Origin of the sequence: Magnetospirillum sp. (assembly GCA_027532905.1) — a bacterium.
GTDB lineage: Bacteria > Pseudomonadota > Alphaproteobacteria > CACIAM-22H2 > CACIAM-22H2 > Tagaea.
On the sequence record JAPZUA010000002.1, the window covers coordinates 1,021,019 to 1,078,689 of the forward strand.

General features: G+C 62.2%; 44 protein-coding genes, 2 tRNA genes, 3 pseudogenes and 2 riboswitches (2 of these 51 running past the window's edge). Of the genes and pseudogenes, 29 read left to right on the forward strand and 20 right to left on the reverse strand.

Translation table 11 applies throughout. From position 1 onward, the window contains the following. The 3 genes in view from urtC to urtE are tightly spaced (at most 8 nt apart) and all read left to right on the forward strand, a layout consistent with a single transcriptional unit that may run on beyond the window. Window positions 1–348, forward strand: partial view of an urea ABC transporter permease subunit UrtC gene (gene urtC, locus O9320_12870; protein ID MCZ8311740.1) — the 3' end only. Its footprint begins 759 nt before the window's first position; only the last 348 of its 1,107 coding nucleotides appear in the window; its start codon lies beyond the left edge, outside the window; it ends in the stop codon at window positions 346–348. An 8-nt stretch (window positions 349–356) separates the two neighbouring features. Further along, on the forward strand, window positions 357–1,109 hold the full coding sequence (gene urtD / locus O9320_12875; GenBank protein MCZ8311741.1) for an urea ABC transporter ATP-binding protein UrtD: 753 nt from the start codon (window positions 357–359) through the stop codon (window positions 1,107–1,109). Then, a complete protein-coding gene (gene urtE / locus O9320_12880) occupies window positions 1,110–1,805 on the forward strand; it encodes an urea ABC transporter ATP-binding subunit UrtE (protein ID MCZ8311742.1) in 696 nt (231 codons plus the stop codon). Between the two features lie 19 nt (window positions 1,806–1,824). Here urtE and O9320_12885 read toward each other — a convergent pair whose 3' ends face one another. Further along, complete coding sequence (locus tag O9320_12885) at window positions 1,825–2,964, reverse strand: HD domain-containing protein (GenBank protein ID MCZ8311743.1); 1,140 nt, start codon at window positions 2,962–2,964, stop codon at window positions 1,825–1,827. 285 nt (window positions 2,965–3,249) lie between these two features. Between O9320_12885 and O9320_12890 the strand changes: the two genes are divergently transcribed. From O9320_12890 to O9320_12900, 3 genes are all read left to right on the forward strand, one after another. Further along, on the forward strand, window positions 3,250–4,962 hold the full coding sequence (locus O9320_12890) for an ATP-binding protein (GenBank protein MCZ8311744.1): 1,713 nt from the start codon (window positions 3,250–3,252) through the stop codon (window positions 4,960–4,962). A gap of 115 nt (window positions 4,963–5,077) precedes the next feature. After that, a riboswitch (yybP-ykoY riboswitch) is annotated at window positions 5,078–5,179 on the reverse strand. 285 nt (window positions 5,180–5,464) lie between these two features. Then, complete coding sequence (locus O9320_12895; GenBank protein ID MCZ8311745.1) at window positions 5,465–5,794, forward strand: hypothetical protein; 330 nt, start codon at window positions 5,465–5,467, stop codon at window positions 5,792–5,794. Next, a complete protein-coding gene (locus O9320_12900; GenBank protein MCZ8311746.1) occupies window positions 5,791–6,564 on the forward strand; it encodes a methyltransferase domain-containing protein in 774 nt (257 codons plus the stop codon). The genes O9320_12895 and O9320_12900 overlap by 4 nt, the downstream gene beginning before the upstream one ends. Before the next feature lie 178 nt (window positions 6,565–6,742). Here the strand turns inward: O9320_12900 and O9320_12905 are convergent. The 3 genes from O9320_12905 to O9320_12915 form a co-directional block, all read right to left on the reverse strand. Then, window positions 6,743–6,816, reverse strand: a tRNA-Pro gene (locus tag O9320_12905). 55 nt (window positions 6,817–6,871) lie between these two features. Then, window positions 6,872–7,348: a DUF192 domain-containing protein gene (locus tag O9320_12910; GenBank protein ID MCZ8311747.1), complete on the reverse strand. Its 477-nt coding sequence runs from the start codon at window positions 7,346–7,348 to the stop codon at window positions 6,872–6,874. Window positions 7,349–7,355: 7 nt separating this feature from the next. Beyond that, window positions 7,356–8,495: an acetoin utilization protein AcuC gene (locus tag O9320_12915; protein MCZ8311748.1), complete on the reverse strand. Its 1,140-nt coding sequence runs from the start codon at window positions 8,493–8,495 to the stop codon at window positions 7,356–7,358. A gap of 54 nt (window positions 8,496–8,549) precedes the next feature. Further along, window positions 8,550–8,645: riboswitch (TPP riboswitch) on the forward strand. On the opposite strand from O9320_12915, the gene O9320_12920 reads away from it, so the two are divergent. From O9320_12920 to O9320_12930, 3 genes are all read left to right on the forward strand, one after another. After that, complete coding sequence (locus O9320_12920; protein MCZ8311749.1) at window positions 8,637–9,374, forward strand: ABC transporter ATP-binding protein; 738 nt, start codon at window positions 8,637–8,639, stop codon at window positions 9,372–9,374. (Overlaps the previous riboswitch by 9 nt.) Further along, the gene (locus O9320_12925) at window positions 9,374–10,117 is read left to right on the forward strand and encodes an ABC transporter permease (GenBank protein MCZ8311750.1); all 744 of its coding nucleotides are present in this window, start codon (window positions 9,374–9,376) and stop codon (window positions 10,115–10,117) included. Before O9320_12920 ends, O9320_12925 begins: the two co-directional genes overlap by 1 nt. 14 nt (window positions 10,118–10,131) lie before the next feature. Further along, window positions 10,132–11,082, forward strand: coding sequence for an ABC transporter substrate-binding protein (locus O9320_12930; protein MCZ8311751.1), 951 nt, complete (start codon window positions 10,132–10,134; stop codon window positions 11,080–11,082). On the opposite strand, the gene O9320_12935 is transcribed toward O9320_12930, so the two are convergent. Next, window positions 11,079–12,953 (reverse strand): ABC transporter ATP-binding protein/permease, encoded by a 1,875-nt coding sequence (locus O9320_12935; GenBank protein ID MCZ8311752.1) that lies wholly within the window; start codon window positions 12,951–12,953, stop codon window positions 11,079–11,081. The two genes, O9320_12930 and O9320_12935, sit on opposite strands and share 4 nt — an antisense overlap. 143 nt (window positions 12,954–13,096) lie before the next feature. On the opposite strand from O9320_12935, the gene O9320_12940 reads away from it, so the two are divergent. The 3 genes from O9320_12940 (at window position 13,097) to O9320_12950 (ending at window position 16,130) form a co-directional block, all read left to right on the forward strand. After that, window positions 13,097–14,080 (forward strand): tripartite tricarboxylate transporter substrate-binding protein, encoded by a 984-nt coding sequence (locus tag O9320_12940; GenBank protein ID MCZ8311753.1) that lies wholly within the window; start codon window positions 13,097–13,099, stop codon window positions 14,078–14,080. 80 nt (window positions 14,081–14,160) lie between these two features. Continuing rightward, window positions 14,161–14,634: a tripartite tricarboxylate transporter TctB family protein gene (locus tag O9320_12945; protein MCZ8311754.1), complete on the forward strand. Its 474-nt coding sequence runs from the start codon at window positions 14,161–14,163 to the stop codon at window positions 14,632–14,634. A 2-nt stretch (window positions 14,635–14,636) separates the two neighbouring features. Continuing rightward, a complete protein-coding gene (locus tag O9320_12950; GenBank protein MCZ8311755.1) occupies window positions 14,637–16,130 on the forward strand; it encodes a tripartite tricarboxylate transporter permease in 1,494 nt (497 codons plus the stop codon). Between the two features lie 4 nt (window positions 16,131–16,134). On the opposite strand, the gene O9320_12955 is transcribed toward O9320_12950, so the two are convergent. Both O9320_12955 and O9320_12960 read right to left on the reverse strand, forming a co-directional pair. Beyond that, on the reverse strand, window positions 16,135–18,501 hold the full coding sequence (locus tag O9320_12955) for a TRAP transporter fused permease subunit (protein MCZ8311756.1): 2,367 nt from the start codon (window positions 18,499–18,501) through the stop codon (window positions 16,135–16,137). Between the two features lie 163 nt (window positions 18,502–18,664). Beyond that, window positions 18,665–19,639: a TAXI family TRAP transporter solute-binding subunit gene (locus O9320_12960; protein MCZ8311757.1), complete on the reverse strand. Its 975-nt coding sequence runs from the start codon at window positions 19,637–19,639 to the stop codon at window positions 18,665–18,667. Window positions 19,640–19,799: 160 nt separating this feature from the next. Between O9320_12960 and O9320_12965 the strand changes: the two genes are divergently transcribed. The 5 genes from O9320_12965 to O9320_12985 all read left to right on the forward strand — a co-directional run bounded on the left by O9320_12965 (window position 19,800) and on the right by O9320_12985 (window position 26,236). Next, the gene (locus tag O9320_12965) at window positions 19,800–20,396 is read left to right on the forward strand and encodes a carbon monoxide dehydrogenase subunit G (protein MCZ8311758.1); all 597 of its coding nucleotides are present in this window, start codon (window positions 19,800–19,802) and stop codon (window positions 20,394–20,396) included. Between the two features lie 84 nt (window positions 20,397–20,480). Then, window positions 20,481–20,954, forward strand: coding sequence for a (2Fe-2S)-binding protein (locus O9320_12970; GenBank protein MCZ8311759.1), 474 nt, complete (start codon window positions 20,481–20,483; stop codon window positions 20,952–20,954). A 53-nt stretch (window positions 20,955–21,007) separates the two neighbouring features. After that, on the forward strand, window positions 21,008–23,380 hold the full coding sequence (locus O9320_12975) for a xanthine dehydrogenase family protein molybdopterin-binding subunit (GenBank protein ID MCZ8311760.1): 2,373 nt from the start codon (window positions 21,008–21,010) through the stop codon (window positions 23,378–23,380). A 34-nt stretch (window positions 23,381–23,414) separates the two neighbouring features. After that, complete coding sequence (locus O9320_12980) at window positions 23,415–24,209, forward strand: xanthine dehydrogenase family protein subunit M (protein MCZ8311761.1); 795 nt, start codon at window positions 23,415–23,417, stop codon at window positions 24,207–24,209. 299 nt (window positions 24,210–24,508) lie between these two features. Further along, window positions 24,509–26,236 (forward strand): ATP-binding protein, encoded by a 1,728-nt coding sequence (locus O9320_12985; protein MCZ8311762.1) that lies wholly within the window; start codon window positions 24,509–24,511, stop codon window positions 26,234–26,236. A gap of 23 nt (window positions 26,237–26,259) precedes the next feature. Here the strand turns inward: O9320_12985 and O9320_12990 are convergent, their stop codons facing one another. From O9320_12990 to O9320_13000, 3 genes and pseudogenes are all read right to left on the reverse strand, one after another. Further along, the gene (locus O9320_12990) at window positions 26,260–26,730 is read right to left on the reverse strand and encodes a PAS domain-containing protein (protein MCZ8311763.1); all 471 of its coding nucleotides are present in this window, start codon (window positions 26,728–26,730) and stop codon (window positions 26,260–26,262) included. 43 nt (window positions 26,731–26,773) lie between these two features. Beyond that, entirely contained in the window at window positions 26,774–27,223 is a 450-nt protein-coding gene (gene cynS / locus O9320_12995) for a cyanase (GenBank protein MCZ8311764.1), read from the reverse strand. Between the two features lie 18 nt (window positions 27,224–27,241). Further along, window positions 27,242–27,652 (reverse strand): annotated as a pseudogene (locus tag O9320_13000) (ABC transporter ATP-binding protein). A 108-nt stretch (window positions 27,653–27,760) separates the two neighbouring features. Between O9320_13000 and O9320_13005 the strand changes: the two are divergent. From O9320_13005 to O9320_13040, 8 genes are all read left to right on the forward strand, one after another. After that, window positions 27,761–28,663: a MoxR family ATPase gene (locus O9320_13005; GenBank protein MCZ8311765.1), complete on the forward strand. Its 903-nt coding sequence runs from the start codon at window positions 27,761–27,763 to the stop codon at window positions 28,661–28,663. Continuing rightward, window positions 28,660–29,904 carry a VWA domain-containing protein gene (locus O9320_13010; GenBank protein ID MCZ8311766.1) on the forward strand — a complete coding sequence of 415 codons (1,245 nt, stop codon included), beginning with the start codon at window positions 28,660–28,662 and terminating at the stop codon, window positions 29,902–29,904. Before O9320_13005 ends, O9320_13010 begins: the two co-directional genes overlap by 4 nt. Beyond that, window positions 29,901–30,215 carry an XdhC family protein gene (locus O9320_13015; GenBank protein ID MCZ8311767.1) on the forward strand — a complete coding sequence of 105 codons (315 nt, stop codon included), beginning with the start codon at window positions 29,901–29,903 and terminating at the stop codon, window positions 30,213–30,215. Before O9320_13010 ends, O9320_13015 begins: the two co-directional genes overlap by 4 nt. A gap of 1 nt (window position 30,216) precedes the next feature. Beyond that, complete coding sequence (locus O9320_13020) at window positions 30,217–30,909, forward strand: XdhC family protein (GenBank protein ID MCZ8311768.1); 693 nt, start codon at window positions 30,217–30,219, stop codon at window positions 30,907–30,909. Window positions 30,910–30,914: 5 nt separating this feature from the next. Continuing rightward, window positions 30,915–32,534 carry a molybdopterin-binding/glycosyltransferase family 2 protein gene (locus O9320_13025; GenBank protein ID MCZ8311769.1) on the forward strand — a complete coding sequence of 540 codons (1,620 nt, stop codon included), beginning with the start codon at window positions 30,915–30,917 and terminating at the stop codon, window positions 32,532–32,534. Then, window positions 32,531–33,727, forward strand: a complete 1,197-nt coding sequence (locus tag O9320_13030) for a SufS family cysteine desulfurase (GenBank protein MCZ8311770.1) — start codon at window positions 32,531–32,533, stop codon at window positions 33,725–33,727. The genes O9320_13025 and O9320_13030 overlap by 4 nt, the downstream gene beginning before the upstream one ends. Then, window positions 33,724–34,134 carry an iron-sulfur cluster assembly scaffold protein gene (locus O9320_13035; protein ID MCZ8311771.1) on the forward strand — a complete coding sequence of 137 codons (411 nt, stop codon included), beginning with the start codon at window positions 33,724–33,726 and terminating at the stop codon, window positions 34,132–34,134. The genes O9320_13030 and O9320_13035 overlap by 4 nt, the downstream gene beginning before the upstream one ends. A gap of 46 nt (window positions 34,135–34,180) precedes the next feature. After that, window positions 34,181–34,256, forward strand: a tRNA-Glu gene (locus O9320_13040). Window positions 34,257–34,633: 377 nt separating this feature from the next. Here O9320_13040 and O9320_13045 read toward each other — a convergent pair. The 4 genes and pseudogenes from O9320_13045 to O9320_13060 form a co-directional block, all read right to left on the reverse strand. Beyond that, window positions 34,634–35,878, reverse strand: a pseudogene (locus tag O9320_13045) (IS3 family transposase). A 189-nt stretch (window positions 35,879–36,067) separates the two neighbouring features. Next, window positions 36,068–38,032, reverse strand: a complete 1,965-nt coding sequence (locus O9320_13050; GenBank protein MCZ8311772.1) for a DUF3732 domain-containing protein — start codon at window positions 38,030–38,032, stop codon at window positions 36,068–36,070. Continuing rightward, window positions 38,032–38,541, reverse strand: a complete 510-nt coding sequence (locus O9320_13055; protein ID MCZ8311773.1) for a DUF6521 family protein — start codon at window positions 38,539–38,541, stop codon at window positions 38,032–38,034. Before O9320_13055 ends, O9320_13050 begins: the two co-directional genes overlap by 1 nt. Then, entirely contained in the window at window positions 38,538–39,707 is a 1,170-nt protein-coding gene (locus tag O9320_13060) for a hypothetical protein (protein ID MCZ8311774.1), read from the reverse strand. The genes O9320_13055 and O9320_13060 overlap by 4 nt, the downstream gene beginning before the upstream one ends. Before the next feature lie 945 nt (window positions 39,708–40,652). Between O9320_13060 and O9320_13065 the strand changes: the two genes are divergently transcribed. The 3 genes from O9320_13065 to O9320_13075 all read left to right on the forward strand — a co-directional run bounded on the left by O9320_13065 (window position 40,653) and on the right by O9320_13075 (window position 44,866). After that, complete coding sequence (locus tag O9320_13065) at window positions 40,653–42,659, forward strand: AAA family ATPase (GenBank protein MCZ8311775.1); 2,007 nt, start codon at window positions 40,653–40,655, stop codon at window positions 42,657–42,659. Window positions 42,660–42,661: 2 nt separating this feature from the next. Further along, window positions 42,662–44,545, forward strand: a complete 1,884-nt coding sequence (locus O9320_13070; GenBank protein ID MCZ8311776.1) for an ATP-dependent helicase — start codon at window positions 42,662–42,664, stop codon at window positions 44,543–44,545. 84 nt (window positions 44,546–44,629) lie between these two features. After that, a complete protein-coding gene (locus O9320_13075; GenBank protein MCZ8311777.1) occupies window positions 44,630–44,866 on the forward strand; it encodes a hypothetical protein in 237 nt (78 codons plus the stop codon). 335 nt (window positions 44,867–45,201) lie between these two features. Here O9320_13075 and O9320_13080 read toward each other — a convergent pair whose 3' ends face one another. The 3 genes from O9320_13080 to O9320_13090 all read right to left on the reverse strand — a co-directional run bounded on the left by O9320_13080 (window position 45,202) and on the right by O9320_13090 (window position 51,664). Further along, window positions 45,202–47,811: a site-specific DNA-methyltransferase gene (locus tag O9320_13080; GenBank protein MCZ8311778.1), complete on the reverse strand. Its 2,610-nt coding sequence runs from the start codon at window positions 47,809–47,811 to the stop codon at window positions 45,202–45,204. Between the two features lie 251 nt (window positions 47,812–48,062). Next, window positions 48,063–51,095 (reverse strand): DEAD/DEAH box helicase family protein, encoded by a 3,033-nt coding sequence (locus tag O9320_13085; GenBank protein MCZ8311779.1) that lies wholly within the window; start codon window positions 51,093–51,095, stop codon window positions 48,063–48,065. A 209-nt stretch (window positions 51,096–51,304) separates the two neighbouring features. Then, on the reverse strand, window positions 51,305–51,664 hold the full coding sequence (locus tag O9320_13090) for a hypothetical protein (protein MCZ8311780.1): 360 nt from the start codon (window positions 51,662–51,664) through the stop codon (window positions 51,305–51,307). A 338-nt stretch (window positions 51,665–52,002) separates the two neighbouring features. Here O9320_13090 and O9320_13095 point away from each other — a divergent pair, with 338 nt between their 5' ends. Continuing rightward, window positions 52,003–54,297, forward strand: a complete 2,295-nt coding sequence (locus O9320_13095; GenBank protein MCZ8311781.1) for a MobA/MobL family protein — start codon at window positions 52,003–52,005, stop codon at window positions 54,295–54,297. A 322-nt stretch (window positions 54,298–54,619) separates the two neighbouring features. On the opposite strand, the pseudogene O9320_13100 reads toward O9320_13095, so the two are convergent. The 3 genes and pseudogenes from O9320_13100 to O9320_13110 form a co-directional block, all read right to left on the reverse strand. Then, window positions 54,620–55,102: pseudogene (locus O9320_13100) on the reverse strand (transposase). A gap of 244 nt (window positions 55,103–55,346) precedes the next feature. Beyond that, entirely contained in the window at window positions 55,347–56,642 is a 1,296-nt protein-coding gene (locus O9320_13105) for a site-specific integrase (GenBank protein MCZ8311782.1), read from the reverse strand. 268 nt (window positions 56,643–56,910) lie between these two features. Beyond that, window positions 56,911–57,671, reverse strand: partial view of a methyl-accepting chemotaxis protein gene (locus O9320_13110; protein MCZ8311783.1) — the 3' portion only. It continues 532 nt past the right edge of the window; the window shows 761 of its 1,293 coding nt (coding positions 533–1,293); the start codon falls outside the window, past its right edge — the gene reads right to left on this strand; the stop codon is at window positions 56,911–56,913.

Below are 57,671 nucleotides of genomic sequence, written 5' to 3' on the forward strand. Positions count from 1 at the left end.
GTCGAGCATTACAAGCTCACCGTCTTCGTCGTGTCGGCCGTGCTGGCGGGCATTGCGGGAGCGCTCTACGTGCCGCAGGTCGGCATCATCAACCCGTCGGAATTCTCGCCGACCAACTCGATCGAAGCGGTTGTGTGGGTCGCGATCGGCGGGCGCGGCACGCTTGTGGGGGCGGCGCTGGGCGCCTTCGTCGTCAACGTACTCAAATCCTTCTTCACGACCGGCAGCCTTGCGGCCTATTGGCTGTTCGTGCTGGGCGGACTGTTCGTGCTGGTGACGATCGCGCTGCCCAAGGGCATCCTGGGCGCCATCGAAAAGCTCGCTGCCAAGCGCGGCAAGCGGAGCTGAGGCGTCCCATGGAAAAACGCACCAACGCGCTCCTCTATCTCGACGGCGTCAACGTGTCGTTCGACGGCTTCAAGGCGCTGCGTTCGCTCACATTGATCCTGGCGGCGGGCGACATGCGCGCGATCATCGGGCCCAACGGTGCGGGCAAGACCACGATGATGGACGTCATCACGGGCAAAACGAAACCCGACAGCGGCGATGTGCTGTTTGCCGACGGGACGATCGACCTCACACGCCACGACGAGGCCGAGATTGCCGAACTCGGCATCGGCCGCAAATTCCAGAAACCGACGGTGTTCGAGAGCCACACGCTCGTCGACAACATCCTGCTCGCCCTCGCCGGTCGCCGCGATCCGTTCAGTGCTTTGTTCGGCACGCGCGCGCGCATCTCCCCGCAGCGCATCCGCGACGTGCTCGACAAGGTGCGCCTCGCCGACAAAGCCGAAAAGCTCGCGGGCGAGCTGTCGCACGGCCAGAAGCAATGGCTCGAAATCGCGATGCTGCTGGCGCAAAACCCGAAGCTGCTGCTCGTCGACGAGCCGGTCGCCGGCATGACCGACGCTGAAACCGAAACCACGGCCGAGCTCTTGCGCGAGATCAACCGCGACCACACGGTCGTGGTGGTCGAACACGATATGCATTTCGTGCGCGCCCTCGATTGCCGCGTCACCTGCCTGCACGAAGGCTCGGTTCTGGCCGAGGGCACCATCGACGCGGTCGCCGCCAACGAGCGCGTCGTCGAAGTCTATCTGGGGCGCTAGATGCTGAACGTCGAAAAAATCGATCTGCATTACGGGGCGGCCCAGGCCTTGCGCGGCGTGTCGATCGAAGCGCATTTCGGCGAGGTCTCGTGCGTGCTTGGCCGCAACGGGGTCGGCAAAAGCTCGCTGTTGCGCGCCGTCGTCGGCCAGCAGCCGATCTCGGGCGGAGGCATCACGTTCGACGGCAAGCGCATCGACGCGATGGCGCCCGCCGCGCGCGCGCGCGCGGGCATCGCCTATGTGCCGCAGGGCCGAGAGATTTTCGCGATGCTGACCGTCCAGGAGAATCTCGAAACCGGCTTTGCACCGCTGCCGCGCAAAGAGCGCAGCATTCCGTCCGAGCTATTCGACCTGTTCCCGATCCTCAAAACCATGCTGTCGCGCCGCGGCGGCGATCTCTCGGGCGGCCAGCAGCAGCAATTGGCAATCGCGCGCGCGCTCGTCACGCGCCCGCGCCTGCTGGTGCTCGACGAGCCTACGGAAGGCATCCAGCCTTCGATCATCAAGGATATCGGCCGCACGATCTCGTATTTGCGCGGCCGCGGCGACATGGCGATCCTGCTCGTCGAGCAGTATTTCGACTTCGCCAAAGAACTCGCCGACCGCTGGTACGTGATGGAACGCGGCGAGGTGTCGCTCGCGGGCACGCGCGAAACGATGGACGAAACCGAAATCCGCCGCCGCATGTCGATTTGACGCGCCTGGCGCGAACCCGTCAAAGATCCGCGAAATTTTCGACGATCGCACGCGCTTTCGGCAAGGCCGCGACGAGCGCTGCCACGCAGTCGGAATTGAGCTTCAGCGGCGCCATGCGCTGTAGCTCCTCGACCGCCGACTCGACCGACCACGGCTCCTTGTAGGGACGGCGCGAGGTCAGCGCGTCGAACACGTCGGCGACCGCCACGATCTGCGCTTCGATCGGTATCGCGTCGCCCGCAAGCCCCAGCGGATAGCCGCTGCCGTCGAGCCGCTCGTGGTGCAGACGCACGACGTTTTCGAGGATCGAGCGTCCGGGCATGTTGGCGAGCCCCAGACAGGCGACGATCTTTGCGACGATTTCCGCGCCGATATTCGAATGGGTCTTGATCGTGGCGAACTCGTCGGCGGTGAGCTTGCCGGGTTTCAGCAATATCGCGTCGGCGATGCCGACCTTGCCGATATCGTGCATCGGCGCAAAGCGGAATAGCCGATCGACGAAGGCGTCGGTGAGGCCATACTTTGCCGCAACGCCGTCGGCGATCAGGCGCGCAATATACGCCATGCGCCGCAGATGGTTCGCCGTATCGGTGTCGTGGAAGGCGCCGACCTCCTGCGCTGCCACGAGGGCCGCAAGCACGGCGCGCTGCTGGCTCGTCTTGAGCTTCACGAGCAGCGATACCATGTGCACGTACGGGGCAATTTTGCGCTGCCGCTCGGGCGTGAAATAGCCCGGCTCCGTCGAATTCACGAAAACGATGCCGATCAGCTTTTCCTCGTCTTCGACGGCGCACGCGTAGCTGGCCCGGTAACCCATCGCCAGTATGGCAGCGTTGTGCGGCGAGTTGACCGCGGCGAAGGCCGCCAGGTCGTCGATAACGCGCAACGCCGCGCCCTTCTTGGCAAAAGCAAGCGACGGCACGTCGGCAACCCGTGCGGCATAGTGCGCAAGCCCCGCATCGTCGGACCCGGCGAGTTGGTAGGTGTGCAGTACGTCGCTATCCGTATCGTACAAAGCGATCGCGAGCCGGATCGGCAGGTCGGCGCCGAGGGCTTCGAGGATTTGGTTGTGGATCGCGAGCAACTCACGCAAAAACGAGTCCGGCTGGTCGAGCGCGTCGGCTTTAGGTGCTGCCTGCTGAAGGAGAACTTGATTCATCGAACACCTCGTTTTCGGAACGGAACCAATTCATAGCGGCATGCAACTTTAACCTTGCCGCCGTCAGTTGCGGATTGACCGACCTATCGACCCAGAAAACCAAACGGGACGCGCGTGATACGACACTCAAGCTACGGGCGCGGCGCTTAACATTTCGTTACCGAAATCGGCGCGGCAGCCAGCCGCAGCCATCTTCTCTTAATGGCATGTTAACAAACGCGGTCCATTGTCCCATTCATGGGGCAAACATCTACGAACGACCGCACTGGATCGGCTGCGCCGGGCATGAACCCCGCGCGGCAGGCTGCCGCGCCGATCCATTACGCGGTCGGACTTCCAAGCTTTCTGCTCGTTTGCATCGTCGCAGCCATCTGGCTCGCGACCGCCGTCCAAATCACAGGGATGCGCGACGCGGCACAAGCGACGGCCGAGCGACGGATCACGTCGCAAGCCAACGTCGCGGCATTGCACGTCGCGCAGGTCGTGCAAGCGATCGCAACCAGCCTTCAAAGCATCGATGTCGTCCCAATTCTCGGCGAACGGCCAAGTGTTGGCGCACGAAACCGCATCCATTCGCAGCTTGGACGCCTAAAGAGCGCGTCCGACGCGATCCAGGCCATCGGTATCATCGGTGCCGACGGACGCGTTCGCGCCCTCGACTCCGACCCCAACCCGCGGCCGACGGACCTTTCCGACCGGCCCTATTTCGCAGCGCACCGCGACAGCCGGGATCCGGGGCTTCGTTTCGACGCGCCGATCGTTTCGCGCCCCGGCTTGCAGATCAGCATTCCGATCACGCGCCGCATCGAAACGGCCGACGGTGCGTTCGCCGGCGTGGTCGCCGCGCGCGTCGATCCGCACTATTTCGAATCCTTCCTGGAACTGACGGACGCGTCGCTCGCCTCGATCGCCACGCGCGAGGGCGTTTTGCTGGCCCGCTATCCGCAAGTCGATCTGATCAACGCGCCGACCTTGCCGGCTCGAGACGGCACCCCACAGCTGCAGCCAACGGTCCTACGCTCGCCCGTCGACGACCAAGACTATCTAATGAGGATTGTTGCGGTTCCGGGGACCGATCTGGTGATCCGCATCGGCGTGACCGCCCAGGAAATTGCAGACGATTGGCAAGGCCGCGCGGCGATGCCTGCCGCACGCGCCGTTGCGGCGACCTTGTTCCTGCTGGGGCTCGGCGCCTTCATTCGCCGACGCGACGAGAAACTGCGGGCCGCGCGCGAAGTCGAGGCCCAAATTCTCGCGGCCGCGAATGCCGAAAAAACGGCGGCCGAGGCAATCAGCCGGAACAAATCCGACTTTCTTGTGCAGATGAGCCACGAAATTCGCACGCCGCTCAATGCGATCCTCGGCTTCTCCGAAATGATTTCAGGCGACGTGCTGAAACTTGGCGTCGCGGACCGCTATCGCGGCTACGCAAACGACGTCCACTTCAGCGCCCAGCATCTGCTGGCCGTCATCAACCAGATCCTCGATATGGCGAAGGTCGAGGCCGGCAAATGGGAGCTCGACGAAACGGCATTTTCGGCCGGCGAGCTCGTCGAATCGACCGTTCGGCTCTCGGCCGCGCGTGCCACAGCAGCAGGCGTCGCGATCGATACGAGCGACGTCGATGGATCCATTGAGCTGAAAGGCGACGCGCGTACGCTGCGCCAGCTGCTGCTGAACCTCGCCGTCAACGCCGTGAAACACGCAGGTGCCGACCGGCTTGTCGTCTTTCGCGCGATGCGCGCCGCCGATGGCGGCGTCGTATTCGCCGTCTCCGACAAGGGCCTTGGCATGGCGCCCGAAGACGCAGCGCGCGTGCTGAACCCGTACGAGACGGTCCGCGACGACCGAACGCCCAAACGCGAAAGCACCGGGCTCGGCTTGCCGCTCGCCCGGCTTTTCGCGGAACTCCATGGCGGCCGCCTTTCGCTCGAAAGCGCGCTCGGCAAAGGCACGACCGTCAGGCTATCTCTGCCCAGAGACCGCGTCGTCGCCTGAGACGCGTACCAGCCGTCTATAGGGGCCGCGCGGAGTATCCGAACCGATCTCTCCATCGGGAAACATCTGAGTCGGTTCGCAAAGGCAGCCTTGGACGGCGATCGACGGCGCCGTGAGCCGGACAAAATGACGGCTGCCGTCGCCATGGCTATGCAAGCCAAGTATGTTGGCGGAGGCGCGTTCTAAAGAACGCCGACTACTCCCCAAAGACGGCAAATTCGAAATCAAATGTTCAGCATGGACGTCAAGGAGCAGCTCAGTTGCATCTGCAGTTCACGCGCTTGATAGCTGCCACGCAGAGCAACGGACAGAGATGTTGGCCAAATAGAAACGAAGGTACCTCATCAGCGCCGATCGCGATCAAACTGCGGAATTGTGTGTTATTTCGCAATTGAGGTATTGAATCTTTCGACATCGATCCACATATGCTTCTCGGTTTTTGAATGAAAGCCCGACAAGAATGTGTCCTCTGCAGAACTCTAAGAACAGGAACAGGGTGTAGATGTTGGAAGCTTCTATTGGCGCACTCGACGCGTCGCTGCCTTGGTTGCTGTCGATTGCCGCAATGGCGATTCTGACCGGCAATCATTTCGCAAGAGCCGTTCTCGTCGATTATGGTTTGTCGCTGCGCGCGCGCCAATATGTCGGCTTCGGATGCGTAGTTGCCGCTTTGGCAATGTGGTCGGGCATCACGTCGTGCCACGCGACGACGGGTTTGATCGCCGTGTTGATTGGCTTGAGCATCAATGCAATTCGCCTCAATCGATTTGCGCATGCGGTCGCTTCGAGCGTGTTTGCGGCCACCCTCGTCCCTGTCGTGGCAGTGTCGTGAACGGCGCGCGTCTCTTTTTCCCGGCTGCGTGGTCGCTCGATTCGTTCGCCGTACTCGATGCGATGCGCCCGCTTTACCAAGCCGGCGCAAGGAAAATCACGCGCTATCCGCTCAAGCATCTTCGCTACTGGTTCATGCGCCACCTGCTCGAGCAAAAGGCGGCGCAGTTGGGGCGGCCGCTTTCGGTACTCGAAATCGGCGTCGATCGCGGGCAGATGCTGGCATTTATGGGCGGGCCTGCGCGCAAATCCGAGCTGATCGGGCGGTGGGACGCAATCGACGTCGCGCCTGCACACGAGATGCTGGAACGCGTCGGCTACGACGACGTTCGCACCATGAATGTCGATGCCGGGGCAGATCCGCATCTTGAGCGGCGCTACGACGTCATGATCTTTTTGCATCTGCTGGAACATCTGCATGCGCCCGAACGCTGCTTGGAGCGCTTCCAGCATTATCTGCCGCTCGGCGGCACGATGATCGGCGGCAGCCCGACAATGCCGCGCCTGGTAGCCGACGCTGGCTACGAACGGCGCCTTGCCCGTCGGGCCCGGCCCTTCGGCCACGTCAGCGTCTTGTCGCCCGAGCGCATCGACAGCTTCGCCGAACAAGCCGGTTTGCACGTCGCCTTCATGTCCGGCGCATTTTTCATGCGCCGCCAGGGCAGCAGACTCGAGAATTCGTCATTGTGGCTGCGCGCCAACTTGGCTTTTGGCGGTTTGTTTCCGTCGCTTGGCAGCGAGGTTTATTTCGCGCTTGAGCGTAAGGCGTAGCGCCTCGACCCATGCTCAGGCGTAGGCTCTAGAAAGGGAGCGATGAAATCGCACTTCATCGCGATCGCCGCGGACCGAATCCGCGAGTGCTTAGGCCCTCCTAGTTCCGCGCCTGAAAATCAGATTCGCTTTATCGCGAACTTTTGATTTCTTCGAAGGCTGCATACGAGAAACCCGGTCGGAGCGGCGGGATTCGAACTCGCGACATCCAGCTCCCAAAGCTGGCGCTCTACCAGGCTGAGCTACGCTCCGCGACCGGACCGTCTATGTACACGATGCCACGCCCTCGCGGCTAGCGGAACATGGCCTAGCGGAACATCGGGTGGACGAGGCGGTCGCCCGGCTTGAGGCCGAGCCGCGCGGCCGTGCCGCCATTGAGTTCGAGCACGGCGCGCACTGGCTCGTCCGACGCGATGATGGCCTCGGACAAGGGTACGGCGCGCGCATGCACCTTGCGCACGATGCCGCGCGCATCGACGAACAACATGTCGAGCGGGATCAGCGTGTTGCGCATCCACATCGACACGGGCGCATCGCGCTGGAAATCGAACAGCATGCCTGCGTCGGCCGCCATCTGGCGGCGGAACATGAGGCCGACCGTGCGGCGCTCGTCGTTATCGGCCATCTCGACCGTGAAGCGATGGACCTTGCCGTCGCTTTCGATCGTGAGGCTCGAGGTTTCGAAACGGACATTGGGCGCTTGCGCGCCTGCCGGTGCGGCGGCCGGCAGAGTCGCGAGCGCGGCAAGCCCGAATACGAGAAGTGCGCGGCGTTGCAATGTCATGGCCAAGCTATAGCATGCGCCTGCGGTCGCGCGAAACCGCCTCGGCATGGCGGTTGACCGCATCGGCAAGGGCCGAAACTTCCGCGCGGATCGGGCCCTCGGCGGGTTCGTCCTGCAACGTGGAAAACCACGCCTCGGGGCGCGGCTGGTCCTTGCGCCGGTGCCAATCGAGGCTGCGCAGCAGGCTCTCGGCCGCGGGCGGCAATGTCTTGGGAATTTCGAAGCCGTTCAACGTTCCCCACATGCCGACCCAGGCACGTGCGACGCTCCACGGATTGTAGCCCCCGCCCCCGGTCATCAGCATCGGCAGCCCGAGCCGTTGCAACGCCGCCCCGGCGCGCCACAGCGCGTTGTTGGACAGAGCGAGGTTGGACAGCGGATCGTCGGCCAGCGCATCGGCCCCGCCCTGCACCACCAATACCTGCGGCTGGAACGCTTCGATATGCGGCAGCAAGGAAGCGTCGAACAGCAGCGCGAATTCGGCATCGTTGAGGCCTGCCGGGGCCGGGATGTTGACGGCATGCCCGGCATCCACGGCGCCGGTCTGCGGCCAGCGCCCAGCCTCGTGGATCGAGGCGAGCAGCACGCGTGGGTCGTCGCCCAAGGCCGCCTCCACGCCGTCGCAATGGTGCGCGTCGAGATCGACATAGGCCACGCGCGCAACGCCATGGTCGAGCAGCCGCAGAATGGCGAGCACGGGATCGTTCAGATAGCAAAAGCCGCTGGCCGCCGCCTTCTGCCCATGATGCGTGCCGCCGGCCGGCGAGTAGATCGTGCGCGCACGGCCTTGCGCCAGCATGTCGGCGGCGGCAAGCGAAGCCCCGCACGCGGTTGCGGGCCTGCGGAAGATTTCGCCGAACACCGGATTCCCGCCGCGCCCGATATTGTAGCGCTGCGAATCCTCGTCCGACACGGCTTGGGCGGCCTCGGCGGCCTGGAGGGCTGCGATGTAATCGGGCGCGTGGAAGCGGACGAGTTCGGCAGGCGTGGCGGTCGGGCTGTCGATATAGACCTCGTCGGGCAGCCAGCCCAGCAGGCGTGCGAGATCGATGCAGGTCGACACGCGCGGGATCGCCAGCGGATGGTTCGAGCCGTAGCGCGAGCGCCGATAGATCTCCGAGCCGATGAAAAAAGGGCGCGCATCCATGCCTCGTTGAGATAGGGCGGCTTGCAAACGCCGTCAATCGGGCGCTATAAACGAGCCGTTCGCACGGGGTGCCGAGCTTTTTCGGCTGAGATCACACCCGAGAACCTGATCCGGGTCATGCCGGCGTAGGGATTGCGGTAGATGGACAAGATTTCTCCAGCCGTCGCGGGCTTCGGCCTGCATGTGCGCCAAGCGCGCGTCGCGTTCGGCGGGACCGTGCTGTTCGACGATCTGTCGTTCGATCTGGCACCCGGAAGCTTCACGTGTCTGCTGGGCCCGTCGGGGATCGGCAAAAGCACGCTGCTGCGCTTGATCGCCGGCCTCGCCCCTGATGACGCACGCGCGGAGATAAACGCCGACGACGGCTTCCCGCTTGCCGGGCGCGTTGCCTGGATGGCGCAGACCGATCTCCTATGCCCGTGGCTCGATGTCGCGGCCAATGTGGCGTTGGGGGCCAGCCTGCGCGGCACGGGCATCGACAGCGCGCGCGTGGCGGCACTGCTCGAGGCGGTCGGGCTCGCCGATAAGACGCACGCGATGCCGAACACATTGTCCGGCGGGCAGCGCCAGCGTGCAGCCCTTGCGCGCACGTTGATGGAAGACCGGCCGCTCGTGCTGATGGACGAGCCGTTCGGCGCCCTCGATGCCATCACGCGCTGGCGCCTGCAGGATCTTGCCCTGCAGCTACTCGCAGGCCGCACGGTGCTGCTCGTCACGCACGATCCGCGCGAGGCATTGCGCATGGGCGACACGGTGCGGGTACTGGCGGGCCGCCCGGCCGCCTTGGGCGCCCCCTTGCATCCGCGCGGCCTGGCACCGGGCGCATTGCACGAAGCCGAGCACCGCCTGCTCGACGAACTCGCAGCGACGGCGGCCTGATGCGACCGCTGCTGCTGTTTTCCCTGTTCTGCGTCGTCTGGGAAGCTTTGGTGCGCGTCACGGGCGTGCCGGCCTTCATCCTGCCAGGGCCGATGCGCGTTGCCGCCGCTTTGGCCAACAACGCGTCCTTCCTTGCCGAGAACGCGCTCGTCACACTTCTTGAAATCGTGCTGGGCATGTTCGTGGGCGTGAGCCTCGGCTGCCTTGCGGCACTGGCGCTGAGTGCGTCGCGCGGTGCGCGCGCGTGGCTGCTGCCGCTCGTCGTGGCGAGCCAGGCGATCCCGATTTTTGCGATCGCACCCTTGTTGGTGCTCTGGCTCGGGTTCGGTCTTGCCTCGAAAGTCGCGGCGGCGGCCTTGGTCATCTTCTTCCCCGTCGCGTCCGTCTTCTACGACGGGCTTGCGCGCGTCGAGCGCGGCTGGCTCGACCTTGCCCAGGTGATGAACGCAAAACCCGCCGCCATTCTGTGGCGCGTGCGCCTGCCCGCCGCTCTGCCCGCCCTCGCTTCGGGTCTGCGCATGGCGGCCGCAATCGCCCCCATCGGGGCCATCATCGGCGAATGGGTGGGGGCAGCAGCAGGCCTCGGCTTCGTGATGCTGCAGGCGAACGCGCAGATGCAGACAGACCTCATGTTCGCAGCTCTGCTGGTGCTCGCGACCTTCGCCGTCCTGTTCTACCGGCTCGTCGACCGCCTCGCGCTTCGCCTGGCACCGTGGCAGCCGCCGACCCAATCCACCGTCTGACCGGGAGACCAACCATGATCCGCCGTCGCAACATTCTTGCTGGCTTTGCTGCCGCACCTTTCCTTGCAGGAACAGCGCGCGCGCAAGGGGCGGAGTTCACGCTGCTGCTCGATTGGTTCGTCAACCCGAATCACGGGCCGATCATCGTCGCCCAGGAGCTCGGCCATTTCCGCAATGCCGGGCTCAATGTCCGCATCTTGCCGCCGAGCGACCCCAACGATCCGCCGCGCCTGATCGCCGCCGGGCGCGGCGACGTCGCCGTGAGCTATCCGCACACGCAGATCTTCCAGGCCTCGCAGGATATCCCGGCTTTGCGCATCGGCGCGTTGATCGACAGCCCCTTGTCGACCGTGACCGTGCTCGCCGACGGGCCGATCAAGACGCTCGCCGATCTCCGCGGCCGCAAGATCGGCTATTCGATTTCGGGCGTCGAGTTGGCGTTGCTGCGCACGATGCTGGCCTCGGCCGGGGTGCCGGCGGGCGCTTACGAGACCGTCAACGTCAATTTCGCCCTGAGCCCGGCCTTGCTCACCAAGCGCGTGGACGGCGTCATCGGCGCGTTCCGCAATTTCGAACTGTTCCAGCTTGAAATCGAAGGCTCGAAGGGCCGCGCGTTTCTGCTCGAAGAGCACGGCATCCCGATGCACGACGCGTTGATCTTCGCCGCCCAACGCGAGCGCGCCCGCAACCGCGATCCCAAGCTGCGCGCGTTTCTCGACGCGGTCGCGCGCGGAGCGGCCGATGCCGCCGCCAATCCCGACGCCGCCTGGAACTTGTTCATCAAGGGCCGCGCCAATCTCGACAACGAACTCAACCGGCGTGCATGGAAGGCAACTGTGCCGCTGTACGCACGCAATCCGGCAGCCCTCGATCCCGCGCGCGAATTGGCGTTTGCGGAGTTCATGGCCAAAAACGGCTTGATTGCGACGGTCCCGCCGCTCGACAAGATCGCCGTGGCGCTTTAACGGCCCGCCGGGACCGGCGAGACTGGGGCCGCTGCCGCTTCGATGCGCGCCTGGGCTTCGCGCGTTTCGAGTTGGCGGCGCCACATCTGCGCGTAGACGCCGTCGGCTGCCTGCAGATCGGCATGGGTCCCACGCTCGACGACCTGGCCCTTGTCGAGTACGACGATCTGGTCGGCGTCCACGACGGTCGAAAGGCGGTGCGCAATGACCAGCGTGGTCACACCCGCCGAGATCTGGCGCAGCGAATCCTGGATCTCTTTTTCGGTGCGCGTATCGAGCGCGCTGGTGGCTTCGTCGAACACAAGCACTTTCGGGCGCTTCAAGATCGTGCGCGCGATCGACACGCGCTGGCGCTCGCCGCCCGAAAGCTTGAGGCCGCGTTCGCCGACGCGCGATTTGTAGCCGTCGGGCAGCGCCATCACGAAATCGTGGATGCGCGCGAGCCGGGCCGCCTCTTCCACCTCCGCACGCGTGGCCGACGGGCGCCCGTAGGCGATGTTGTAGTAGATCGTGTCGTTGAACAGCACGGTGTCCTGCGGCACGATGCCGATCGCGGCCCGCACCGAGCTTTGCGTAACGTCGCGGATGTCCTGGCCGTCGATACGGATTGCCCCGCCGTCGATGTCGTAGAAGCGGAACAACAGGCGCGAGATCGTCGATTTGCCGGCCCCGCTTGAGCCGACGATGGCGAGCGTCTTGCCGGCCGGCACGTCGATATCGAGCCCGTGCAGGATCGGTCGCCGCGCATCGTAGCCGAAATTGACGTTCTCGAAGCGCACATGGCCGCCCGCGACCGCAAGGTCGGGCGCACCCGGCTTGTCGAGGATCTCGGCTTCCGCGTGCAGCAGGCGGAACATCGACTGCATGTCGATCAGCGCCTGGCGCACTTCGCGATAGACCATGCCGAGGAAATTGAGCGGCAGATAGAGCTGAATGAGATACGCGTTCACGAGCACGAAGCCGCCGACTGTCATGTTGCCTGCCGCCACCATCTGGGCCGCAAGCCACATGACACCGGTGAGCCCGACCGCGATCACAAAGCCCTGCCCGACATTGAGCAGCGACAGCGATGTTTTCGAGAGCACGGCGGCTTTTTCGTAGGCGTCGAGCGATTTGTCGAAGCGTTGGGCTTCGTGGCGCTCGTTGCCGAAATATTTGACTGTTTCGTAGTTCAGCAGGCTGTCGACAGCTTTGGTCGAGGCTTCGCCCTCGGCCTCGAGCATCGCGCGCCGATAGCGCAGGCGCCACGCCGTGATCGCAAACGTGTAGGCGACGTAGAGAACGATCGTGGCGAAAGTGATGGCGGCAAAGCGCCAATCGTAGAGATACCAGAGCATGCCGCAGACCATCGCGATCTCGAGGATCGTCGGCACGATCTGGAACAGCATGAAATGCAGCAGATTCTCGATGCCGGCCGTCCCGCGCTCGATGGCGCGGTTGAGCCCGCCCGTTTGCCGGTCGAGATGGAAGCGCAAGGACAGCCGGTGCAGATGCTGGAAGGTCTCAAGCGCCACTTGGTGCATCGCCTGATGGGCGACGCGCGCGAACACGATTTCGCGCAGTTCGGTGAAAACCTGGCTCACGACGCGCGCGCCGCCGTAGGCGAGCACAAATCCGACCGCCACCGACAAGGCGATTTCTGCCCCGCCCGCACTCGACAGCGCATCGACGGCCTGTTTGTAAAACAAAGGGATCACGATCGTCGCAAGCTTGGCACCGACCAGCAGCACGACGGCCGACAGCACGCGTACGCGGATTTCGGGCCGCCCTTTGGGCCACAAATACGGCAAAAGCCGCAAAAGCGCGCGGGATTCGCCCGTAGCTTGGACACCGGGAACGTGAAGCGGATCTGCAGGGCCGACGCGACGCATTGCGCCAAGTTAGGCACTATCGATTGTAGATACTAGGGTTGCCTGCGCATAATCCACGCAATGCTGGTCTTGCTTAGCGGTAGCGAGGTCGGCTACAGAAACAGTCCAAACTCGGCAACAAAACACTTGGGAGGTACCCGCCAATGTCGAATTTCGACCTCACCCGTCGCGATGCGCTGAAATACGGCCTTGCCGCCGCTGCAGCCGCCTCGTCCCTGCCCGGCCTCGCTCAGGCTCAGACGCTCGACCGTCTGCGCATGTATATTCCGGCTGCCCCCGGCGGCGGCTGGGACCAGACCGGCCGCTCGATCGAGCAGGTCATGCGTGCCGCCGGCATCATGACGAATTTCCAGTTCGACAACGTGCCGGGTGCCGGCGGTGCTGTGGGCCTGCCGCGCTTCCTCGGCATGCGCGGCCAGGGCGACGTGATGATGGTCGCTGGCCTCGTGATGGTCGGCTCGCTGATCGCCAACAAGAGCCCGGTCAAGATGACCGACGCCACGCCGCTTGCCCGCCTCACGGGCGAATTCCAGGCCGTGGTGGTGCCCGCCAACTCGCCGCATCGCGACATGAAGAGCCTTGCCGCCGCCATCCAGGCGAGCCCCGGCGGCGTGTCGTGGGCCGGCGGTTCGGCCGGCGGTACCGACCATATTCTGGTCGGCATGATCGGCCAGGCGCTCAAAGTCGAGCCCAAGGCGATGAGCTACGTCGCGTTCGCCGGCGGCGGCCCTGCCCAGGCTGCAATCCTCGGCGGCCAGACCACGGCCGGCGTTTCGGGCTACGGCGAATTCGCCGAGCAGATCAAAGCCGGTCGCATGCGCTGCCTTGCCATCTCCGCGCCTGCACGCCAGCCCGGCATCGACGCGCCGACGCTGAAGGAACAGGGCATCGACGTGGAACTGGCCAACTGGCGCGGCGTGTTCGCCGCCCCCGGCGTGTCGCCGGCACAGCGTACCGTGCTGTTGGGCCTCGTCGATCGCATGGTCAAGTCGAGCCAGTGGAAGGAAGAGTGCGAGAAGCGCGACTGGACGCAGATCTACATGACCGGCGACGAGTTCGGCCGCTATGTGGTGAGCGAAGTCACGCGCGTCGAGGCGATCCTGCGCGGCCTTGGCCTTGCCACCTAAACAAGCCTAAAATGTGCCGATAACGGCGCCGAGCAGCCCGCCTGCGGCTGCTCGGCGCCGCTCTTGTCTTCCCGGGGGGGATGAATATGCGTTTGGTGCCTGAAATCTGGGTCGGCGTTGCCGTCCTGGCCTTTGCAGCCATTGTCTTCCAGCAAAGCACCGCCATTCCCGTCTCGCCGCTCTATGCGCGCGTCGGCCCCACCTTCGTTCCTTACGCGACCGCTTTCGCGCTCGGCATTCTCGGCGTCTTTCTGTTGATCGCCGGACTGCGCGGCGGCTGGAGCGGCGACGATCCCGAAATCGCCTTGCCGGTCGATTGGCGCAGCTTCCGCTGGCTGCTGCTCGGCCTCGCCCTCAACGTCGTACTGATCGACCAGCTCGGGTTCATCATCGCGTCGTGCTTGCTGTTCGTGTGCACGGCGCGCTGCTTTGGCAGCCGCAAGCCGCATGTCGATTTGGGATTGGGCTTCGTGCTCGCGACCGTCGCCTTTGTCGGCTTCGCCAAGGGTCTTGGCATCAATATCGGGTCGGGCCCGATCGAGGCATTGTTCTAGCCATGGATACGCTGTCGCAGCTGCTGAACGGCTTTGCCGTCGCCCTCACGCCGATCAATCTGATGTTCGCGCTGATCGGCACGTTCCTGGGCACGGCCATCGGCGTGCTGCCCGGCATCGGGCCGGCGCTGACCATCGCACTCCTGCTGCCGATCACCTTCAAGGTCGATCCGACGGGCGCTTTCATCCTGTTCGCGGGCATCTATTACGGTGCGATGTATGGCGGCTCGACGACCTCGATCCTGCTGAACACGCCGGGCGAGAGTGCGACGATCGTGACCGCGCTCGAAGGCAACCGAATGGCTAAGCGCGGGCGCGCCGGGGCCGCCCTTGCGACGGCGGCCATCGGCTCGTTCGTGGCCGGTACCATAGGCACGGTCGGCATCACGTTCCTGGCGCCAATCGTCGTGGAACTCGCCCTCAAGTTCGGCCCGGCAGAATATTTCTGCCTGATGACTCTGGCCTTCGTGACTGTATCGGCCGTACTCGGCAATTCGACCGTGCGCGGCCTCGTGTCGCTGTTTTTCGGCATCTGGCTCGGGCTTATCGGCATCGATCTGCAAACCGGCCAGCCGCGCTTCACCTTCGGCCTGATCGAGTTGCTCGACGGCATCAACGTGATCGTCGTTGCGGTCGGCCTGTTTGCGGTCGGCGAAACCTTGTGGCTCGCCTCGCGCCACGCGCACGGCAAGGACGAGCTCTTGCCGCTGTCGGGCTCGCTGTGGATGACGCGCGAGGAATGGAAACGCAGCTGGAAACCGTGGCTGCGCGGGACGGGTCTCGGCTTCTCGATCGGTGCCCTGCCGGCGGGCGGCGCTGAAATCCCGACCTTCCTGTCGTACTATCTCGAAAAGAAGCTCTCGCTCAAACCCGAAGAATTCGGCAACGGCGCCATCGAAGGCGTGGCCGGCCCCGAGGCCGCCAACAACGCGTCGGCCGCAGGCGTGCTGGTGCCGATGCTTACGCTCGGTCTGCCGACCTCGGCCACGGCCGCCATCATGCTGTCGGCGTTCCAAAGCTACGGCATCCAGCCAGGACCTCTGCTGTTCCAGACCCAGGCCAATCTCGTCTGGGGTCTCATCGCCTCGCTCTACATCGCCAATGTGATGCTGCTGGTCATGAACCTGCCGCTGGTACCGCTGTGGGTGAAGATCCTCGCCGTGCCCAAGCCCTGGCTCTATGGCGGTATTCTCTTGTTCGCCACGATCGGCACCTACGGCATCAGCCAGAGCGTGATCGACCTCATGCTGCTCTACGCGGTCGGCATTGCGGGCTATTTCATGCGCCGCTTCGACTTCCCGGCCGCCCCCGTAATCATCGGCATGATCTTAGGGCCCCTCGCCGAACAGGAACTGCGCCGCGCGCTGACGATTAGCCAAGGCGACTGGACCGTGTTCTTGACGCGGCCTTTGTCGGCGACACTGCTGGTCTTGGCCGCCGCCGCCCTCTTGGGCCCGCACATCTACGCCTACATGGCCAAGCGCCGCGCGGCTTAACCGATCAAGCTGCCGACACGGTCTTCCGGGTTCGCATCCAATGCAGGCCGAGCCCGCTCGCCAATAGGACAAGGCCCGCCAAGTCGGCGCGCGCGTCGGCGGCGATCAGCAGTATGCCGCCCAAGAGCGACAGCACGCGTTCGATCGCGGTCGCGTGCTGGCGCGCATAGCCGGTGATCCCCACGCATAGGCCGACGAGCGCCAAGCACGAGGTGATCGTTGTTTCGAAAATGCCCCACCAATCGCCCACATCTTCGGGCCATTTGCCTTCGGGCGTGAGCATCAATAGCTGCAGCCCTTCGGGCGTGAGGCAGAACATCAACGGCACGAGGAATGCCGGCAGCGTGTATTTCCAGGCCTGGATCATGGTCGGGAACGGGCGGCCGCCGCAGATAGCCGAGGCTGCAAACGGCGCCAAGGCCGTCGGCGGCGACACGTCGGCAAGGACCGCGTAGTAGAACATGAACATGTGCGCAGCCGGTGCCGGGATGCCGACATTGACGAGGGCGGGGACGAGCATCACGGCGGCGATGATGTAGCTTGCCGTGACGGGTACGGCGAGCCCCAGCACCCACATGGCAAGAGCCGCAAGCCCGATCACCGGCAGGCGTTCGCCGCCGCCGACGGCCACGATGATCGAGGACAGCGTCAGGCCAAGGCCCGTCAGATTGACGATGCCGACGATGAGACCCGCGCACGCGCACGTGGCGATGATGCCGAGCGTGCCGCGGGTTCCGTCCGTAATAGCCTCGATCATGCGCGTTGCGGCCGGATCGGGCTCGCGGCCTGCGCGCATAGCCAACACAGCCTGCACGCCCGACACCAGGATCGCCACGACCATGCCCCAGAAGATCGACGCCGAAATACGCCCGTCGAACAATTCGTCGAGATTCATCGCCTCGGGGAGTGCGGTCGAGCCGAACGCCCAGGCGAGCACGCCCGCAACCGTGCCCGCCGCGAAGGCCGACATGGTCACGAGACGGCTTTCCATACGCACCATCGACAGCATGAACGCGATCGCGATCGACCAGAACACGGCGAGGAACGAGGTGAATCCAAGCACGAGGAAAAACGCGATCGCCGCCAAAGACAGGAAATGGTAGCCCTGCGAAATCGTAAGCTGCCACAGCGACGCGTCCGACGTCTTGATGGCTTTGATGTTGAGGCTGCGCGAATCGGCCTCGGTCATCAGCCAGCACGACACGTAGTAGAGAATCGTCGGGATCGTCGCGTAGATCAGCACGACGAGATATTCGATATCGAGATATTCGGCGATGATGAACGCCGCGGCGCCCAATGTCGGCGGCGACAAGGTGGCGCCAATGCCGGCCGCCGAGAGCATGCCGCCCGCCACGGTCGGCGGATAACCCGCTTTGCGTAGCATGGGCCACGCGAGCGAGGCGACCGTCACGGTCGTTGCCACGCCAGAGCCCGAGACGGTGCCGAGCAGGAAGCCCGATGCCACGACCGCACGGCCCGGGGCCGATGGCGACGGTTTTTTGCCGAACAGCGCAAACGCCCAATCGATGAAAAATTTGCCCGCCCCGCCGCGGTCGAGTACGGCCCCATATAGAGTGAACAGGATGATGAAGGTCGCAGCCACGTCCATCGGCGTCGCGAAGATGCCTTCAAGCGTCAGATAGTTCTGGCCGATGATCCGGTTTATCGAAAAGCCGCGATGGTCGAACGGCTCGGGGATCGACGGCCCGAAATATCCGTAAAGCAGAATAAGGACCGTAATCGCGGGCAGAATCCAGCCGATCGTGCGCCTTGTCCCCTCGAGAATGAGCAGGATCAGCGTGCCGCCGAGCACGAGTTCGTCGGCCGTCGGGCGCGTCGGGCGCGTTTTGTAGGATTCGATGTTGGCGGCCAGATACCAAGCCGTCCACAGCGCGAAGCCGACGAAAATCCAGTCGATAAGCTGCGTGCGCGAAAGGATGCGGCTCGAAACGATGAGCGGATAGGCGGCAAAACACAGCGCGACAATGATGAGCAGACCGCCCGCAAACGGGCTGCGCTCGAAAATGCGGCCCTCGAGATAGAGCACGTACATGGCCCCGACGCCGAGCAGCGCTACGCACCATTCTTCGATCGTCGCGCGGCGCGTTTCTTTGGCGTCGCGCAGCAGCGGGTACAGCACAAAGATCAACGCCAGCGCCACGCCGAGGAAGCTCGAGCGATAGACCGTCGTGTTGATCGAAAACTGCGTCCAGTAGAGCGAATAGGCGCCAAGCCCGAATGCGACGGCGCCGGTGAGCCACCCGAGCCAGCCGGTCAGGCGTTTGGCGGGGCCGCCTTCGCTGTCCGAGGAAAGACGCTCGAGTTCTTCAGCCGACAATTCGACCTTGTCGGCGGCATTCGGATTGACCATCGGCGGCAACTTCCCTCGAAATTGGCGACAGCCCGCATCTGCGGCGGGTCTTCGCCCTCTACCCTGTTCGATACTTATGGAAGAAGAAACGCCGGAATGAAAACAAAAAAGACCCGGAACCAGAGGTTCCGGGTCTTCGCCATTCACCCCATCCGATGGGGGTTTAGGACATTGAGATGCCCTTCGAGCGGTAGAAAGCTTCCGCCGCCGGATGGAACGGCACGGCCGACTTGCCGGCCGCCGTCTGCAGCGTGAGCTTGCGCGCTTCGGGATGGATCCCCTGCACTTCCGTGAGGTTGTTGAAGATCGTCTCGAGCATCGAAGTGACCATGGCGTTGGGAAGCTTGGTCGGCACGATCAAAACGTTGGCAACGCCGAGGCCGCCCAGCGCTTCTGTCTGGTTGGCGTAGGAGCCGGCCGCCAGATTGAACGGGCGGTAGAGGCCTGGCCACTTGGCGTCGAGCACCGCGAATTCAGCGGTCGTCGGGATGAAGCGGATCGGCGGTTGGCCGCCGGTCGCAAGCTCGCGCACCGCCGCCGTCGGGATGCCGCCGATCCAGAAGAACGCGGCGATCTTGCCGTCCTTGAGGGCACCGGCCGATTCCGCGACGCCGAGATTGTCGCGCGTGATGTCGCGCATTTCGTTGAGACCGCTCGCCGCGATCACGCGGTCGGCGATCGATTCGGTCGACGAACCGGCCGAACCCACCGAAATGCGCCTGCCGCGCATCTGGGCAACGGTCGTCACGTTCGAGGACTGGCTCGCCACGACATGCAGGAACGAATCGTACAGCATGCCAATGACGCGGATATCCTGCTTGCCGTCGGCCTTGTAGGCACCCTCGCCGATCATGCCGTCGTAAGCGCTGTCCATCGTCGAGAAGCCGAGTTCGGCATCGCCCGAGTGCAGCAGTTTGACGTTGTCGACCGAACCGCCGGTGACCTGCGAGGTCGCCTGCGTGTTGGTCATCTTTTCGGCAAACAGCTTCGCCAAGCCGCCGCCATAGGGGTAGAACACCCCACCCGTGCCGCCGGTCACGACGGTGATGCGGCGACGCCCTTGGGCAATTGCCGGGGCTGCGAGCAGGCTGGCGGCTGCGGCACCCATCGCGAGTGCGGAACGACGATTAATGGTCATCTTGGAAAACCTCCCTGTTGCGGCGCGTCCGCGCCTGCGGTTTTGTTCAACGCAAAAATGGCGTCGAAACACCCTGGTACTCGGTGGTGTTAATATGGGAAACTTGTGTCGCTTTTCCACCAATATTTTGCGCAAATGGCGCAAATGAGCGGGCATCTCCATGAATCTTAGCGGCGAATACCGGCTTCCCCTGCCCCGGACTGTGGTTTGGGACGGTCTCAATGATCCCGAGATCCTCAAACAATGCATTCCGGGTTGCGAGGAACTGACCAAAACCGAGGATAACGGCTTTGCAGCCAAGGTCGGTCTCAAGATCGGCCCGATGACCGCGCGGTTTACGGGCAAGGTGACGCTGTCGGACATCGACCCGCCCAACGGCTACAAGATCGCGGGCGAAGGCCAGGGCGGGGTTGCCGGCTTCGGCAAGGGCTCAGCCATCGTGAAGCTGGCCGAGGACGGTGCGGGCGGCACGATCCTCACCTACACGGCCGACAGCCAGGTCGGCGGCAAAATGGCGCAGCTCGGCTCGCGCCTCATCGATGCGACAGCCAAAAAACTGGCCGATGAATTTTTCGGGAAGTTTGCTGCGACCGTCGCACCGCCGGCAGCGGCCGAAGCGCCTACCGCAATTGCGGACGAAACGCCGCAAACGCCCGCAATTTCGGCACCGCAAAGCGGCGGTCTGCCGCAGAGCGTGTGGATCGCAGCCTTGGTGGCGGCGGTCGCGATCGTGCTGTGGATGGTGTTGCGCGGTTGACGCTTGACGGCGGACCCAAGCACCCCCAACACTGCGACCCAACCGAACCAAAAATCATCGAACGAAACATCAAGGGGAGAGACGATGGCCAAGATTTCGCTGACCGTAAACGGCAAGAAGGTTTCCGCCGAGGTCGAAGGCCGCACGCTGCTGGTGCAGGTGCTGCGCGAAAAACTCGGCATGACCGGCACGCATGTGGGCTGCGACACCAGCCAATGCGGCGCATGCGTCGTGCATATCGACGGCAAGTCGGTCAAATCGTGCACGGTGCTGGCGGCCCAGGCCGACGGCACGTCCGTCACGACGATCGAAGGGCTTGCCAACGGCAACGAACTTCACCCGATGCAGGCGGCGTTCAAGGAACATCACGGCCTGCAATGCGGCTTCTGCACGCCCGGCATGGTCATGAGCGCCATCGAGCTTGCCAAGCACAATTCCAATCCGAGCGAACACGACGTGCGCGAGTGGCTCGAAGGCAATATCTGCCGCTGCACGGGCTACCACAACATCGTCAAAGCGGTGCAAGCCGGCGCTCAAGCGATGGCCGCCGCGAAATAAACTCGACAAGCGAATAATCGCGCAAACGCGAAACGCTGCAGGGAGAAACGCACATGGCAATCGACGGAATTGGCGCCGCGGTGCGCCGCAAAGAGGATTACCGGTTCCTGACGGGCCAGGGCAACTACACCGACGACATCTCGCGCCCGAACCAGGTGCACGCCTATTTCGTGCGTGCACAGACCGCGCATGCCAAGATCGTGCGCATCGACACCCGCAAGGCCAAAGCGGCCGAAGGCGTGGTCGCGGTGTTCACCGGCCCCGACATGGCGGCCGATGCGATCGGTGGCCTGCCCTGCGGCTGGCTCGTCAAAAACAAAGACGGCAGCCCGATGCAGGAACCGGCCCATCCGGTGCTGGCGATCGACCACGTCCGTCATGTCGGCGATCCGATCGCCGTCGTCGTCGCCGAAACGCTGTCGCAAGCCAAGGATGCCGCCGAACTCATCGACATCGAACTTGCCGACCTTCCCGCCGTCGTGGGCTTGGTCGATGCGCTGAAGCCGGGTGCGCCTGCGGTGCATGCCGGCGGCAATCTGTGCTTCGACTGGCATATCGGCGACGCAGACCAAGTCGCTGCTGCGTTCAAGAACGCCTACAAGGTCGCCAAAATCGACCTCGTCAACAATCGCCTGATCGCCAATCCGATGGAGCCGCGCGCGGCAGTCGGGGAATATGATCGCGCAACCGGCGAATACACGCTCTTCACCACAAGCCAGAACCCGCACGTGATCCGCCTGCTGATGGGCGCGTTCGTGCTGCATATTCCGGAAAGCCGCCTGCGCGTTGTGGCACCGGACGTCGGCGGCGGTTTCGGCTCGAAGATCTACCATTATGCCGAAGAAGCGTTCGTGACCTGGGCCGCGCCCAAGATCGGCCGACCGGTCAAATGGACGGCCGAACGCGGCGAAAGCTTCATGTCGGACGCACAAGGCCGCGACCATGTTTCGCATGCCGAACTGGCGCTGGACAAAAACGGCAAGTTCCTGGCGCTCAAAGTCAGCACGCTCGCGAACATGGGGGCGTATCTCTCGACCTTTGCGCCCGCGATCCCGACCTACCTCTACGCAACGCTTTTGGCGGGCGTCTACACCACGCCCGCGATCTATGCCGAAGTGAAGGCCGTGTTCACGAACACCGTGCCGGTCGATGCCTATCGCGGTGCGGGTCGGCCCGAGGCGGCCTTCCTCATCGAGCGCATCGTCGACATTGCGGCGGCCGAAATGGGCATGGACAGAATTGAAATCCGCAAGCGCAACTTCATCCCGACCAACGCGTTCCCGTACCAAACGCCGGTCGCCTTGCAATATGACAGCGGCGACTATTTCGCCACTCTCGAAGGGGCGCTGAAGGCCATCGACTATAAGGGCTTCGAAGCGCGCCGGGCCGCGGCCAAGAAGGCCGGCAAGCTGCGCGGCATCGGCATTTCCACGTATGTGGAAGCGTGCGGCATTGCACCCTCGAACATTGCGGGCGCTTTGGGCGCGCGCGCAGGCCTCTACGAATGCGCCAATGTGCGCGTGCACCCGACCGGCTCCGTTACGCTGTTCACGGGCTGTCACAGCCACGGCCAGGGCCACGAGACGACCTACGCGCAGCTGATCGCTGAGCGGCTCGGTATCGGTCTCGACCAGATCGAAGTCTCGCACGGCGACACGAACAAGATCCCGTTCGGCATGGGCACCTACGGCTCGCGCTCGCTGGCCGTGGGCGGTACCGCCGTGGTCAAGGCGCTCGACAAGATCGTCGATAAAGCCAAGAAGATCGCGGCCCATCTGCTCGAAGCGGCCGAGGCCGACATCGAGTTCAAGGACGGCAAATTCACGGTCGCAGGCACGGACAAGTCCAAGAGCTTCGGCGAGATCGCACTCACGGCCTACGTGCCGCACAACTATCCGCTCGAAACGCTCGAGCCGGGCTTGGACGAAACCGCCTTCTACGATCCCAAGAACTTCACCTTCCCCGGCGGCGCGCATATCTGCGAAGTCGAAATCGATCCCGACACGGGCGTGGTCAAGGTCGTCGATTTTGCGGCATGCGACGACGTGGGTCGCGTGGTCAACCCGATGATCGTCGAGGGCCAGGTGCATGGCGGCTTGGCGCAAGGGATCGGCCAAGCCCTGATGGAAGAATGCGTCTACGACGACAAGGGCCAGCTGCGCTCGGGCTCGTTCATGGACTACACGATGCCGCGCGCCGACGATCTGCCGTCCTTCAAGGTCTCGACGGCAATCACCTTGTGCACGCACAATCCGCTCGGCGTGAAGGGGGTGGGCGAGGTCGGCGCCATCGGCTCGCCGCCTGCCGTCATCAATGCGGTCGTGGACGCGCTCAAGGATTTCGGCGTTCGCCACATCGACATGCCGGCAACGCCGCAGAAAATCTGGGCGATCGTCAATGGCGGCCACCGCATGGCCGCCGAGTAGACCGCCCCAATCTGATCGAACAAGGAGATTTGCGATGTACGATTTTGCCTACCACAAACCCGCCACGGTCGCCGATGCAGCCAAACTTCTTGCCGCCGACGGCGACGCTAAGGCGCTGGCCGGCGGCCAGACGCTGATCCCGACGCTGAAGCAGCGCCTGGCGAAGCCCAGTGCGGTCGTCGATCTCTCGGCCATCAAGGATCTGTCCGGGATCGCGGTCGCGGGCGGCAAGGTCACGATCGGTGCGATGACGCGCCACCGCGACGTCGCAGCCTCGGCCGAAATCAAGAAGGCCCTGCCCGCTCTTGCCGCACTTGCCGACGGGATCGGCGATCCGCAGGTGCGCAATCGCGGCACGATCGGCGGCTCGATCGCCAACAACGATCCGGCGGCCGACTATCCGGCGGCGTGCCTGGCCTTGGGTGCCACGATCAAGACCAACAGCCGCGAAATCCCGGCCGATGCGTTTTTCCTCGGCATGTTCGAAACGGCGCTGAAGCCCGGCGAGATCATCGTGTCGGTGAGCTTCCCGATCCCCGAGAAAGCCGCTTACGTCAAATTCGGCCAGCCCGCCTCGCGCTATGCGCTGGTCGGCGTGATGGTCGCCAAAGCCGCCTCGGGTGCGCGCGTCGCCGTCACCGGTGCAGCCTCGGCCGTGTTCCGCTGGTCGGACGCGGAAGCAGCCCTGTCGAAGAGCTGGGGTGCGTCGTCGCTCGAAGGCGTCAAGGTTTCGCCCGACGGCCTCAACAGCGACATCCATGCAGCGGCAGACTATCGCGCCCATCTCGTGGGCGTGATGGCCAAGCGCGCGGTGGCAGCGGCAGGCTGAACCACGCCATATTGTTGTACTTCGACGCTGGCGGAAGCTATTCCGTCGGCGTCGAAGCTGTTTTATGGTTCGCACGTTGCATCTGCTGATCGGGGGGCAGCGTGGTTGACAGGATGTCTTCGGCTAAGCCGCGCGATACGTCCGAAAGACTGCTTTCTCTGCGTGTATTTCTTCCGCTCGGCGCCGCCGCCGTGTTTTCAATCGTATTTCTTGCCTATTCATATCTGGGCTTCAGGGATGCTGTCGCGCGGGCCGACCGCGAAGCGGATCAGCATGCACGCGAGCGAATTGCCGCCATTGTGGAAAGCGCGCGCGACTTCGTCACGGCGTTCGAGAGCGAAGCTGGCTTCGCAGCACGCATGATCGAATCGCGTCTTGTGGACGAAAAAGATACGGGCGCGCTGAAAAGATTCTTCTTCGAGCTGCTGCAACGTCGGGAGGGTTTGCGCGCGGTCTACCTCGGACGTGCCGATGGATCGTTCGAGTTCGTGCGCCGCGTGCAGGACGGCACGTTCGAAACGCGCCAGATCGGCGCCGACAGCGTTGAGCGCAGCGTCCGCATCGAACTCTGGAGCGAAGGGTACGAGCATGTTGCGCCCGCAAGCACGCAGCCCGACGAATTCGATCCGCGCGAACGGCCTTGGTACCGCGCCGCGGCGTTCAACCGGGTGGCCGCCTGGTCGCCGCCCTACGCCTATTGGTCGACCGGTGAAGTAGGACTGAGCTTTGCGCGGGTGGTCGCATGCCCGGCCACCTCGACGAGCTGCGTTTTGGGTGTCGATATGACCGTCGAAACCCTGGCCCGCAGTCTCGATCAAGCTGTGCGCGGCGACAGCGGCATTGGTGCATTTGTGCGCTCCGAGCCGGCAGAACCGATCGCGGTGTCGACCGGAACAAATCCACGCGCCATGGCGGCCGCACTTGCTGCGCCATTCGCGCGCCTCCAGGAAATCGCGGTCGACCGACGGCGCTACCTTCTCGCCAGCGATGACATCGGGGCGGCTGGCGTACCCTGGACGATCGGGGTCTACGTCCCGCGTTTAGGATTCAACGATTGGGTGGGCGGAATCAAGCACGCAAGCTTCGCGTCCGGTGCAGTTGCAGTATCTCTCTCTTTGGCTTTCGGCTTCATCCTGTGGCATCGCATCACAACCGGACTCGGCGGCGTCGCCCATCTGGCCGCGACGATCGGCGAGCGCAAACCTGCGCCTGCGGTGCGCGACCTCGGTTTCGCCGAAATCGAGGCCGTCGCCGCAACGCTGCGCACCATGGACGCCGATCTCACGCGCCATGGGCTGGCGCTTGATAAAGCGATGGCCGAACTCGTGCGCGCGGACCAGGCAAAAACCGAATTCCTCGCGCAGCTTAGCCACGAATTACGAACGCCCCTCAACGCCGTCTTGGGTTTTGCGGGCCTGCTGCAAACGACGGCGGGCGGGCGGCTCAACGACCGCGAAATCAGCTATCTAGCCGACATCGTCGCGGCCGGCGGCTACCAGCTTGCGATGATCGACAATCTGCTCGAGTACGCGCGCGCGGGGGCGGGCAGCCTCACCTTGGTGATCGCACGCGTCGAGCTATCGGAAATCGCAGGCGTTGCGGCGCGCATGGTCTCCGCACGCGCCGAGAGCAAAGATATCGAACTGTCGCTCGTGCTCGAACATGGCCTGTTCGTGTCAGCCGACGCGACGAAGCTGCGCCAAATCTGCGTCAACCTAATGGACAACGCGATCAAATATACCCCGCGCGGCGGGCGCATTGAGGTGGCGTGTGGCCGGGACGATTCGGCTCGTTCCTATGTTCGCGTAACCGACACTGGAATCGGCATGACCGCCGAAGAACTCGCAGATGCCCGCAAACCTTTCATGCGCGTCGCCCCCAGCGCCATCGCAGTCCGCGAGGGCGGCATCGGCTTGGGCTTGCCGATCGCGCAAGCCCTTGCCGATCTGCTCGGCGCCGATCTGCTGCTAGAAAGCCAGCCGAATCGAGGCACAACCGCGACGCTGGTTTTTGCTGCGGCCGACTGACCGGACGCCGTGACGCCCGCCTCTCACGTCTCCTGCCCGCTCTGCCAGCGGTAGAGTGTCAGGCACAAAAAAGCTTCGATGCGCCCGTCGGCGGCGGCAAAGGGCAGCATCACGCCTTCGAGCTCGGTCACATGGGCGTGGTGCTGCAAGGTTGGCGGGCCGCGATACCAATTGGGCGCGCGGCTTGCCACGGCCGCCGCAAGGCTCGCCTGCAGATTGGATTGCGTGCCCGTGCGCGGCAATTCGTCGACATAGAGGCCCGGTCGGCCCGGCGCGCCCGCTTCGAGCACGGCTTCGCCGAGCAGGCGAAAACGGAAGCGCAGCGGCTCGTGCTCGACGCCGAGCAGGTAGATGTTCGGCAACAGCCGGGCGACCGCCATCGGCTCGAAATCGGCAAAAAACGGCAGGTCGTGGCCTTCGCGCTTGAGGCCGCGCCAGTGGGCCGCGATGGCGGCGAGTTTCTCGGGCAGGGAATCGGGGGACGGCAGCGGCATGGTGATTAAATAGGTATGACCATGGCCGCCGTCCAGCCCGACTTCAGTACCGCCGATACGGCAGGAACTTGCCGTGCATCGTGATCTTCACGCGGTCGCCCTTGGGATCGGGCAGGCGCTTCATCTCCATCTCGAAATCGATCGCCGACATGATGCCATCGCCGAATTCTTCGTGGATCAGCTCCTTCCAGGTCGTGCCGTAGACTTGGATGAGTTCGTAGAAGCGGTAGATCAGCGGATCGGTCGGCGGCCCCGGCGGCAGCGAGCCGCGATACGGGATCTCGCAAAGGATCTCCGCCTCGTCCTTCGAAAGGCCGAACAGCTTGGCGGCCTTGGCCGCGTGCTCGGGCAGCATCGACATTTGGCCGAGCAGAGCCGCCGTCGTCCAAACCGGGTTCATGCCGATTTTCTCGGCGATCTTGTTCCAGCTCAGCTTCTTCTTCTTTTTGATCGCGAGAATCTTCTCGCCGAGTTTGTCTTTGGCATCATTCATGGGTTCCTCCTTTGGAAATCAACTGGCCGCGCGCAGCGTGCCGGGGCTGGTTTCGGGCGGCCGGCGCGGGTCGTACCCGGCCGGAATCGCCGACGCAAAACCGCGCGAGCGTTCGACCAGAAAATCGACGATGTGGTTGCGGATCGCGTAGTAGTGCGGGTGTTTGTGGATGTCGTGGCGCGTGCGGTTGCGCGGCAGCGTGTTGACCACGATCTCGGCGATCTTGGCCTCAGGCCCGTTCGTCATCAGCACGATGCGGTCGGCGAGTAGGATCGCCTCGTCCACGTCGTGCGTGATCATGAACACCGTCTGCTGCGTGGCCGCGCACAAGCGCAGCACTTCTTCCTGCAGCGTGCCGCGCGTCAGCGCGTCGAGTGCGGAAAAGGGTTCGTCCATTAGCAGCATCTTGGGCTCGATCGACCGAGAAACGCAGGCAATTCCCATGCCACCGTCGCCCACCTTCGGCACCCTGCCCCCTTCCGTGCCGTGCCCCGGCTGTGCGATGCTCCTTCCAACCTCCAACCCCATGAGTTGACGATGCAATTGCCCGCCGATATCGACCAGACTTTGGCCCTTCTGACGTCGCAACGTTACGTCGCAGAACGCAGCCTTGCGACGGCGCTGTTTTTGTCGCTGAAGCTCGGCCGGCCGCTGTTTTTGGAGGGCGAGCCAGGGACCGGCAAGACCGAGATCGCCAAGGTGCTGGCAGCATCCCTCGGCCGCAAGCTGATCCGCCTGCAATGCTACGAGGGGCTCGATGCGGCCAGTGCCGTCTATGAATGGAACTATCCGCGCCAGATGATGGAAATCCGCTTGGCCGAGGCCGGCAAGGGCGCCACCGCCGGGCTCGAGACGGAAATCTTCTCCGAACGCTTCTTGATCCGCCGGCCGCTGCTCGAGGCCCTTGCCCCCGATCCCGCCGGCCCGCCCGTGCTGCTGATCGACGAGCTCGACCGCGCCGACGAGCCGTTTGAGGCGTATTTGCTCGAAGTACTCAGCGACTGGCAGGTCTCGATCCCGGAACTGGGTACGATCAAGGCGCCCGCAGCACCTTTGTGCATCGTCACCTCCAACCGCACGCGCGAAGTGCACGATGCGCTGAAGCGCCGCTGCTTCTATGCCTGGGTCGATTTCCCGGATGCCGCACGCGAGCTCCAAATCGTGCGTGCCAAATGCCCAGGCGTGCCCGAAAAACTCTCGGCGCAGATCGTTGCGTTCGTGCAGAAGCTCCGGCGCGAAGAATTGTTCAAGCTGCCCGGTGTCGCCGAAACGCTGGACTGGACCAACGCGCTCGGCGTGCTCGACCGCATCGCACTCGATCCCGCCACGATCGACGACACGCTGGGTGCCTTGCTGAAGTATCAAGACGACATCGCCAAGGTGCGCGGCACGACGGCGCTCAAACTCCTCAAGGAAGTCGAGGCCGAAGCCGCCCAATGACCGAAGCCCCCGCTACCAACAATGGCGCCGCACCCGGCCTGCTGCTCGACAATATCGTGCATTTCACGCGGCTTTTGCGCGCCGCGGGCCTGCCGGTCGGGCCGGGGCGTGCGATCGAAGCCGCACGTGCTGCGGCGGTGGTCGGCGTCGAGCGCAAACGGGACCTCTACTGGGCGCTGCACGCCACTCTGGTCAATCGCCGCGAGCAGCAGCCGATCTTCGACCAGGCTTTCGGCCTGTTCTGGCGCGATCCCAAGCTGCTCGAGCGCGCCATGGGCATGCTGCTGCCGCAGGCTGCCGACGCGGACGCCGAGGATTTGCAGCCGGACCCCACATTGCGGCGCGTGGCCGAAGCCTTCCACCGCCCGCCCCCGCCGCCCGCACAAGCCGATGCCCCCGAAGACCGCACCGATTTCGATGCCGCCATGACGTGGTCGGACAACGAGCTCTTGCAGTCCAAAGATTTCGAGCAAATGTCGGCGGAGGAAATGGCAGCCGCCAAGCGCGCGATGCTGCAACTCGGTGGCGCCTTCCCCACGCGGCGCACACGGCGCACGCGCCCCAGTGCTTTGGGCCATCGGCTCGATCCGCGCGCTACCTTGCGCGCGATGCTGCGCAGCGGCGGCGACCTTGCCCAACTGCGCTTTCGCGCCCCGCGCGTCGAAACGCCGCCCTTGGTGGTGCTGCTCGACATATCGGGCTCGATGGAGCGCTATGCGCGCATGTTCCTGCATTTCGTGCATATGCTGGTCAACGACCGCGCGCGCGTGCATGTGTTTTTGTTCGGTACAAGGCTTACGAACGTCACACGCGCGTTGCGGCGCAAAGACATCGACCTCGCCTTGGCGCAAGTCGCAGGCCAGGTCGAAGACTGGTCGGGAGGTACACGCCTTGGCCATTGCTTGCGCGATTTCAACTGGCGCTGGGGACGGCGCGTGCTGGCGCGTAGCCCGACCGTGCTGCTCGTGACCGACGGGCTCGACCGCGAGGCAGGTGCAGGGCTTGCGGCCGAGGCCGAGCGGCTCGCCAAATCCTGCGGCCGCTTGATTTGGCTGAACCCGCTCTTGCGCTACGCCGGCTTTGCGCCCAAATCCCTCGGCGTGAAGGCCTTGCTGCCGCATGTCGACGAATTCCGCCCGGTCCACAATCTTGCAAGCCTTGCAGGCCTGATCGAAGCTTTGGCCCAAGCGCCGACGGCGCGTGCGCACGGCCATTTCCACTGGAAGGGAGCTGCCGCATGAGCGACGACATTCTCGAACAAGCCGCAACCTGGCGTGCGAGCGGAAATGGTGTGGCGATCGCCACCGTCGTTTCGACCTGGGGCTCCTCGCCGCGGCCCGTCGGCTCGCAGCTCGCGGTCGATGCGGGCGGCAAGTTCGTGGGCTCGGTCTCGGGCGGCTGCATCGAAGGGGCCGTCATCAAAGAAGCGCTCGATGCGATCGCCACAGGTCGGCCACGCCTGCTCGATTTCGGCGTGACGAACGAACAGGCCTGGGAAGTGGGCCTCGCCTGCGGCGGCAAGGTGCAGGTTTTCGTGGAAAGGCTCGATTGAAATGACGCCCGACATTCTTACAAAGCTCCAGGCCGCACGCGCGGCCAAGCGGCCCGTGGCCCTCGTCACGAATTTGCGCAGTGGGGCACAGAAGCTCGTGTTCGACGGCGAAAGCGAAGGCCCGCTCTGCATCGACATCGACATGATGGCAGGGGCCATCGAGATGCTCAAACGCGACGAGAGCAGCACGCTGCAGACCGGTGCGGGTGCCATCTTCGTCCACAGCTTCAACCCGCCGCCGCGCCTGCTGATCGTGGGGGCGGTGCATATCGCCGAACCGCTCGCGCGCATGGCGAGCCTTGCGGGCTACGGCACCACCCTCATCGATCCGCGCCGCGCCTTTGCGGCGTCGCAGAAATTCGACGGCTACACCGTAACGACCGAGTGGCCCGACGAAGCCATGGCGGCGCTCAAGCCCGATGCGCGCACGGCCATCGTGACGCTCACGCACGATCCCAAGATCGACGATCCCGCCCTTGAAGCCGCCCTCGCCTCGAACGCGTTTTATGTCGGCGCGCTCGGCTCGCGAAAGACGCATGCGGCCCGCCTCGAGCGGCTCGCCGCCAAGGGCTTCGACGAAGCCGCGCGCAAGCGCATTCGCGGCCCCGTGGGCCTCGCGATCGGCGCATTGTCGCCGGCCGAGATCGCGATCTCGATTGTCGCCGAGATCACCCAGGTTCGGCGCGGAGCCTGACGGCGTTGCGGTTCGGAACCTTGCCGCTCGACCGCGCCGAAGGGGCGGTCCTCGCCCATAGCCTCAAACGGCCGGGTGTCGCCTTTCGCAAAGGCCGCCGCCTGTCGGCCGACGATATCTCGGCGCTGCGCGCGGCAGGTATTTCCGAAATTGTCGCGGCCCAGTTCGACGCGAACGACGTTCTCGAAGACGCGGCCGCACACGCACTTGCGCAAGCGCTCGCGGGGCCGGGCGTTGTTGTGGCGGCTCCGTTTACGGGGCGCTGCAATCTGTTTGCGGCAGAGCCCGGTTTGGCGCGCATCGATGCCGCCGCCATCGCGGCGATCAACGCGGTCGACGAAGCGGTCACCGTCGCAACCTTGGCCGACTATGCGCCTGCACCCCAGCGCGGCATGCTCGCCACGATCAAGATCATTCCGTTTGCCGCCCCCAAAGCAGCACTGGCCGCCTGCATTGCGATCGCCGAAAAGCGACCCGTCGTGGCGTTGGCTCCCTATGGCGCGTTGCGTGCGGCACTCGTGCAGACGACCCTGCCCGGCATCAAGGACAGCGTGCTCGACGGTACGGAAGCCGCGACCGCCACGCGGATGGCATCGCTTGGCGGCACGCTTGCGCATGTGCGCCGCACAGCGCACGACGTTGCCGCACTCGCGCGCGAAATCGCCGCCGCAGCAACAGCCAAGTGCGATCCAATTCTGATTTTGGGCGCATCGGCCATCGTCGATCGGCACGACGTGATCCCGGCCGCGATCGTCGCCGCCGGCGGCCAGATCGAGCGCTTCGGCATGCCGGTCGATCCCGGCAATCTGCTGCTGCTGGGGCGCATCGGACCGGTGCGCGTGATCGGCCTGCCCGGCTGTGCGCGCTCGCCCAAGCTCAACGGGTTCGATTGGGTGCTGCAGCGTTTTGCCGCCGGGGTCGAGGTCGATGCAGCCGCGATCGCCGCAATGGGCGTGGGCGGTCTGCTCGCCGAAATTCCGCGCCCCACACCGCGCGCCGGTGCGGTCGCACCAGCCGCACCGCGCATCGCCGCACTCGTGCTGGCGGCCGGCAAGTCTTCGCGCATGGCGCCCGCCAACAAACTTTTTGTCGAGATCGACGGGCGCAGCCTGATCGACCATGCGGTCGCAGCCGCGACCGGCTCGCAAGCCGCCGCCACGATCGTGGTGCTCGGCAACGAGGCGGCCCGCGCGCGTGCAGCCCTTGCAGGACGCGCGGCAACGCTCGTCGACAATCCCGACTATGCGAGCGGCCTTGCAAGCTCGCTGCGCGCAGGGCTTGGTGCGATCCCCGCCGATTGCGACGGTGTCGTGGTGCTGCTCGCCGACATGCCGGGTGTCACGCCCGCCCATGTCGACCGGCTGATCGCCGCGTTTTCGCCGCTCGAAGGCCGGGCGATCTGCGTTGCCGCGCGCAACGGCAAGCGCGGCAATCCGGTCTTGTGGGCGCGGCGCTATCTTCCCGAAATGGCCGCCCTCGACGGCGACCAGGGTGCGCGCAGCCTCATTCGCCGCCACGAAGATGCCGTGTGCGAAGTCGACATGCCCGACGACGGGGTTCTGACCGATCTCGACACGCCTGAAGCGCTCGGTGCTTATCGCGCGGCACAGGGGAAAAGCGCATGACCGCAGCGTTGCGCAGCCAGTTCCCGATCCTCACGCCGGGCCTTGCCTATCTCGATTCCGCGGCAACGGCGCAAATGCCGCTGGCCGTGCTCGACGCGGTGCGCGCGTTCGAAACCACATCGCGAGCCAATGTGAAACGCGGCGTGCATCGCCTGGCCGAAGCCGCAACCGACGCCTATGCCGCCGCACGAAGCGACGTAGCTGCGTATCTCGGCGTGCCGCCGGCGGAGATCGTGTTCACGAGCGGCTGCACGGCCGCCCTCAATCTCGTGGCGCATTCCTTCGGCGCATTGATGAGGCCGGGCGATGCCGTGCTGCTGAGCGGCCTCGAGCACCATTCCAATCTTGTCCCGTGGCAGATGCTCGCCGCGCGCAGCGGCGTCGAGCTTCGCTTTCTCGATGTCGATGCCGAAGGCCGCATCGATCTGTCCGCGCTCGAAACAAAACTCGATGCGTGCGTAAAACTCGTGTCGCTCGCCCATGTCTCGAACGTGACCGGAGCGGTGCTCGACGTGGCCGCGGTCGTGGCGGCGGCCGCCAAAGTGGGTGCGCGCGTGCTGCTCGACGGCGCGCAACGCGCCCCGCACGGGCCGCTCGATCTCAAAGCATTGGGCGTGGATTTCTACGCGTTCGGCGGCCACAAGGTATTTGCGCCGCATGGCGTGGGGGTCCTCTGGGCGCGCGCCGAATTGCTCGACGCGATGCCGCCCTTTCTTGGCGGCGGCGAGATGATTGCGCAGGTCGAACTCGCGCACAGCACATGGGCCGCCGCCCCGGCGAAATTCGAAGCGGGTACCCCGCCCATCGGGGCTGCGATCGGGCTTGGGGCCGCGTGCCGATGGCTCGGCGCCCTGCCCTGGGCCGACATCGCAGCCGCCGAAGCGCGTCTGTGCCAGCGCCTGCTCGACGGGCTTGCGGCTACACCCGGCGTGCGCGTGCTGGGGCCGCAAAGCCTGCAAGCGCGCGCGCCCGTCGTGTCGTTCGCCCTCGAGGGCGCGCATCCGCACGATATCTGCCAGATCATGGACAGCGCGGGTGTGGCCTTGCGCGGCGGCCATCATTGCGCGCAGCCGCTGCACAAGCGCTTCGACCTTGCCGGGACGACGCGCGCGTCGCTGGCTCTCTACAGCGACGACAGCGACGTCGATGCGTTTTTCGAGGGGCTCGCGAAAGTCCGAAAGATCCTGCTGTGAGCGACGCCCTCTACCACGACGCGATTCTCGCTTTGGCCAAAGACCGGCGCCATGCCGGGCGCCTCGACGCCCCCACGCACAGCCACACCAGCGACAATCCTTTGTGCGGCGACCGCGTGACGATCGACATCGACCGTGCCGCGGACGGCAGCGTGCGCCGCATTGGCCATTTTGTGCGCGGCTGCGTGCTGTGCCAGGCGGCGGCGGCGGCCCTCGCCGCCAGCGTCGAGGGCCAGGGGCCGGCCGCCTTTGCTGCCGCCGAGGCCGCCCTGGCGCGGGTGCTGGCGGGCGAAAACACCCCTGAAAACGGCGTTTGGGCGGCGTTTTTGCCGGTCGCCCGCCACACAAGCCGCCTCGATTGCGTGCGCCTGCCGCTTGCCGCCGCCAAGCCCGTCTTCGAGGCTTGATTTACGCGAACGACCTCGCTACATAGAGCGCCTTCTGCGGGCCCAAGTTCCCTTCGTCTAGAGGCCTAGGACACCACCCTTTCACGGTGGATACAGGGGTTCGAATCCCCTAGGGAACGCCAGCGATTTCAATGACTTATATCCCCCCAAGCATATCACCATTTGCTCGTACGGAATCCATACGGAAAAGTCATTTATCGAAACGTACGTTTTGATAACAAGAATTCACGAAGCGACTCGTGCAAGACCAACCGACGGCGTCCAACTTTCACAGTCTGAATTTGGTTTGTGGATATCAGTTGATAGACACGAGTCCGCGACAAACCAGTCGTCGCAACGACTGATTTTATTGTGAGCGTCAAAGGCTTAACGTCTAACGGGAGCATAGCATATCTCCATTTCGTTCAATCGAGGGGTTTACGACCCGCTTATTGAACACTAGGCGTCTTAAAATCGGGCGCGGCGGAGACAAAAAGTATAAAAACTGATGGAAATAGTTTTACATGCTGTGGCTTGAGCCTGTGAACTCACCCGGTTGAAGATAGAGTCTGTTCCTTATTTGACCCTGTCTGGGTGGTTGTGGCAACGGGGCGAGGCGCGAAGCCCCGTGGGTAGCGCAGCGTCTCTCGCCCCGTTGCATCGCGAGGACGCTTGCCGCAGCGAAGGCTGCCGGCGTTTGGTTGTTGATCGAACTGTGCAGCCGGGCTGTGTTGTAGTCGATCCGCCAGGCTTCGATCTTCTCGATGGCATCGACGAGCGAGCCGAACAGGTACTCGTTCAAGCACTCGTCGCGCAGCTTGCTGTTGAAGCTTTCGATGAACGCGTTCTGCGTCGGCTTGCCGGGCGTGATGTAATGCCATTCGATGCTGTCTCCATCGTCCACTGCACCACGGCCCAGCTGGTCATCTCGCCGCCGTTGTCGCTGACGATCGACAGCGGCTAGCCCCGCCGCTCGATGATCTTGTCCAACTCGGCGACCAGACGCCGCCCGGTGATCGACGTATCCGGCACCGTCGCCAAGCTCTCATTCGTGAAGTCGTCGACGACCGTCAGGATACGGAACCGCCGACCTGTCGTGAGCTGGTCGGCAACGAAGTCCAGCGACCAGCGCTGGTTCGGGCCCTGTGGCAACGCCAGCGGAGCCCGAACGCCAATGGCCCGGCGTCGGCCACGACGGCGCTGAACCTGCAGCTTCTCTTCGCCGTATAGCCGCCGGAAGCGTTTGTGATTCATCCGAACGCCCTCCCGTTCGAGAAGCCAACGCAGTCGGCGATAGCCGAACCGCCGTCGCTCGGCCGCCAGCGCACGCATCCGAGCGCGCAGCTCGGCATCGTCCGGCCGCATCGACCGGTACCAGAAGCTCGTCCGATCCATCTCCAGAAGCCCGCAGGCGCGGCGCTGGCTCAGTCCGTGCGCCGACATCGTGTGCTGCACCGCCCGTCGCCGCGTCGCAGGCTTCAGAAGTATTGCTGCGCTGGCCTGCGGCTCCCGAGGCAATATCCTTCAGCGCCGCGTTGTCCAGCATCGCCTCGGCCAGCAGCTTCTTCAGCTTGCGGTTCTCCTCTTCCAGAACCTTCAACCGCCGGGCTTCAGACACCGTCATCGCCCCGTACTTGGCTTTCCAGTTGTAGAGGGTCGCCTCGCTGATCCCATGCTACCGGCACAACTCGCCGACTTTCCCGCCTGCCGCATGCAGCTTCAGAATCTCGATGATCTTCTCCTCCGTAAACCGGCTCTTCTTCATCGTCCGCTCCTCTCTTCGGGCGGACTCTACACTTCTCAGTGGGCGGGTTTCACGGGCTCAGGCCACGAGCATTGCCTATTGCGTAGCTAGACCGTCCGATCTCGATGTTATCGTGCAACTCCAGGAGCACGATCTCGACGGCCGGCCCCCCGATGCGGCAGATTACAATTCTCTAAAGCAGTTCCGAGATCATTCCTCTTCAAGCCAATCGAATGGCACCAACGCACGATCGCGCCATTCCTCGGCCAAAATGACGTTGGGCAAATCGCCCCATACATCCTCGTCGGCATGGTCGAGCACGATGACCTGCAACCGATCCCGCGCAGCCGATACCTGCTCGCCCAGAAGCGCAAAGACTTTTCGCACCGCGACTACATCTTCATCACGCCAAGTCACAGGGTCCGCGCTGGTATCTCCGGCAGTCCGCCGCGGAAAATAGACCTGACTGGGTTGATCATAGATCAGGAGACCCGGCACGGGATGATGCGGAAGGTCAAGGAAGAAGACTTGGAGGGCTAGCGTCAGAGCGACGTGATAGGCCAGCCAGTTGGCGCCGCTGCCGATTTCCCAGAGGTAGTCGTCGCGCGTACCCCTGATGACCTTGACTGTGAGATCGGGGATCATGAGCCGTACCGGCGCATCGGGCCACTCCGCATCTAGGCGGGGTATCAGGCGTCCGGTCGTCGCCTCGATACTGTCGACTGCATTGCGCAACTTTCTTGCAATTTCGGTCTCAGAAACCTTGCGCTGTAGCTCGGCGATCTGTGCCTTGAGAGCGTCAATTTCCTGCCGCAGGTCGGCGGATTGGTCGGTGCGGTCGTATAGCTCGAGCGCCTGTTCCAGACGGCCAAGGAAGCGCTCCATACGGTTAAACCGGTCGATCGCCTGCTTGGCTGCCTTCGAATCCCGCTCGAGCACGCCGATCTCTCGACGTATCTCGTTGAGCCGGACGAGCTGCGTTTCTGCCGCCGCGCGGAGACGAAGCACTTCGCGGTCCAGCGTGTCGGACACGCTCGGATGGGTCCGAAGCCGAACCTCAATCGAGGCGAGTGCGTTCGTGAGCTGGTCGATCTTCTGCTTGCCGCCGTTCGATATGAGCGCGACCGGCTCGCTCGCTTCAGCTTCCGTGGAAAGCTTTTGCAACCAGTCGGACAGCGCGAGGCGGTCGCGCTGAATACGGAGCGAGCTGCCGTAGATGTCGCTGCTTTCCAACAGGCGGCGCAGCTCGCTAAGACGCTGGCGATGCCGCGTCAGCTCGGTGGCAACCACGGTCTCTTCGGCTCGAAGCGCCTGGAGCCGATCGAGCGCGGTGTCGATACCGGCAAGGGTGGGATGCGCGACATCCCCGTTTGCTTCGACGACTCTGCGGAGCAGATCGACGATTTCCGGCCAGTCCGTCGGGATAATCTGGTTGGCTGGCAACAATCCGAATTCGATCGCCCGCCGGAGCCAGGATTGCGCCTCCATCCGCCATACATTGGCGGCTGTCACCATAGCCTTTAGATCGTTCTCCCGTCGACGTAAAATACGCGACAGCCGGTCCAACTCATACCGGGCCTGCAGGATGTCCGCCGTCACCGCCTGTAGGATGTAGGGGAAGATTGTCTTGAGCTTCTCGCGGTGCTCGGTCGTATCAGCCTTGAAAAACATGACGTCGGGGTTGGCGACGATGTTTTGTGGCTGAAAGGTAAAGGCCATGAGATCGCGGAAGCTCGGCCGAGACTTGAAGTTCGAATCCACCTCTGGCTCGAAATCGAGGTTGGTGAGACCCGCGAGCCGGTTGAGCATCGCCTTGACAACCTGCGTGGTAGTCCCTTTGTCCTCGATGTGTGCCGGGATTTCGACCTCGGCCCCCTCGATCATCACCATGTCGCTGGTGCTTTGCTTGTCGCCGGGTTCGCGCCGGGCCAGCAGCTTCTGCCCCTCGACCGTGTCGATGAGCACGCCGAACCAGCTACAATTCTCTCGGATAACACCGACCGGTATGGCGCATTTATCGGACGCCAAGCAGTAATCGATAATGGGGATCACGGCGGACTTGCCGGTCTTCGACGCACCGCTAATAACGTTCACGACGCCCGGGTGGAACTCGACAATGCGTGGCTCGCCGTCATGCCGGGGCCAAAGGATGAGTTTGCGTATCTGAAAATACATTAGAAATCCACCCTCAGCGTCGAGGCCACCTGCGCCAGACCGAGCCTGGAGAACCAGTGGCCGAGCTTATCGGCTGCCGCCGCAAATCGCTTCAGTCGTTCGGGCAATCTCGGTTTGGCGGCGTTGAGAAGATCGAGCGGATATCCGCGGAGCTGGGCTGTGCAGTAATCGATCCGAACGAGCTTCGATGTCGCGGCCACGCCGATCGACTGAAGGCTGAGCGGCCGCAGTTGGATCGCGCGCCCATGAATGCCCATCAGGATTTCCCGCTCCTTTTCGAACTTCACCGCGAACAGCGGCAGGCCTGACGACTTTCGCGTTGATGCCACTTCATCGAACGTCTGCCGATGCAGAAGCATCGGCAGCACCAGGAACGCCATTGGGATCTCTGCCGCTTGGGCACCGTCTTCCTGATAGCCCAGCGTGAACTGCCAGATCAGATAAGCGCCGATCGCAGGATTCTGCACGATATCGAGTTCGGTGAGCCCTAAGGTAGATAAGGCCGTCATTCGCCATCCCCTTCCAGCAGCGTCAGATAATCGCCGTGCCAGCCAAGGCGACGACGATCGGCTAGGTCATTGAAGCTGCCGTGAACGAAATGACTGGGAACCGCCCGCCCTTCGAGGGGGGCGACATGCTGAGCACACTGACGGTAAATCAGCCGGCCCTGGATCGCCGCCACCTTCTCCCCGTGCAGATCGGCGACGTCGCCTTTAGCCATGCCGTACTTCTTAAGTAGATCTTCGTCCCAACCGTCCAGGCTGCCGGAAAATATCTCGCCACGCTCGGCCCAATCGGCCTTGTCTGCCGAGGCGCGAAGATAGTCGCTGACGGCGCGAAGCCGGTCCTCTTCGGTCGCCTCGATGAGTTCGAGCTGCCGCACGAACACCGGCCGGGCTGCGGCGATGCCGACGATCAGCTTGTCATCGGGCGACTCGCTGAGCGATACCAGCAGGCCAGGCAGGTTGTTTTGGCGTATGAAGGCATGGAAATCGCGGCGGAAGGCCTCCGCATCGAGGATGGGCTTTTCGCCCCGCTGGATTAGTCGATCTATCGCCTGTTTCGCTTGGCCGATGCCGGAGCGGACGATGATGTCGATATGGGCCTCGGCAATCGTCGGTCGAAGACGATCCCTGATGCTTTCCAGTGGATCGTCCGCCTCCGCCTTCAGTTCGAAATTCCGGAAGAGACCATGGCGATGGTCCTTGGGCGCATCGAGCAACGCCAACACCTTGGCCGCGCTAGCTGGCGGAGTCTTCTTCTTATCGAGCTTCGCCTTGATGACGGCGAGTGTGGCATCAACCTCTTCGTCGGACGCGGCCGCAGACAACGCCTCCGCGAAGGTGCCTTTCTTCGCGGGCGTCACGTACAGCCGAAAAGTGGTGGATGCCGCCTCGCACTGCCCGGCATCAAGCATGACCCGCCAGTTATCGAAGGCCTTCCAAAGGTCTTCGTCCCAGTCCGAAATGGGATTTTGCTTCAAGGCGCTCTTCGTCTGCTCAAGACAAACACTGCCATCGGCGTAATGGACTGAGACATCGTCTTGCAGCTCAAGTGCAACCTTGGCACCTTTGGGCGCGGTCAGCAGGTGATAGAACGCCCGTACGGGCTGAAGCGCAAAGCCGAGATATTGCCCTGGAGCACTATGCTTCGTTGGTTTTATCTCGACGTTCAAATGTGCCCCCCTTCAATCTTAATTACGCCCTCGCTCGGTCGGATATGTAGATGGTTAAGCTATAGCACGCTCCGCACAAGTGAGTTTTCAGATTCCGCACCCTGATCCCGGTTGAGTAAGTCAGCTTCAGTGTGAAGCCGTATCGCCGGTCGCGTCCATGAGCTTGTTAAGGGATAGCAGAGGATCTCCGATCCACAACGCTGTCGTGAGCTCTACCCATCCTCCAACTAAACTGCGGGAGGCTCCTCGCCCCCCCTTGAATGTCAGAAAAAGATACCTTATCCTAAAGTCGCATGAAAGAGATAGCCGCCTCTGTTTCAGACCTGTTCATAAAGCGCGTCCGCGCCAGCGTCTTCACGCCCAGCGATTTCCTCACGGTTGCCGCTCGCCCGTCTGTCGATCAGGCCCTATCCCGGCTGGTGAAAGGCAAACAGCTCCGCCGGCTTGCGCGTGGACTCTACGACTTCCCCAAACTGCACCTGAAGCTCGGGGCAGTGTCCCCTCCGCCGTCAACATCGCCACCTCCAATCCGGTGACGAAACAATGACGGGTGGGTCAGTTCCAACATGCTCCCTGGGTCAGTTTGAACGTGCTCGTGACATCCGTATTTCTCGGGCACGTCGCGCCAAGGGGCACCCGTGCATGTCCGCCAGAGAATGCCATTGATGGTGGGCCGATTATCCGATGCTGGGCGGTTCTTGCGGCCACGCTCGGGCGGCAAGAGATCCTTCAATATACGCCATTCAGATTCGCTCAGATCACCCCGGCCCAAGAACGCTTCCTCTACAAAGAGGATTCTTGAACCAAGGTTCGATTCAGGCATCAAGAACTTTGTAAACAGCGCCTAGTGCGTCTCGAATCTTAAATCTTCAGCGCACCTTATACTGATCGATGAAGTATAAGTGCCGAAATCATGGAAGGCCGCGACTGCGTATCGAGGAAAACTTGACGCGATCGGCCACTAATAACGGGAGGCCAGCTAAAATGTTTATTGAGCGGCTCAGGCTGACAAATTTCCGCTGCTTCGGACCTGAAGCGACAAGCGTCGACCTCACCTCCGACCTCACCACGTTTGTCGGCGTCAACGGTGCGGGGAAGACGGCCCTGATGCAGGCCCTGCAACGCCTCTTCGGCGTGACCGGCGATCAGCGACGCCTACGGCGCCAAGATTTCCACGTCCCTGCCGCCGAGCTTGCCGCCCCGCTTCAGCGAAACTTCGTCCTGGAGGCGATCATCGCCTTTCCCGAACTGGACGCCGACGGCACCGGCGGCGCGGCAATTCCGGAATTCTTCCACCAGATGGCCACTGACGAGGCGGGCAAGCTGAAATGCCGCCTGCGTCTCGAAGCGACATGGACCGATGACGGTTCGCTCGATGGTGCGATTGAACAGAAATACTGGGCGGTCAGGACTTTCGGGGCGTTCACCGACGCTGATTGTACCGAGTTGAAGGCTGCCGACCGGGCGCGGATCCAAATGATCTACGTGCCAGCGACGCGGGACGGCGCCTCCCAGGTGACGGCCTTTCTGCGCGGCAGGCTGTGGCGCGCCATCAACTGGTCGCAAGGAGTCCGCGACACGTTCACAAATGCCAGCGCCGCCTTGAACGGCGCTTTCGCCGGGGAGCCGGCCGTCGATGTGATCGCCGCAGCGGTTACACGGCGGTGGCAGGAAGTTTACAAAGCCGGGACCGACACGACGCCAGTGTTTCGTCCGCTCGATCTGCGTTTTGAGCATTTCATCCGGAAGGTCGAGGTGGTCTTCCGCCCCGACGAACTCGGCCGGGAGCGAGCCCTCGATGACCTGAGTGACGGCCAGAGGTCGCTCTTTCATTTGGCGATGACTGCGGCGACACTGGATGTCGAAGCCGGGATCGTCGCCGATCCTGCTGGGGCCGGCTTCCACGCTGGCGGCGTACCGTTACCGGCGCTTACACTCATCGCGATCGAAGAGCCTGAGAACAATCTCGCTCCCTTCTATCTCTCCCGCATCGTCCGGCAGATACAGGACCTGACGAAGTCGCCGCAGGCGCAAGCCGTTGTCTCTAGCCATTCCCCAAGCATCCTCGCCCGGGTGGATCCGACGCAGGTCCGTCACTTCCGACTTAATCCGCACGATCGAACGGCCCGCATCCGTCCGATCAATCTCCCCGTCGGCGAGGAAGAGGCGTCGAAATTCATTCGCGAGGCCGTGCGGACCTATCCCGAACTCTATTTCGCGCGCTTCGTCGTGCTGGGAGAAGGTGCGTCCGAGGAGGTCGTTCTTCCCCGTCTCGGCGAGGCGATGGGGCTCGACATCGATCGATCCTTTGTCGCGGTCGTTCCGCTGGGCGGTCGGCATGTAAACCACCTCTGGCGACTACTGACCGATCTCGACATTCCCTACGCCACCCTGCTGGATCTCGACTGGGGACGTTCTGGGGGTGGATGGGGACGTATCAAAACGGCCTGCACGCAACTACTCGCTAACAACGTCACGCCACAAGCCATCTTCGGACAGCACCTTAACCCCCAAGGGCCAGCCGCCAATCTGGCGGCTTTCGATGCTCTGCCGATAGAGGACACTGCAAATATCACAACCTGGATTAACTGGCTGCGCGAGTTCAATGTCTTCTTCTGCACGCCCCTCGACCTCGACTATTCGATGCTGAAGGCCCTCCCGCTCGCCTATCAGATCGTCGAACCCGGACGCCAAGGGCCCTCGCCGACGGGGGAGCCGCGCACGGCTGTTCTCGGCGACGGCGGCCTGCCTCACCTGTACGCTGCGGACCAGGACGGTTTGATGCGCTGGTATAGGTATCTGTTCTTGGGCCGCGGCAAGCCTAGCACCCACGTTCGGGTGTTGAGTGCACAAGACCCGGCTGTCATTGCAGCCGCCGCTCCCGAGGAACTGCGGGCACTCATGACTTCAATTGTCGCTCGTCTCACCCCGCCGCCTCCCGAGGGTGCCTGAACATGCGCCTTATTCGGCCAGAGGACTGGCGCCCGAGCGGCATTAACGATCTCGAACCGGCGGCGTGGAACGCCCTGCGCCACGCCGGCTCAGCGTGTGTGGTCGCAGGCCCCGGCGCCGGCAAGACCGAGTTTCTGGCCCAACGCGCCGACTATTTGCTTGAGACGGACCTCTGCCGAGCGCCGCACCGCGTGCTGGCGATTTCATTCAAAACAGATGCAGCCAACAATCTCGCGTCGCGCGTCCGCCAGCGATGTCCGCCAGAGTACGCCAACCGGTTCGTTTCGGTCACTTTCGACGCCTTCACCAAGAGCCTGGTCGATCGCTTTCTCAACGCCATCCCCGCTGACTGGCGCCCGACCCGGCCCTACGAAATTGCCTTCCCAAAGCGCAAGGCAGTAGAACGCTTCCTGACGCTCGCCCGCCTCAGCGCGCCGTCGGAATGGCAGGCTGAAATCGCCGGCTACAGTGCGAGCGACTTTGAAGCCAAGATTGTCGGCAGCTACCGCCTGCCGATGGGGCCTATCGCGCCCCAAAACGCCGGCGAGTTCACCATCGCCCGCTGGTGGGCGACGCAACTTCCTCCAGGACAGCCTTCTTTACTCACCTTCGTCGGCATCAACCGGCTCGCGGAGCTGCTACTCCGGGTCAATCCCCACATCCGCCGGGCGCTCGTCGCAACCTATCCCTTCGTGTTCGTCGACGAATTTCAGGACACGACCTACGCGCAATACGACTTCCTGCATTCTGCGTTCTCTGGCGGGCAAACCATCATCACCGGCGTAGGCGACGACAAGCAGCGGATCATGGTCTTCGCCGGCGCGCGTCAGGACGCCTTTCAGCGGCTGCAGGCCGATTTCGGCGGAGAAAGGTTCCCCCTCCTCTTTAACTTCCGTTCCTCACCGGACCTAGTCGCGATTCAGTACATCGTCGCGCGCGCTCTCGATCCGAACACCGTCGCCACGGTCGCTCAGACCGTCCGACAGGTTGATGGCGACGTGGCTCAGGTTTGGTCCAGCCAGACCAAGGCGGCGGAAGCCGCCCACTTGGCGCAATGGATCGCCAACGACATGGCCACCCGCGCCCGCGCGCCGCGCGACTACGCGCTCCTCGTGAAACAGAAGTCCGACGATTATGAGCACGAGCTCGCTGGAGCCTTCGCCGCTCAGGGTTTGCGGATCCGCAACGAGAGCCATACCCTTGGCAAAACCTCGCTTCAGGATTTGCTTTCCGACGACTTAAGCCGGCTCGCGATTGCGATCTTCCGCCTGGGCGCGACACGCCGCGCGCCGGCCGCATGGCAGCTGGTTTCGTCATCTGTCCTGTCGCTGCGCGCTACCGGACCTGAAGATGATGCGCGCGCGGCCAAGGTCGAGGCAGAACTAAGCGCATTTCTCACGGCCTTGCGCACAGACATGGCGGCCACCGCCCCGTCGAGGCAAAGCGCTGCCGATTTCGTCAGACGGGTTTTCGAATATCTGGATCTTGGAGCGATCGCCCGAACCTATGCCGAATATGGCGTTGGCGACCTGCTTCAGATCATCCTCGAAGCTTTTTGCATCCACTTCTTCGCTTCGGCCGATGGTGCCCCGAACTGGACGGCCTGCCTAGATGCGTTCGAGGGTGTTAATCAAATTCCGATGATGACCGTCCACAAGAGCAAGGGCCTCGAATACGACACCATCATCTTCGTCGGCCTCGACGACCGTGCTTGGTGGGCCCACACCCCCGGCGATCCCGAAGGCGTTGCCGCATTTTTCGTCGCCCTTTCGCGGGCGAAACAGCGCGCGATCTTTGCCTTCTGCCAACAACGCGGCCAGCGAAACAACGTGGCTGAACTCTATCAGCTGCTCACCGAAGCCGGGGTGCCGGAGATCGAAATATAAGAGTGTAGGGGCAATTCAGGCGCGCCGCGCCACTATAGGGCCAACCTAACTGTCGCCAGCGGCCATCGCCAGTTTCCCGGCTAGATGCTGCATGAACGAACGCCTGTTCTCGAATATCTGGACAGTTCGTTCTTCATCGTGCCGCTCGAGCGGGTGCATCGCCTGATTGCGCCAAGTGACCTGACCGAGTTTTTGAACCAAGCCGACTGGGAGATCTGGCCTGCTCAGAAAGAAATAGACGACTGGCTAGCCCGGATTATGACACTTGTCTTCGTTTGTCGTTCAGGTACGGTTAAGAAACGAAATCCTGGAGATTTATGAAGCCAACACTTCAAAATGACGTGCAACAGAACGAAGAATAATACGTCGATGGATTCTTCAGCGGCGTCATCGACGAGCGAGAAGCCGAACTTGCCATCCTCACGCGTGCTGGGCGTCTCTTCGCCGTCTGGTGCGCCGACCTGCGAGGACCCTTTGGCAAAACTGCCGTGGCGATTGGATGGATACACGGGCCTCCGCTACATCGCGCGCCGACATGACCGCACGAAGACCTCGTCGGGAGGATAAATGGCCTCTACAAAGCTGAGGTCATTCATCGGCGCGGCCCCTGGCGGAGCTTCATCCATTTAGGCCTCAAACTTTTTGGCCTGACCGCATCACTTCACGCCATAGACCTTCATGACCTCGTCGCCGAGATGGTTGATGACCTTGACGGCGATACGGCCCGATTTGGGCTTTGCGAAGGGGCGCGAGACAGCACTGTGCAGGCTGTCCCAGGCCTCCTTGTCGATTTCGGCCTTCAGCGTGGTCTTGAGCGCCTTGTAGGGGTCGTTGGCCCCCAGGAAATAGGCGTGGCGCACGAAGAAGCTTTCGCCGTTGTAGTCCGTATCGACCATCCAGAGCGCCAGCTCGTCGGCTTCCGAGGTTTCGACCTTGCCGGTCTGCGGCCGGAAGATATCGACCCCGCGAATCTCGACGGCCAGCTCGTTGCCGGGCCGGTCGTGGAATACGATATCCGGCTCGCCGAACACCACGAATAGATTGCCGGCCCCGGTGTTCTTGAGCTCGCCCGCCATGTGCAGATCGGGATGCATGCGCGCCTTCAATACCGGAATGCGCCCGAGTTTCTCGAACTCGGACGAATGGGCGTCGTAGTTAAAGGCGCAGGCAATCAGCATGTCGAAACCGGCATCGGCCGCTTCGCGCGCAGCCATCACCAGATCCTGGCGCGCGACCGTGCCGAATTCCGGCCCGATGAAAATGCCCGCCCGGCGCTCCTTGTCGCCCTCCAGATAGCGGCCCTCGGCGCAAATATAGTCCCCGCCCGGCCAACCCTGCAGCGACGTGAAGGCAATCTTGCCTTCCTTGTGCGCCTGCTGGACGCCGGCCTTCTGCAGATTGTCGAGCACCACGCGCGTGAATTCCGGCCCCTCTTGGCTGCCGCCCGCGCCAGCCTGCCGCGCAGTTGCCGCCGCCCCTTCGTCGAACAGCCCGTCGTCCTCGTCCACCGCCAACACGCGATGCGGCGACAGGCTTTCGACCGTAAACGGCCCTGCCACGCGCACGCGCGCATCGTCGGCGTAAGGCCGGTCGTAGAGATATTCGAACTCGGCCTTGGCTGCGATCGACGCGTCGATTTCCTTCTGGCGGCCGATGCGCGCTTCCCACCATTTCGCATGCGCGTCTTTGGCCTTGGCGGGCCATTTCGCATCCGCCTCGCGCGGGATTTCCCATTCTTCCCATTTTTTGGCGAGGGCCGCATTCAACTGCGTGCGCAGCGGCTCGAGTACGAGCTGCCACTTGTCCCAAATCACATCGATTTCGGCGTTGTTGGCAATGGATTTGAGCGTGATATGCGGCACGCGTTCATACACAAACCCGTGCCGGATATTGCCGTGCGTCGCCGCCTGCTTGGGTGCGGTGCGCGTAACCTCGGCTTCCTTCTTCTGGCCCTCAGGCGAGTCCGCCAGCAGGTAGAAGGGATAACGCGCGCCCATAATGCGCGAACGCGCCAAAGCGGCAGCAACACGCGACGTGTCGATCGTGATCCAGCGTCGCCCCCATTGCTCGGCGACATAAGCCGTAGTACCCGAACCGCAAGTCGGATCGAGTACGAGGTCGCCGGGATCGGTGGTCATTAAAATACATCTTGCAATCGCACGCTGGTCAGTTTGTACCACATAGACTCTTTCATCACCGACGAAGCCTCCAGTTCCAGTATCGGTCCAGAGATTCGTACGTGGCATTAGTTGATTGTCTTCGAGATACCGAACCATACGCAGTACCCGGCCTTTTTCGATTAATCGATCGGCTTTAACTAGGGTCTTCAGTCGTTCGGGAGTCGTCTTCCAGTGCGCATTTGGCGGACAAGGATAAGATTTTCCTTGGAACTCGATCGGCGAAGATGATGTCGCTGAAACACCCGGCGAAACTAACGGATTTCGAGCCAACAAACGCGCGTCTGTCGGAATCGTTCGTAGGTCTTCTTTTTCGTCCCGAGTGAGTTGACGACGCACCCCAGGGGAAATTTCTATCGTATCGAAAAAGGCTGGATCGCATTCCGCTAAACCGCGAAAGGCATATGCTGGGCGATACTTAATGCTGGAGCGATTTCGGCCATACCAAAGAATTGTATCGAATACATTCGATAGATAATCGGAAGACGAATAACCTGTCTTCTTGAATTGAATCTGACTTATTAGGTTATCTTCGCCAAACACCTCATCCATTACCGCTCGAACGCGATGCACATTCTCGTCCCCAATCTGGACGAAGATCGAGCCGCTGTCGGACAGAAGATCGCGCGCGACCGTCAAACGGTCGCGTAGATAAGACAGATACGAGTGGATGCCGTCGCGCCAAGTGTCGCGAAAGGCCCGGACCTGTTCGGGCTCGCGGCTGATATGGTCTTTGCTGCCGTCTTTCACGTCGCGACTGGTCGTCGACCATTGGAAATTCGAATTGAATTTGATGCCGTAAGGCGGATCGAAATAGATGCACTGCACTTGCCCGCGCAATCCTTCGCGCTCGGCAAGGCTCGCCATCACCTGCAGCGAATCGCCGACGATCAGCCGGTTCGTCCAATGTGCGTCGTGCTGGTAGAACTCGGTCGCGGCCTCTTTGTCGGGCAGGCCGTTGAAATCGGCGAACAGGTCGGGGGCTGCGGGGGCGGCTTCCTTCTTGCGCGCTTTGCTTTGGCGCAGCAGATCGTCGATCAGGACCTTCGGGTGGACCTTCTCCTGGATGTAGAGCGGCGGGGCGGGCACCACGAGGTCCGACCAATCCTGCTCGTCTTTGCCGCGCCACACAAGCTGCGGGTCGAGATCCTTGTTGCGCCGCTCGAACGCAACGCGGATCGGCGATTTGGTCGCCGGATCGACAACGGTTTCAAGCTCCGCCGTCGGGATGTTTTTGCGCTTGGCCGCAACATGCGTCAGCGCTTCGACCTTGGCTTCGGCTTTCGTCTTTTTGGGCATGGTCTCAAGTCTCCAACCGGGTTGCGGCCCGGTCTTGGGGGCTATTCGGCTGGCGCCAAAGCGGGCGCAAGGCTTGCGACGAGTGCTGCGAACTCCTCGCGTATTTTGTAGACAGCCGTAAATTCGGCGAATGCCCAGCGGCCGTAGCTGCCGAGATTATTCACGCCCGGAACCCAATAGGCCTTCATCGTGTTGGCTTTCTCTTTGGCGTCTTCGCCGCGATAGCCCTTCACTTCGATGATTAGATGGAGCGGGTCGGCGTGCCCGTCGTCGATTTTGACGATGAAGTCGGGGATGTAGCGGCGCGGCACGCCGCCCATCACATAGGGCACCTCGAAGCCGAGATTCTGGTTCTTCGCGTAAGCCAGAACCTTGGGATGGTCCTCGACTACGTTGCAGAGCTCGGCTTCCCAGTCGCCGTCGCAGACGACGAGATTTAAGTGGCAGCGATTATGCCCGGTCGTCCAGAACGTATCTTTGGTCGTCGTGAAATTGACGAAATTCGTCGATCCCGTCGGATTGTAGGGATCGAGGATCGCGCGCACGGGCTTCGAGTCGGCGTGCGAGATCGTGATCGCCGCCATGATCTTCTCGCACGCGCGGTCGGCGATCTGGCGATAGAGCAACTGGCCTGGCTTGGTGCCGCCCTCGCACACCAGATAGCCGCCGTCGAACCATTCGCGCGCGATGCGCTTGAGCTGGCCGAACAGATGCAGCTTGGGCTGCTCGCCCGGATCGCGGAATTTTTCATAGAGCAAGTGTTTAGCCAGATGGAACAGCACCGTTGCAGGCCGCACATCGTCGAGATGTTCGAGCGTCAGGTTGATGCCCTCGCCGACAATGCCCTGCACCTTCACCTGCGCCGGGCCAACAAGTTCGGGCGTCAAGCGCAAGGTCGAGTCCTTCGAGAAAGTCGCGGTCAGGCGCTCTTCGGGCAGTTCCACGCGATAACCTTCGACGCGCGGAAAGCGGATTTCCAGCGCGTCGCGATCCGGCCGCACGGCATGCACGCGCGTCGATTTCTGCGTTTCTTGCGGTGCCACCACGACCGGCTTGCCGGCGAAATGGAACGGGATGCCGAGAATGTCGGCATATTCGACATTGAATTTTTCTTCGGCGTTCAACACGTAGGATTGGCGACGCAGGGCGCGGCCGACGACCTGTTCGCACAAAAGCTGCGTGCCGAAGGCGCGCACGCCCAGAATATGCGTGACCGTGTTGGCATCCCACCCCTCGGTCAGCATCGAGACCGAGACGACGCAACGGATCGATTCGCCCAAGCGGCCTTTTTTGCCGACCGTGTTCATCACTTCGCGCAGAAGGTCCTGGTCGGAAATATTGTCGGCGGCGTGCTGGTCGCCGGTGCGCTCGATGATGTCGCGCCGGAAGCGGTCGATTTCGTCGCTTGCGGCTTCGCGGAAACTGCCATCCAAAGCTTCGCCGGATTCGAGCTGTTCGCTGTCGATCAGCAGCGTATTGGGGCGCGCCATCCGCGCGCCGTCGGCGGCATAGTTGGCGAAGAGATCGAAATGCCCTGGCGTGAATGTGCCGGCCTCGCCCGGTGCGGGGCGCCAATAGCCGGACATGTATTCGTAGATCAGCTCCGAAATCGACGTGTTCTGGCACACGACGATGAAAACCGGTGGTACCTCGATTTTCTTGTCCTGCCAGCTTTTGAAGACTTTTTCGTAGTGGCCGTAGAGCGCATCGAGGGCGGTCAGCAGCACGGTTGGCAGTTTGCTGGGGTCGTATTTGCTGCCGCTCTTGTCGCGGCCCTTTTTGGGTAGGTCCTTGCCGATATGCTCCCAGAGATTCCGGTAGATCGGCAGTTCCTCGCCCGTGATGTTGTCGGCGACAGGAATGCGCGGCAGCTTCACGATGCCGCATTCGATCGCGTCCATCAGCGAGAAGTCGCTGACGGTCCACGGGAACAAGGTGCCTTCCGCGTAGCCCGAGCCACGCAGGAAGAACGGGGTTGCCGAAAGATCGAACACGCCGCGAATGCCGAGTTTGGCGCCGACGGCTTCGAGGCCTGAGATCCAAAGGCGCGCGGCCTCGTTGTTCTTCTCGGCCTCAAGCTTGTCTTCGGCTTTCAAGCCTTTTCTGTCGCTCGGCTTTTCGCGGTAGCAATGGTGGGCTTCGTCGTTGAGCACAACGATATGCTTGAGGCCCATGAGTTCGGGCATCACGCGCTGGAGCATCTGGCCTTCGCTCTCCAGCGTTTCGAGTGCCGACCCGTGGCCCTGCAGCAAAGCGCGGCCGGTTTTCGAGAGCTCGATGCGCTCGCGCAGTTTGAAAGCGTGATAGTTCGTGACGACGATTTTTGCCCGCGCGATGTCGGGCAGCATGTCGCCGGGCACGATCTCGCGGTTTTTGTAGTAGCTCTCGGGGTCGTTGGGCAGCAGCACACGCAACCGGTCGCGGATCGTGATGCCGGGGGCCACGACAAGAAAGCCGCGCGAAAACAGCTTGCTGGTCGGGTGGCGCACGGCATTGACCGTCTGCCATGCAATCAGCATCGACATGACGGTGGTTTTGCCGGCACCGGTCGCGAGCTTCAGCGCCAGCCGCAGCAGCTTGGGATTGGCTTCGGCGTTTGCACCCTTCACATGCGCCCAGAACTTGGCGGTCCGAGCCCCGCCTTTGGGGGCGACTTCGGTCAGCCAGATTGCGGTTTCGACGGCTTCGATTTGGCAGAAAAATGGCCGCACGCCGTTGAATTCGTGGCTACGCCAATGCTGCAGCAGGCGCGCCGTCTCCGGCGTTACCTGCCACTGGTTCGGGTTGGGAAGTGCACGCCAATCGTCCACGAACTGGCGGATCTCGTTGATGATCGGAAGCGGATTATACGCTTGCTCGGCGGTCGACAGGCCGTCGGCATCGCCCAGCGTCATCTCCGCTTGGCTTTTGCTCTTCTGCTTTTTCGCGGCCGGAACCGGCGATATCAGCTCGGATTTGCGGCGGGCGGCGATTTTTGTGTTGGTCGGCTGGCCCGTCTCGTCGAGCTGCCAATGGTAGACGGGGCGAGCATAGGGCGAATTGACGATAGGCTGACTGAAGAAATCGTCCGTCATCTTATCCGGCGCCCTGGCATGAATCGAAGCCTCAACATTGCAATTGTTTCAGGATCATGGATTTATTTCAACCACCATTGGCAGCCGCCTGAATCGAGCACTTGATTCGCAACCAAGATTGGCTCCGAAGGGCTGCCTCGGTTTATGCGGACACTTGGTCTTTTGCCACACACAAGCCCGAGGGCAGCCCAATAAGCGGATTCAGTCTACTACAATTCAATTTCTATCGATTTCTTCGGTGGCGGCTTCGGCGGCGCTGCCATCTTTGATTTTTGCTGGGCAGCGTCGATAAGCTGATCCGGAGTGAAGCCCTGCGCTATTGCCCATTTGGCGAATGACAATAACGAGGTTGCGCCCCAGCCATGATCGGCCGATTTGACCCGAATGAAGGCTTTGAGGGAGTCGAATTCCCTCCGATCCTGGGCGACTTCCAGCCTCCGGTATGCGTCACGGAGCTGTTCGCGCTGCTCCGATATCCCTTGCTTCAGATTCTCTATCCTTTTTTCAAGGGTAGCGATGCGCTTCCGCAGACCTCCAAATGGGTCGATGTCCTGTATCGCGTTGTCCATTTTATGCTCCCTATTTGAGTAGTCAGTACCGCCGCAGCTTATCCCCACCCGTCTTAAAAACCGGCGCGGCGGGAGCGTGTTTTTAAAATTAACAGTTTCTTGTTGTAGTTTCTGACTGCGCCAATGCTCAAACCCGCTCCCGCCGCGCCGGTTTTTAAGACGCTCCGGACTATTCTGACACCGGCATCGAGGCAATGAGGTGCCGCCGCCGGCGGCTTCGGATTAACAAACCAGCGGCCGCAGGCCGCCGATGCCTTTTCCCGAGGATGCCGGAGGCATCCTCGGGAAAAGCGCAATTCTTCGTCCCACACCTGTGGGACGACACGGAGGCAAATGAAATGGACCATTTCGACGAGGACTTCTGGAAAAAACACCGCCCTGGACGCCTGGACGAAGGCGATCAAGAGGTCAAACTTCTTCTCGGAGGAAGACATGGCGTTCCACCCCCGGTCCTCCTGCGGATGGCGCGCCGCTTCGCGATTCGCCATCAGCAACCGATCGCGCAAGTTTCTCAGGATGTCCGGGCCAAATACGCGGCCGTCGATAGTGCACCCCCCGGAACCAACATTCAGCCAGTGCACTTTCGGCAATCGCGGGTTTCCGCACCCCGCACTTGGAGCCTTCCAAATTCGGTAAAGGAGCGATCAAGTGTCGCCATATTTCCGATCGGAAGAGACGTCGAAATCGTAAAGGAGGCCGGTGCAAAATACTGCGACCGCCACCATGTCTGGACGATTGCATCGAATAGCAAATTCTTGACCACCCCGAAGGGGCGAAGTCTATCAACTCCCGCTGCCGCTATGGCCCGTGAGCGCTGGCGGAACGGGTCCGGCGCAGCAAAAAGCAAATATACCGCTGTCGACCACCAAGTTTATATCGAGCGACACACGCGCAATGGTGAGCGGCGCCAACGGGAAATCATACATGATAGCATGGGGCCAATTCTGCTCGGCTCGATCGGCGCCACGCTTGAGCAGCGCAAACTTTTTTGGCGAAAAATTGCCGATAGCGAGGCGAGAATCGATGCGACTCTTCAGCTAAGAATTATCGCTGAGCTGCCCTACGATCTCCCGCCAGAGAGAATCCGAAATTTGCTGACGGAATTTGGCGAAGTTTTTGACTCAAAACAGCTCGGATGGTTTGCGGCCGTTCACCAACCAAACACAGCTGCAGGAGGCGACAAGAGAAACATCCATGTGCATATCGTTTATTTCGATAGGCCCATCATTGGCTGGAAGCCGCAAGGATCGGCGCCAGACTCAACTCTTGAACCGGATTTCGCGGAAAGAAAGAACCGAGATTGTGCGGGCGCGCAATGGATACGTTCTCTCCGAGAAGCGTACGTCAACGCCGTCAACCGCGCGCTCGTCGAACACTACGCCAAGCATCCTCAGGAATTCCAAAGACTGTATCATCCTGGATCGTACTCGGACATTGGCATCTTGCAAAAATGCCGGCAACGGCACCTGGGGCAGACGGCGACCGCGCTAGAACGCAGAGGCATCCCTAGCAAAACAGGGCTCTATAACATTCGCAGCACTCTCACCGAGATTGAGGCTCGCGAATCTAGATGCCTTGATCGATTGACCGAGCTTTACGCAAAACTCAACCGAGTCTCAAAAAAGCTACAGGTTGCCTCGACTGCACGCCATGCGACGCCAATTGAGATTCAGCGGCTGTCGGAGTTGTTAGCGTCACAGTCAGCGGCAATCGAAAATTTGCTTGTGGATATCGACAAGAAGGCAGGCAGTGTCATACTCGCGAGCTATGCGGAGATTGACCCACTGCACTACGCTGGAACACAAGAATTGCTATCTCGTGCTTTGCAGGGTGATGGGCTCAATGCCGAAAAGACCCCGCCTCCAACCTATGCTGAACTACTGATCCGCTACCTTGACTCATTGGGCCACCATAGTGCGGCGCGAACGTTGATCGACGAATTGGTCAAGCTTGAAAAAGTCGAAAACATAGACGAGATAATTCGGCAACGACGCATCCTGACATCGCTTCGATTGCCGGTGCTGCGTGCTCTCGAATCGTCGATCGATGAACTCGAATCACTATTGAGCGATTTGCTGAAGACAAACCAAGATTTGCGGAAAGCACTCGAACGCGACACGGCCAGATCAAATCGACAGCAAGATCTATATCCGACGATTAGCACGTCACGTGATCGTGTTCGGGCAATTGACGCGCCCGCCAATAACACCAACGGGATTAACAATGCAAAAGATGCCCCTGAGAGCGATACGATCGCGTCTGGCCTAGCTCGCGAAAGCGCCAAACTGCAGTCAGAAGATATCTCCAAGTCTAACGTTGCTTCGGCAATCCAGCGTCTCCTCAATTCGAACTCGGGGTACACAAGGGCCAAGATTTCTGAAAAGGACCTAAAGCGATTTTCCGTGATCGAATTGAAGCAGCTGTACAACAACCGAGCCCGTGCTCTGGAAGCAAGCGAGCGACCTGCCGAGCACGAATCCCTTAGGTATGAACTTCACTTGATAAGGCGAGAGATTGACCAGAAAGATCTCAGCCGCGCTATACTGAAGGATCCGGAGGTAATAAACCCAAAGGATACAGATGTGCAGCAAGAGCCGCTGCGCAAGCCTAAGAGGGATACCTGGGATCGTTAACGAATTGATAGTTGTCCGTCGTCAGAAGAATCGGGACGTTTTGAGAAGGCGGTTAACGGAGGCTTCAGCGCATCTGGGTTTGCAGTTTAGGCAGTGGCTTGCCGGTGCAACAAGCGGCGTTGCTAGATGGTCTTTCGCTTGATCGTTTTAGGCTGCCCCGGGTTCCGCGGACACGTAGTTAAGCTACCCGCATCTTCGCCTCGAAGGCTATCGAGCTCTTGTAACCGAGCGTTGAGTTCCTGCGATGCGGGTTGCAGAAGCGCTCGATATAGTCGAACACGTCGGCTCACGCATCGTCACGCGTGCGATAGATCTTTCGGCTGACCCGCCGGGCGCCGTAAAACCGGTCGCTGGTCAGGAAGCTCGATCGTATCTCACGTTCGAGCATGGCGTCGTAGACGGACCTGTCGCTCGGCGGGCGGCCCAGACAGGCGTAAAACCCGCCATGCGAGACACCGAGCGCCCCGCACATCCACCGCACCGGCCAGATCCCTCGGTGCTTCGCCACGAAGCCGAACTTCACATCGACTCCTTCGCGAAGTAGGCCGCGGCTTTTTTTAGGATGTCGCGCTCCGCCTTCAGCTTCACGACGCAGCCGCTCGATCTCTTGCCGCTCGGGCTTCATTTGCCCATGACCGGGGAATGCGCTCTTCGGATCGGCAGCCTGCTGCCTAGACCATTTACGCAGCAAGTTCTCGTGGATATCCAGATCGCGTGCCGCCTGTGCGACCGACACGCCGCGATCTCGTGCCAGCTTCACCGCCTCAAGCTTGAACTCGCGGCTGAAGATCCTTCTCTGTCCCATGGTCGTCCTCCGGTTCCAGTGTGACACCAATCTCGGTGTCCGCGAAACCCAGGGCAGACCAGTGGAGCTCCAGCGCCACGGCATTAACTCGACGGTGCGTTTGGTCGGCCGACCTTACGCAAGGCGGGCAATATCCGCCAGCACAAGCTCTTTGCGCCCTGTATAGAGAATGCTTTGGTGCTCCCCGCACCAGTACACGGCATCAGCAGGCGGACTATACTCATGACGATAATAAAGATAAAACTTATAAATCATTACCATTTAAACCCATATATCCAAATGCGGTTCGCACAGTATCAGCAACGTAACTGGGCGACAGATGTGCATAGTGTCGGCTGGTTACACGAATATCGGCGTGGCCCAATTGTGCCGCGATCACCGCCATGGGCACGCCAGAACGCACAAGTCGACTGGCGTAGGTATGGCGCAGAATATGAAATGAAATCATCGGTGCAATACCTGCCACCTCGCAAGCTACGTGCAGTGGACGCACCTGTTCCGCCGCTTTCCAAGGCTTCCCGTTGCTCCGCAAAAACACCAGCGCATTTGGCACCTTACCAGTTACTGCCTGAGCAAAGAATTCGTGCCCCTCGTCAGTTAATGCGACATCACGGGGCTTGCCACTCTTGGTGAAAGGTATATGGATAGAACTATTATCGAAGTTTAAATCTGAAACGCGCATCTTTATAAGTTCACCATATCGGCAGCCAGTCAGCAGCGCAGCAATTAAAATAGCCCGAAAACTTGTCTCGCATGCATTGACCAACCGCAAAGCTTCATCGTCCATCAGGTAACGGATCCGTGGCGCATCTGTGTTTTCAAATGGCTTTACGGCAGCCCATGCGGAATCTGATGAAATGTGCTGGCATTGGTGGGCGTGATTCAATGCTGCGCGGAGTGTCGAAAACACCCGGTTTGCTGTTGCCCGTCGTTTGCGTAACTGGTCGGGATCGTTGATATCAATTTCTTTGAACTTTTGTTCGTGCCCCCGCTGCGTGCGAAGCCTGCGCCCGGTTTTTGTGAGCCCGTCGCGAAACCCCTTCACTTGGCTATGGGTCAATTTGGCAAGTTGAACAGATCCCAAAACCGGCCGGATCAGAACATCAATCGCTTGCCGTGTCTCTTTTTCCGCTCGGCCGCCCCGTGTTCGATAATCACTTAAGTAATCATCGAGTGCGTCACCAACCGTATATGGCTGAGTTACGTCCACTCCGCCTGCCTCTGCTCGCGCAGCCTCCACCAACCACGCGCGAGCGCACTCTTGTGCCTGCGCAAAAGTCAGAACACGAGTCCCATCCGCAGGGGCGTAATCGTCGGCTGCTCCGAGGGCACGATATCTAATCCGAGGATATCCGTCCGATGTATAGCGGCGCGCGATCCATGTTCCACCCTTACCAGCGCTGCGTCGGTAGCCGAGCGCAAACCCTGGTTCGATTGCGCGCCAGTGAGGTTCGCGACGTGCGGGCAACTTTTCACGCGCGCTAAAGCTGTCAAGTTTACCGCCACGCACTTTCGTACTTTTGAGACCGCCACGCATCATGTCACCCAATACCTTCCGTACGGAATCTGTACGGAAAACATGAGGCTGAACATAACAAAACGCAAGGGGACGAACGTCAGCTTAAGCCTTGTATTTCTTGAGTTCCGTACTGTCCCACACTGTCCATAAGGACGTCTGTATTCACCCTTTCACGGTGGATACAGGGGTTCGAATCCCCTAGGGAACGCCAGCGCGAGCAAAAGCGCGGACCTGACGGTCGATTCCATTGAAAAAGTAGCTTTTTTTGCGCGCCGAAGGCGCGGGCTCGTCATCGTGTCTTTTCAAGGAAACTTGCGACCGAATCGCGCATTGCCTCGGACTGTGTGTTCAGCCCCGATGCGGCGTCGAGCACAGTGCGCGCCGATTCGCGGACGCTTTCGGTCGATTGCGAAACGGATGTGATGTTCGACGTCACCATGCTCGTGCCGGCGGAAGCTTCGCTTACGCTTCGCGCAATCTCTTGGGTCGCCGCATTCTGCTCTTCGACCGCCCCGGCGATCGCGGTCGTCGCCTCGTTGACTTTCTCAACAGTGGTCGCGATACCGCGAATTGCCGCCACGGCGTCGCGCGTCGAATCCGCAATGGCGGCAATCTGGCTGGAGATGTCTTCCGTGGCGCGGGCCGTCTGATTCGCCAGCCCCTTCACTTCAGAGGCCACAACCGCGAATCCTTTGCCGGCATCGCCGGCGCGGGCCGCCTCGATCGTTGCGTTCAGCGCCAGCAGATTGGTTTGTTCGGCGATCTTGCGGATCAGAGTCGCAAACTCGCCGATGCGCCCTGTCGCGGCGGCAAGCGAGGCGACGGTCGCGTCGACGGCTCTGGCCTCGGTAGCGGCTTGCGTCGCGATCGCCGCCGCCTCGCCGACGCGCGACGAAATCTCGCGGATCGACGCCGAAAGCTCTTCGGCCGCGGCAGCGACCGTTTGCACGTTCGCGGTTGCCTCTTCGGAAGCCGCCGAAACGACGAGCGACCGCTGTTGCGTATCCTCGGCTATCTTGACCAAAGATTCCGCATGTTCGCGAAGCGAGT

Bases quoted from the DNA above. Each gene is read 5' to 3' on its own strand.
- O9320_13010 (MCZ8311766.1), top strand. From the start codon at position 28,660: ATGACCGAAGCCCCCGCTACCAACAATGGCGCCGCACCCGGCCTGCTG.
- O9320_13005 (MCZ8311765.1), top strand. From the start codon at position 27,761: ATGCAATTGCCCGCCGATATCGACCAGACTTTGGCCCTTCTGACGTCG.
- O9320_12885 (MCZ8311743.1), bottom strand. From the start codon at position 2,964: ATGAATCAAGTTCTCCTTCAGCAGGCAGCACCTAAAGCCGACGCGCTC.
- O9320_13085 (MCZ8311779.1), bottom strand. From the start codon at position 51,095: ATGACGGACGATTTCTTCAGTCAGCCTATCGTCAATTCGCCCTATGCT.
- O9320_13050 (MCZ8311772.1), bottom strand. From the start codon at position 38,032: ATGTATTTTCAGATACGCAAACTCATCCTTTGGCCCCGGCATGACGGC.
- O9320_12945 (MCZ8311754.1), top strand. From the start codon at position 14,161: ATGAATATGCGTTTGGTGCCTGAAATCTGGGTCGGCGTTGCCGTCCTG.
- O9320_13075 (MCZ8311777.1), top strand. From the start codon at position 44,630: ATGCTGCATGAACGAACGCCTGTTCTCGAATATCTGGACAGTTCGTTC.
- O9320_12975 (MCZ8311760.1), top strand. From the start codon at position 21,008: ATGGCAATCGACGGAATTGGCGCCGCGGTGCGCCGCAAAGAGGATTAC.
- O9320_12955 (MCZ8311756.1), bottom strand. From the start codon at position 18,501: ATGGTCAATCCGAATGCCGCCGACAAGGTCGAATTGTCGGCTGAAGAA.
- O9320_12940 (MCZ8311753.1), top strand. From the start codon at position 13,097: ATGTCGAATTTCGACCTCACCCGTCGCGATGCGCTGAAATACGGCCTT.
- O9320_13090 (MCZ8311780.1), bottom strand. From the start codon at position 51,664: ATGGACAACGCGATACAGGACATCGACCCATTTGGAGGTCTGCGGAAG.
- O9320_13070 (MCZ8311776.1), top strand. From the start codon at position 42,662: ATGCGCCTTATTCGGCCAGAGGACTGGCGCCCGAGCGGCATTAACGAT.
- O9320_12965 (MCZ8311758.1), top strand. From the start codon at position 19,800: ATGAATCTTAGCGGCGAATACCGGCTTCCCCTGCCCCGGACTGTGGTT.
- urtE (MCZ8311742.1), top strand. From the start codon at position 1,110: ATGCTGAACGTCGAAAAAATCGATCTGCATTACGGGGCGGCCCAGGCC.
- O9320_13055 (MCZ8311773.1), bottom strand. From the start codon at position 38,541: ATGACGGCCTTATCTACCTTAGGGCTCACCGAACTCGATATCGTGCAG.
- cynS (MCZ8311764.1), bottom strand. From the start codon at position 27,223: ATGAATGATGCCAAAGACAAACTCGGCGAGAAGATTCTCGCGATCAAA.
- O9320_12920 (MCZ8311749.1), top strand. From the start codon at position 8,637: ATGGACAAGATTTCTCCAGCCGTCGCGGGCTTCGGCCTGCATGTGCGC.
- O9320_12970 (MCZ8311759.1), top strand. From the start codon at position 20,481: ATGGCCAAGATTTCGCTGACCGTAAACGGCAAGAAGGTTTCCGCCGAG.
- O9320_12990 (MCZ8311763.1), bottom strand. From the start codon at position 26,730: ATGCCGCTGCCGTCCCCCGATTCCCTGCCCGAGAAACTCGCCGCCATC.
- O9320_13095 (MCZ8311781.1), top strand. From the start codon at position 52,003: ATGGACCATTTCGACGAGGACTTCTGGAAAAAACACCGCCCTGGACGC.
- O9320_13015 (MCZ8311767.1), top strand. From the start codon at position 29,901: ATGAGCGACGACATTCTCGAACAAGCCGCAACCTGGCGTGCGAGCGGA.
- O9320_12925 (MCZ8311750.1), top strand. From the start codon at position 9,374: ATGCGACCGCTGCTGCTGTTTTCCCTGTTCTGCGTCGTCTGGGAAGCT.
- O9320_12950 (MCZ8311755.1), top strand. From the start codon at position 14,637: ATGGATACGCTGTCGCAGCTGCTGAACGGCTTTGCCGTCGCCCTCACG.
- O9320_12960 (MCZ8311757.1), bottom strand. From the start codon at position 19,639: ATGACCATTAATCGTCGTTCCGCACTCGCGATGGGTGCCGCAGCCGCC.
- O9320_12935 (MCZ8311752.1), bottom strand. From the start codon at position 12,953: ATGCGTCGCGTCGGCCCTGCAGATCCGCTTCACGTTCCCGGTGTCCAA.
- O9320_12915 (MCZ8311748.1), bottom strand. From the start codon at position 8,495: ATGGATGCGCGCCCTTTTTTCATCGGCTCGGAGATCTATCGGCGCTCG.
- O9320_13030 (MCZ8311770.1), top strand. From the start codon at position 32,531: ATGACCGCAGCGTTGCGCAGCCAGTTCCCGATCCTCACGCCGGGCCTT.
- O9320_13105 (MCZ8311782.1), bottom strand. From the start codon at position 56,642: ATGATGCGTGGCGGTCTCAAAAGTACGAAAGTGCGTGGCGGTAAACTT.
- O9320_12980 (MCZ8311761.1), top strand. From the start codon at position 23,415: ATGTACGATTTTGCCTACCACAAACCCGCCACGGTCGCCGATGCAGCC.
- O9320_12930 (MCZ8311751.1), top strand. From the start codon at position 10,132: ATGATCCGCCGTCGCAACATTCTTGCTGGCTTTGCTGCCGCACCTTTC.
- O9320_13020 (MCZ8311768.1), top strand. From the start codon at position 30,217: ATGACGCCCGACATTCTTACAAAGCTCCAGGCCGCACGCGCGGCCAAG.
- O9320_12890 (MCZ8311744.1), top strand. From the start codon at position 3,250: ATGAACCCCGCGCGGCAGGCTGCCGCGCCGATCCATTACGCGGTCGGA.
- urtD (MCZ8311741.1), top strand. From the start codon at position 357: ATGGAAAAACGCACCAACGCGCTCCTCTATCTCGACGGCGTCAACGTG.
- O9320_12895 (MCZ8311745.1), top strand. From the start codon at position 5,465: ATGTTGGAAGCTTCTATTGGCGCACTCGACGCGTCGCTGCCTTGGTTG.
- O9320_12910 (MCZ8311747.1), bottom strand. From the start codon at position 7,348: ATGACATTGCAACGCCGCGCACTTCTCGTATTCGGGCTTGCCGCGCTC.